We start from the raw sequence: 48,728 nt of genomic DNA on the forward strand, positions 1-48,728 counted from the left end.
TTCGAGCCGAACTCACCCCGCCACTTCTCCGCCCGGAGCTAGCCGAGCGGCGGCCGCGGCCCCGCGTGTGGTGGGCCGGGACCGAGGTCGGTCCCGGCCCACCGTCGTGTCCGGGCCACGCCCCCCGCGGCACGTTCGGCCCCGACCGGGTGTGCACCCAGAGGCCACATCCAGGGCACAGAGAGACAAACACACCCTCCGTCGGCTTCTACGGTTTCGTACGAGCCGGTGGTCTTCCGCTCGACACTCCCCCGCGCGGGCCCCGGAGGAGACCCGACCGACCGGGTCGACGGCCACCGGTCAGGGCAGCGGCCGTCCGGTCGTGCGACAACCGATCACCCATTCACGAAGAGGTACTCCCATGTCCCGTTCCGAGAAGCCGACCGTCGTCCTCGTCCACGGCGCCTTCGCCGACGCCTCCAGCTACGCGCAGGTCATCCCCCGGCTGCTCGACCGCGGTCTGGATGTGGTCGCCCCGGCCGTGCCCAACCGCAGCCTGATCGGTGACGCGGCGTACGTCGCCTCGGTGGTCCGGCAGATACCCGGACCCGTGGTCCTGGTGGGCCACTCCTACGGCGGTGCCGTCATCACGGTCGCCGGCACCGAGGACAACGTCAAGGCGCTCGTCTACCTGGCCGGTTACGCCTTGGACAAGGGCGAGAGCCTCGGCGAACTGCAGGGCCGTTTCCCGGACTCCGACCTTGCCGCCGCGCTGGTGTACACCCCCTTCCCGATCGAGGGCTCGGCCGAGACCGGTACCGATGTGTCGGTCGACACCGCCAAGTTCCCGGCCATCTTCGCCGCCGACGTCGACGCCCGTCTCGCGTCCGTCCTCGCCGTGTCCCAACGTCCGCTCGCCGCGCAGGCGTTCGCCGACGCGGCCCCGGCCGCCGCCTGGAAGACGAAGCCCTCGTGGGGCCTGGTCTCCTCGTCCGACCACACCATCAACCCCGACGTGGAGCGCTACGGCTACCAGCGGGCCGGCATGACCACCGTCGAGGTCGACTCCTCCCACCTGGTGATGCTCTCCCACCCCGATCGCGTCGTGGAGCTGATCGAGGAAGCCGTCCGGGCCGTCTCCGGCTGACCCGCTCACGGCCGCACACCGTCCTCCCCCTCGCAGAGAGCTTCACAGAGAGCCAAGATGAACCCACCGATCTCGCGTCGAACCATGACCGTGTCCCTCCTGGCCGGCGCCGCCGCGCTGACCACCGCAGGGGCGTCCGCCGCGCCGGCAGCGGCGGCTGTCCGCCCCGGTGCACCGCACGACGGCTCGGACACGCCGACCGTCGTCCTGATCCATGGCGCGTTCGCCGACGCCTCCAGCTGGAGCTCCGTGATCGAGCGTCTTCAGCGACACGGCCACCGCGTGCTGGCCCCGGCCCTTCCGCTGCGCGGGCTGGCGAGCGACGCCGCCTACATCCGCAGTGTGCTGGACAGCGTCGCCGGGCCCATCGTGCTGGTGGGGCACTCCTACGGCGGCGCGGTCATCAGCCAGGCCGCGGCCGACACCCCGCAGGTCAAGGCCCTGGTGTACATCGCCGCCTTCGTCCCCGAGGTCGGGGAGAGCGCGCTCCAGCTCACCGGCAAGTTCCCCGGCAGCACTCTGGGGCAGGCCACCGCCACCCAGTACTACCCGCTGTCCGACGGTGGGCAGGGGGAGGAACTGGTCATCAGGAAGGACCTGTTCCGCAAGCAGTTCGCGGCCGGTGTTCCCGTCCGAACCGCCCAGGTCATGGCCGCGGGACAGCGTCCGATCACCCTGGCGGCGCTCCAGGAGCGGGCCACCGCCGCCGCGTGGAAGAAGATTCCCAGCTGGTGTCTGGTGGCCACCGAGGACCGCAACATCCCACCGGCCGCCGAGCGGTGGATGGCCGAACGCGCCCGTGCGCACACCGTCAGCGTTCGCGCGCCGCACGCCGTCGCCGTGAGTGATCCCGGGCCCGTCACCGACCTCATCCTGCGCGCTTCCCGTTCCGTCCAGCGCGCCCGCTGATCCCGCCCGGTCGCTCGTCGGCCGTTCCTCCAACGGAGGCACAACGTCCCCGTGGCCGTCTCCACCCGGCCACGGGGGCGTGCCTCGACCGCCGCCGGTGACGCTCGTCCCGGTGCCGGTACTCGGACAGCACCGGCACACACCGGTCCGGCAGAGGCGTACTGCAGAGGCGTGGGACAGAGTCCTGCTCGTGAATCCCGATCGTGTGATGCTGCACGACCTGATCGACACCTCACCGGCGATCACGACCCGGCCGGGGCGGGGCAGGCGGAGGGCGGCGATCCGCGCGACCGGGTCGGCGCTGGGACCACTGCCGGCGTCGTACCGCTGCCGCCCCACCTGGCCGAGACGCCCCGTGTGGTGAATGTGACCGCGCCCCAGGACGACCGGCCCCCGCTCGGCGAGAGGGCGGTGCAGGAAGACGGCACCGACAACGGCTGATGCAAGGGCTGCATCACCCTGCGGGCCGACCCGCTCCTCCGTCTCCTTCCGCGCCCTCCTGGCGTGGGGGCTTGGCAGTGCGCAGCCGGTCGAGCCGGGCGACCACCGGACCCGCCGTGACCCCGTGCAGCACCACCGAGGCGAGCACGGTGAACGTCACCACGGCCCACAGCTCCCGCTCCGACACCGGTAGGTGGCGCTGTCCCAGGGCGTAGGCGAGGTAGTACAACGACCCGATGCCGCGAATGCCGTAGCCCGCGATCACCCAGCGTTCCTGACGCCGTGGGCGGCCGCCCAGCAGCCCCACCCATCCGGACAGCGGCCGGATCACCACCAGGAGCACCAGCGCGGTGACCGCACCCTGCCAGGTCAGAGGGGCGAGGCCGCCCAGCGCGATGAACGCGCCCAGCAGAAACAGCACCGTCGCCGTGAACAGCCGTTCGATCTGCTCCACGAAGTCGTGCAGGACGTTGTGGAACCCGTGGGCGCGCTCGGCCGCCCGGATCGTGCACGCGGTGGCGAACACGGCGAGGAAGCCGTAGCCCCCCACCAGCTCGGTCACCCCGTACGACAGGAAGGTGGCGCCCAGTGCGACAAAGCCCTCCCGGTGCTCGGACAGCCGCAGCACCGGCGAGCGGGCCATGAAGAACAGCCAGCCCAGCAGACGGCCGACCAGCAACCCACACAGCACACCCACCGTGCACTTGAACGCGAGGTCCTCCACCACCCAGGCGCCGACCCAGTCGGCCGACCAGCCGCTGCCCGCGGCTGCGGCCAGGGCCAGGGCCGCATACGTCAGGGGGAAGGCGAGCCCGTCGTTGAGGCCCGCCTCACTGGTGAGGGCGAACCGCACCTCGTCCTCGTCGTGCTCGTCCTCGGTGGGCTCCCCCACCCGCACCTCCGAGGCGAGCACCGGATCGGTCGGCGCGAGGACGGCGGCCAGCAGCAGCGCGGCAGCCGGCGGCCAGTCCAGCAGCCACCATGCGAAGAGGGCGGTGGCCACGACGGTCAGCGGCATCGTGACGCCCAGCAGCCGCCACGTCGTGGCCCAGCGACGCCGGCCGACGGGCCGGTTGAGCGCCAGTCCGGCACCCATCAGCGCGATGATCACACCGATCTCGGTGATGTGCTCCGTCAGCAGCCGGTCGTCCACCGGATCGATCACAGGCAGCGGCAGCGGCAGCAGATACACACAGATGCCACCGACCAGGAACACCAGGGGCAGCGACAGCGGTCGTCCGGCCACCACCCGGGGGAGCACGGCCGCGAGCAGCGCTCCCACTCCCAACCCCGCGAACATCGCATCGGCGATCGTCACTGCGCTGTGCCTGTCCTTCCGCCGCTCGACCCGTCGGCTCCGCGCGCGCCGCACGAAACCGCGGCCAACTATCGCTGAAGATCTCGGGCCCCCCGAAGACCGACGCGACGTGGCCTGAGCGCCGGGTACCCACTGAGCGGCACGCTCGGAATCGGCCGGTCCGTCAAGGGTCGGCCGGCAAGGTGCCGCCGCCTCGTGTGAGGTGTGGCCAGCGATTCAGGGGCGAACTGTGTACCGCTTCACGAACGTGCGGCGACGTAGTACAGGTTGATGGGGTCTCCCTCGACCGCGTGCGTCTCGACCTTCTCGAAGCCCGCCCCGGTCAGCATGCGGCGGGCGGTCTGCTCGCCCCAGACGGTGCCGAGTCCGGCGCCTCCGGCGCTGAGGGAAGTGGTCATGCAGTAGAAGACGGAGAAGGCGTAGAGCGCGGGTCCGAAGGGGTGGCCGATGTTCTCCTCCAGGTTGCTGGACGCCGCGATGTCACCCATCAGGAACGTTCCGCCGTCCTTGAGGGCACCGGCGATCGCCGACAGCGTCTCGGCGGGCCGGGCCAGGTCGTGGATGACGTCGAAGGCGGTGATCACGTCGTACGCCCCGGTGATCTCGCTGGAGTCGCCGACGGTGAAGCGGACGTTGCCCAGCCCGAACCGGTCCGCCTCGGCGCGTCCTGCGGTGATTCCCTCCTCGGACCGGTCGAGCCCATGGAAGCGGCTGTGCGGGAACGCCTGGGCGAGGACGACGGGCGCATGGCCCTGTCCGGTGCCCACGTCCAGGACGTCGACACCCTCGCGGAGCCGTTCGGTGAGGCCGGGCACCAGCGGCACGATGACGTCGACCAGAGCGGAGTCGTACACGGCCGCGGTCTCCTGCGCCTGGAGCGCCTGGAACCGCGGATACGCCGAGTACGGGACGCCGCCGCCGTTCCGGAACGCGTCGACGACCTGCTCGTCCACGCTCGCCATGAGGCCCAGGGACACCATGAGCGGGGCCAGGTTGTCCGGGCCCGCCGCCCTGGTGAGCGAGGCGGCGTGCTCGGGCGGCAGGGTGTACGTGGCCGTGTCGGGCGCGTAGTCGACGAACCCGCCCACGACCATTCCGCCGAGCCATTCCCGTACGTAGCGTGAGTCCAGGCCCGCTGCTTTCGCGACGTCGTCGCTGGTCGCCGGGGGCAGCGTGCTCAGGGTGTCGAACAAGCCGGTCTGATGACCGACGCTGGTGAGCAGAGCCAGCGAGGCTCCGTTGAGGACCTCGAGCAAGCGCCCGGCGAACGCCTCCTGCTGCGCGGGGTCCGGTGCCACTCGATCGGTTGTGGGGTTCGCCATGACCCCTCCTTCAGGGAGTACGGCTTCCTCCACGCTACGCCCGGACGGCGGACGGGGACCCTACGAGCCGATGACGCCGGCCGGGGAGGCGACGGGGGCTGCGCCGTCTACGCGTACGACGCCAGGAAGTCCTCGATCAGGTCGGGCGGGTTGGCGGCCCTGGTGGCCTCCTCCTCCCAGCCCGGACAGTCCATGTCGAACACCACCACGGGCAGCGGGCGGCCGAAGATCCTCTCGGTGGTGCCGCTTGCGTGGAGGTGACGGGCGAGGTCGATGACGGCGTCGTAGAAGTGGAGTCGGAGGAGGTCGGACTGGGCGCCGCGCTCGTCGTCGTCCACGACCCGATCGAGATCGAACTCTCCGTCGTACCAGATCCCGAGGTGCCTGACCTCCTCCTCGTGGAGGGGGCCGCCGACAGGGTCGTCGGGGACGTTGCCGAGCTTGTCGAAGCCCTCGAGGATCCAGAAGGCGTAGTTCCAGCGCACCTCCCCAGGTGGGGAGTTGCCCTGGCGCATCTCCTCCTCGTACCGGCTTTCCGTGTTGTGGCCGATGTCCACGTACGGGTGGCGGTCGTCGGAGTCGATGCGCCAGATGTTGAAGGCCAGGACATATATGTCCGCCCTCAGTTGCTCGGGGACGCGCTCCAGGATGCCGGTGGCGGCCTGCCGCAGATGCGTCCGGAAGGTGATCGGTTCCCTCACGGCGACAGCCTCTCACTCAGGGCCGGCGACCGTCCGAGGTGCCCAACGAGGGGAGCAGCGGGATCAGTTCGGCAACGGGCTCCCGACCGTTCAGCCCACGGAGTGCGTCGAACTTCGTGTCGTCCTCCGTACGGTCGTCGGCGAGCAGGGTCAGCAGTTCGTCGGTACTGAGCCCGGCCGGTGACGGCCGCGGAACGAACGGGCGGCTCTGTACCTCGGTCCCGAACCGCGTCCACGGCCCGCAGCGCCACGGAAACTCCGCCTCTCCGCCGATCCGATCGCGTGCGACGTCACGGAGGTCTTCCCACCACTTCGGCGGCCGGCTCGCTGATATCGACTCCAGGGCGCCGGCCCAGTGCTCGCCTTGCCGGACGTAGGCCGAAAGGCCCTCGCGTGCCCCGTCCGATCCGGCCAGAGCCGGCAACTGCAGTACGTCGCAGGCCCGCAGGCAGGTGTCCTCGTCCGCCGGCAGTTGGTCCACGACCGGCGCAGGGGACAGCTCCAGGTCCTGGACCGGCCTCGCCAGGCACAGGGACCGGTCATCGGTCCCGTCCCATCGCCAGTCCCGACGGATGCCGTCGTACACGGACACGGCGACCCCCTGCGGGTCCTCGAGCGCTCGCACCGCGCCCAGACCACGCCCCCGTTGCAACAGGCCCTCGCCACAGTCGCCTGGCAGGCCGGGGCCCGGTCGGGCAGGGTGCCGGGTGATGAGCGACGAAGACGAGATGGCGTATCCCTCTTCGGGAACTGAACCACTACTAAACTTAACCGGTTTCGTTCGAATGGTTGTCTGCGGAGAAGTCTCCTTCTAGCCTCACTCCCAACCGCCGATCGGAGGAATTCGACAACCGCCCGTTTCTCTCCTGACCACGGGAAATCAGCGGTGGTCCTCCTCGGCGGACCGACGTCCCGCTGCCCGGTGCGAGCCGCACGCCAGGACCCGGGCAGCGGGATTCCCGGCAAGCACGCAACCTCCCCCTGCCGGCCCGTTCACGGCCGGGAACGGTGAGTACGCGTGCCGCGCCCACGACAACCTCGGGAGCAGCAATGAGAAGAAGACTGGCCACCGCGGCGGGAGCGCTGCTGGCCATCGCGGCCTCACTCCTGGCCACCCCGTCCCCCGCGCAGGCGGAAACACGGGCGGCACCCGGTTTCCATGTCACCGACGGCCGCCTGCTGGACGCGAACGGCAAGGACTTCGTCCTGCGCGGCGTGAACCACGCCCACGCCTGGTACCCCACCCGAACCCCTCAGGCACTGAAGGACATCAAGGCACTGGGCGCCAACTCGGTGCGTGTGGTCCTCGCCACGGGCGACCGCTGGACCAGGACCGAGGCCGCCGATGTGGCAGCGATCGTCACCGAGTGCAAGCGGAACCGCCTGGTCTGCGTCCTGGAGGCGCACGACACCACCGGATACGGCGAGCAGGCCGGGGCGGCGTCCCTCGCCCGCGCCGTGGACTACTGGCTGAGCCTCAAGGACGTACTGCAGGGGCAGGAGAAGTACGTCGTCGTCAACCTGGGAAACGAGCCGTACGGCAACGTCGGTTACCAGACGTGGACTTCGGACACGCAGAACGCCATCGCGCGCATGCGTGACGCCGGATTCGACCACACCCTGATGGTCGACGCGCCCAACTGGGGCCAGGACTGGGCCTTCACCATGCGGGACAACGCCGGGAAGGTGTTCGCGGCCGACCCGGACCGCAACACGGTGTTCTCGGTCCACATGTACGGCGTGTTCGACACCGCGGCCGAGGTGAACGATTACCTGAACCGGTTCACCTCTCAGCGGCTGCCCATTGTGGTGGGTGAGTTCGGCAACGACCACTCGGACGGCAACCCGGACGAGGACGCCATCATGGCCGCCGCACAACAGCTCGGTATCGGTTACCTGGGCTGGTCCTGGAGCGGCAACGGCGGGGGTGTCGAATACCTCGACATGGCCACCGACTTCGACGTCTCCCGGCTCACCGCCTGGGGCCGGCGCATCTTCGACGGGCCCGACGGCATCGAGCAGACCGCACGCGAGGCGAGCGTCTTCGGTTCCGTCCCGGGCGACGGTTCCACCGGAGGAAGCTGTGCGGTCACCTACCGGCTCAGCGACTGGGGCAACTGGTTCAACGCGGACGTGACCATCCGCAACACCGGCACCACGGCCGTGAAGGGCTGGCGGCTCGACTTCGCCTTCCCCGGCGAGCAGCGAATCAACCAGGCCTGGAACGCGCGGGCCACCCAGCAGGGCAGCCAGGTGCGGGCCGCCAACGAGTCCTGGACGGAGACGATTCCGGCCGGCGGCACGGTGAGCTTCGGCTTCAACGGTTCGTCCGCGGGAACCAATGGGGTCCCCGCGTCCTTCGTCCTCAACGGCGGTAGTTGCACCGTGAGTTGACGACCGGCGTCAGGTGCAGGGTCGCGGCCCCCAGCGGTGCGGCCCTGCGCCCGTCCACGGAACTACACGCCGGCCTTCGGCGCTCGGGCGGTGGAACCCCGCGGTGTCAGCGTGGGCGTCGGCGCCCGGTGCGGACCGCTGTGCGTCCCGTTGATCACATCGAACAGGACACGTGCCACCTCGGCTCCGAAGTGGTGCACGTCGTGGCTCATCGCCGACAGCGTCGGGTGGGTGATGCGGCACAGCTGGGAGTCGTCCCAGGCCACCAGCGACAGGTCGTCGGGGACGGTGAAGCCCATCTCGGCGGCGACGCCCGCGCCCGCGACCGCCATGATGTCGTTGTCGTAAACAATGGCGGTGGGCCGGTCGGCGGCGAGCAGCAGCGAGCGGGTGGCGCGGGCCCCCTCCTTCTCGTCGAAGCCCGTGGCGATCTGCCGGGCCTCCTCCAGCCCGAGTTCGCGCATGGTGGACGCGAACGCGCGCGTCCGGATGACGCTGTGGCCGAGGTCGGCCGGGCCGCCGACGCGGGCGATCCTGCGGTGTCCGAGGGCCGCCAGATAGCGGACGGCCTCCCCGACCGCGGAGGCGTCGTCGGTCCACACCGCAGGGAAGGGGCCGGTGAGGGAGGGGTGGCCGACGGCTACGGCGGGCAACCCGACGCTCTCCAGGGCGGGCAGCCGGGGGTCGTCCTCGCGGAAGTCCACCAGGATCGCCCCGGCGATCATCCGCCCGCCCCACCACGCCTTGCAGACGGCGATCTCCTCGTCGAGGTCGCGTACCAGCCGCAGCAGCAGCGAGCACGACCGCTCCGCCAGGACGCTCTCGATGCCGGAGATGAACTCCATGTAGAACGGTTCGAGGCCGAGCAGCCGGGCGGGCCGACAGAGGGCGAGGCCGACGACGTCGACCCGCTGGTTCGACAGGCTGCGCGCGGTGGCGCTGGGGGCCCAGCCGAGTTCCCGGGCCGCCTCGAAGATCCGCTCGCGGGTGGCCGCCGAAACGCCGGGCTTGTGGTTGAACGCCAGCGACACCGCGCCCTTGGACACCCCGGCCCGAGCGGCGACGTCCTTGATGGTGACCCGTTCCGTCGAGCTGCTCACGCCGTGTCCACGCAGTACAGGGCTGCCCTGACGTCCTCCACGTCGACGGTGGCGCAGCCGGTGACCCGGATGCGCACCTGCTCGCCGGGCAGCAGGGTCTGAAGGCCGCGGTCACCGACGGCGGCCGGGCCGAGCCGGTCGGCCTGGAGCAGAAGGTCTCGGACAAGGGTACGGGCGCTCACCACGACGTCGACTCTATCCCGCTGTCCGGCCACGGGCTCCACGCTGACGTCGTAGACGGGACGCGGGTGGGCGAAGTCCTTGTCGGCGACCGGGAAGTGCAGGGCGCGCAGTCCGTCGGCGTCGGCGACCAGGAACTCCTTCGCGGACCGGCCGTCCGGCAGGAGGTCGCGGGGCACCGGGAGCCGGACGACCGAGCGCGGCTCGGCGGCGACATCGAGGACGCTCTCGTGGATCAGGGTTCCGTCCGCTCCCCACCGGCGCAGCGTCACCGCGGTCCGCCAGGGTTCGGCGGCCTGGTTGACCGCGGCCAGGACCAGGCCGTCGGTGGCGGGCTGCAAGGTCAGGAGCCGGTCGGCGTAGACGCGGCGCAGCTCGTGGTGGAGGGGCTTCGGGCGGCCGTCGCCGTCGATGGCGGCCCAGGAGGTGACGGGCCAGCAGTCGTTGAGCTGCCAGACGATCGTGCCGGCGCAGACGGGCCAGTACGAGCGCCAGTGCTCGATGCCGGCCGCGACCGCTCGGGCCTGCACGAGCTGGGTCAGATAGTGCCAGCGGTCGAAGTCGCCCTCGGGCAGCGGGAAGTGGCGTGCGACGCCGCGGTCGAGTTTGCCGTTGCCGTCCTCGGCCTTCTGGTGGTGGAGCATGCCCGGGGAGTCTGGGGCGAGTTCCTCACCGGGCAGGGCGCGCCGCAGGGTGGCCTGGGCGGGCGGCGCCTGCCAGCCGAACTCGGCGACGAACCGGGGGACGCTCGCGCGGTATTCGGCGTAGTCCTGGCGGTTCCACACCTCCCAGGAGTGATGGGTGCCGTGCGCGGGGTCGTTGGGGTGGTGGTCCCAGGAGCCGGACCAGGGGCTGCCGGCGGCGTACGGGCGGGTGGGGTCGAGTTCGGCGACGATGCGTGGCAGCAGGCCGAGATAGTAGCCCTCGCCCCAGGAGTCGCCGGCGAGGGCGGGCTCCCAGTCCCAGTCGCGGAAGCCCCACAGGTTCTCGTTGTTGCCGTTCCACAGGACCAGGGAGGGGTGGGGCATCAGCCGGATGACGTTGTCCCTCGCCTCGGCCTCCACCTCGCCGCGCAGCGGCTGTTCCTCCGGGTAGGCGGAACAGGCGAAGAGGAAGTCCTGCCAGACCATCAGGCCGAGTTCGTCGCAGGCGTCGTAGAAGGCGTCGTCCTCGTAGATGCCGCCGCCCCACACCCGCACCAGGTCGATGTTGGCCTCGGCGGCCTGGGTGAGCCGGGTCCGGTAGCGCTCGGGGGTGATCCGGGAGGGGAAGGCGTCGTCGGGGATCCAGTTGACGCCGCGGGCGAAGATCCGTACGCCGTTGACGACGAGGGTGAAGCCGGTGCCGTGTTCGTCGGCCGAGCGGTCGAGGTCGACCGTGCGGAAGCCGACCCGGCGGTGCCAGGTGTCCAGCGGACCGCCCTCGTCGTCGCTCAGGGTGAGGTGGAGGTCGTAGAGGGGCTGTTCGCCGTAGCCGCGGGGCCACCACAGGCGCGGGCCGGGCACCTCCAGGCGGAGGACCGCCTCGTCACCGGCGAGGACGGCCTCGGCGCGGACGCCGGCCATCCTGGCCTCGGCGCGCAGCGTGCGCCCCCGCCCCTGCGCGGTACGTTCGACCTCCAGCCGTACCTCCACCCGGCCGGTCCCCTCGTCCACGGTCACCAGCGGGCGTACGTGGGCGATGCGGGCGGTGGACCAGTGCTCCAGACGCACGGGCCGCCAGATGCCGGCGGTCACCAGCGTCGGCCCCCAGTCCCAGCCGAAGCTGCAGGCCATCTTGCGGATGTACTGCGACGGCTCCGGGTAGACGTTGGGCCGCTCCCCCGTGACGGCACGGACGGCCGCGGCCTCGTCGTAGGCCGAGGCGAAGCGGACCTCCAGTCGCCCGGTGCGGCCGGTGACGTCGAACCGGTGGCGGCGGTGCATGTTGCGGGTGGTACCGACCGGGCGGCCGCCCAGGGTGATGTACGCGGCCGTGTCGAGTCCGTCGAAGACCAGATCGGTGCGCTCGTGCGCGCTGTCGTGGCCGAGTTCGCGGACATAGGTCCAGGCACGACGGCCCACCCAGGCGACCTCGGTCTCGTTGAGTCCGATGAACGGGTCGGGGATGACCCCGGCGGTCAGCAGATCGGTGTGCACGCAGCCGGGCACCGCGGCCTCCAGCAGTTCCTGTCCATGACGCAGGCTCCAGCCCTCGCCGAGCTGGGTGACGTCCTTCATGGTGCGGCTCCAATCGCCTGACTCAGGCCCGTGGATGGACAACGGCCGACAACCTAACCCGCTGATCAGCCGCTGTCCATAAACCGGTCTAGTAACCAGCACTGCCCCAGTGCACCAGTTCGCGCACGTCAACGCCTGGCAGCTGACGACCCCGGTAACGATTGAGTATCGTGCTGGAAATCCTAGCTTTACCGGTTAACCCCTGGCTGCCATAGTGCCCACATCCCACCCGCAGAGCTGAGCCGCAATCCTGAAGGAGCTGGGCACATGGGGAAGAAGAAGACGCTTACGGGAGCGTTTCTGGCCGTCGCGATGCTGACCGTCGCGGGCTGCAGTGGTCAGGGCACGGCCTCCGGAGAGACGGCGGAGGCACCCGCCGATCCCGCCGACGCCTCGGGCACCATCAAGGTCCTGACGCACCGCACCGACCTCGTCCAGAACGGGACGATGGACAAGTACGCCGCCGAGTTCAACAAGATCTACCCCAAGGTGAAGGTGAAGTTCGAGGCCCTCACCGACTACGAGGGGGAGGTCAAGATCCGGATGAACACCGAGGACTACGGTGATGTCCTGATGATCCCGGGCGTCGTCGCCAAGAACGACTACCCGAAGTTCTTCGCCCCACTGGGCAGCAGCGCCGAACTGGGCGGCAAGTACCGCTTCAGCGACAAGACCGAGGTCGGCGGCAAGATCTACGGCATCGCCACCTTCGGCACCGCCAACGGCTTCCTCTACAACAAGGCGGTCTGGAAGAAGGCCGGCATCACCACCTGGCCCACCACACCCGGAGAATTCGTCAGCGGCCTGAAGGCGATCAAGTCCAGGACGGACTCGGTGCCGTACTACACGAACTTCAAGGACGGCTGGCCGCTGACCGCGTGGAGCAACAACATCGGCTCCGTCACCTGCGACGCTCGGGCCAACGACAAGCTCGCCGGCCCGGTGTCCCCGTGGAAGAAGGGCGGCGAGCTGCACACGATCGACTCGCTTCTCCACGAGATCGTCGATTCCGGCCTGTCGGAGAAGGACCCCAACACCACCAACTGGGAGGCGTCCAAGGGGTTGATCGCCAAGGGCGAGGTCGCCACCATGCAGCTGGGCTCCTGGGCCATCACCCAGATGCGGGCCGCCGCCGAGCAGGCCGGTACCGACCCGGACGACATCGGTTTCATGCCGTTCCCGGCGCAGAAGGACGGCAAGTACTGCGCCCTGCTCGCCTCCGACTACCAGCAGGCGGTCAACGCGCACTCGGACCACAAGGTCGCCGCACGGGCCTGGGTCGACTGGTTCTCGGAGAAGTCCGGCTTCCCGGCCGAGGAGGGTGCCGTCTCCGCGCTGAAGTCCGCCGCGATGCCCAGCACCCTCAAGGACTTTGTTGACAACGATGTCACCTTCATGGAGCGCTCGGAGGCGGAGACCGGCGAGGTGAACGCCATCGACAACGCGGCCGAGATCGGCCTCAACAAGCCGGACTACCGGCAGAAGCTGGTCGACACGGCTCGCGGCGCGCAGAAGGGCAGCCTGGAGGACTTCTTCGCGGACCTCGACAAGAGGTGGAACCAGGCTGCCGGGACCGTCGGCTCCTGACTCCCGACCCGCCCTCCCGCTCCCCCAGCCGCAACCGGCCCCGCCCGGACCGACGGACGGGGCCGACCGCCCGCCGCAGATCAGCGGACGACGAAAGGCCCGACATGCCCGAGACGACCGAGACGGCACCCGCGAAGGTGCCGCGCGCCGCCACCCGGCCCCCCAGGACGACACGCCGCCCGTCGCCCCGGCGACGCGGCCCTTCGCTGCTGCGCCGCCTGACCCCGTGGTTCTTCCTCGCCGCCCCGCTGGCCCTGCTGGTCACGTTCACCTACGTGCCCGTGGCGAACATGATCTTCTACAGCTTCACCGACTGGGACGGTGTCAGCCCGGACCGGAACCTCACGGGCTTCGACAACTACCGGCAGATCTTCACCCGGCCCGAACTGTTCCGGGTGTTCTTCGTCAGCTTCTACTACCTCGCGGCTTCCGCCGTGCAGATCGTGATCGCCCTGTACTTCGCGACCGTCCTCAGTTTCGACCTGCGCTTCCGTAACTTCTTCAAGGGCATCCTGTTCTTCCCCTACCTCGTCAACGGCGTGGCCATCGGTTTCGTCTTCCTCTACTTCTTCCAGGACGGCGGCACGCTGGACTCGGTGCTGTCCTGGTTCGGCGCCGGGTCCGACCACGCGTGGCTCGGCGACCCCACGTCGGCGAACACCTCGCTGGCCGGCGTGTCCGTCTGGCGCTTCACCGGGCTCAACTTCGTGCTGTTCCTGGGCGCGATCCAGTCGATCCCGGCCGAACTGTACGAGGCGGCCCAGCTGGACGGGGCGACCCGGTGGCAGCAGTTCCGCCACATCATCGCCCCGAGCATCCGACCGGTCGTCAGCCTCAGCGTCATCCTGGCGATCTCGGGGTCGCTGTCCGTCTTCGAGATCCCGTACATCATGACCGGAGGCGCGACCGGCACCTCGACCTTCGTCATCCAGACGGTCAAGCTCGCCTTCCAGTTCAACAAGACGGGCCTGGCATCCGCCGCCGCGGTCGTCCTGCTCCTCATCATCCTGCTGGTCACCTGGATCCAGCGCCGCCTCGTGCCCGACGAGAAGGTGGACCTCGTATGACCACGCCGCCGCCCACCGCACGCCGTCGCCGGATCGCACCGGCCCTGACCTACCTGTCGTTGATCGTCGCGTCCCTGATCGTGCTGGTCCCGCTCGTCGTCGTCTTCCTGACCTCGCTCAAGACGTCCGAGGAGGTCGCCGACGGCGGCGCGCTGACGCTGCCGGGCAACTGGCTCAACCTCGGCAACTACGCGACGGCCTTCACCGACGGCAAGATGCTGTCCGCCTTCGGGAACACCGCGTTCATCCTGCTCTTCTCGATCACCGGTACGGTCCTCATCGGATCGATGACGGCGTACGCCATCGACCGTTTCGCGTTCCGCGCGAAGAAGCCGATCATGGCCCTGTTCCTGATCGCCACCCTGGTCCCCGGGGTCACCACCCAGGTCGCCACCTTCCAAGTGGTCAACAGCTTCGGCCTGTTCAACAGTCTGTGGGCGCCGATCCTGCTGTACATGGGGACGGACATCGTCTCGATCTACATCTTCCTTCAGTTCATCCGGGGCATCCCGGTCTCCCTCGACGAGGCCGCGCGGCTGGACGGGGCGAACTCCCTCACCATCTACTGGAAGATCATCCTGCCGCTGCTGAAGCCCGCCATCGCCACGGTCGTGATCATCAAGGGGATCACCGTCTACAACGACTTCTACATCCCCTTCCTCTACATGCCCTCGGAGGACCTCGGCACCATCTCCACCGCGCTGTTCCGCTTCAAAGGCCCCTTCGGCGCGCACTGGGAGAACATCTCGGCCGGCACCGTCCTGGTGATCGTCCCGACCCTGCTCGTGTTCCTCTTCCTCCAGCGCTACATCTACAACGGCTTCTCACAGGGCGCGACCAAGTGACACACCGCGGCTGCGCGGGCGGTGACGGCGGAGCCGAGGTCTGACTCGGCTCGGCCTCAGCCTGGGCTTCGGCTTCGGCTTCGGCTTCGGCTTCGGCTTCGGCTTCGGCTTCGGCTTCGGCTTCGGCTTCGGCTTCGGCTTCGGCTTCGGCTTCGGCTTCGGCGTTCTACATCCTGCCGGAGCCGCTCGACCCCGCCGACTTCAACGCGGCCCTGCTCGCCGAGCTGGACGCCGAGTGCCTGGGAGCCGTCACCCGCGACATCCTGACCACGGTCCACACCACGGACGACCTGACCTGCGACCTGTTCACCGCCGCGTTCCAGGCGCGCACAAGCCGCCGGATGGTCAGCTGCGGGGCATGTCCCGGGCTGCGGCCTCCAGGTCGGCGATGCTGCCCGACATGATCGTCCGCACGTGCTCGGTGATGTGTTCGGCGGGCCAGTCCCACCAGGCCACCGCCAGCAGTCGGGCGACGTCCTCGTCGCTGTGGCGGGCGCGGAGGAGGCGGGCAGGGTTGCCGCCGACGATCCCGTAGTGGGGCACGTCCGCGGTGACCACGGCGCCGGCACCGATGATCGCGCCGTGCCCGATCCGTACGCCGGGCATCACCGTTGCCCCGTAGCCGAACCAGACGTCGTTGCCGACGACGGTGTCACCCCGGTTCGGCAGGCCGGTGAGCAGATCGACATGCTCCGACCACGAGCCGCCCATGGTGGGGAAGGGGAAGGTCGAGGGGCCGTCCATGCGGTGGTTGGCGCCGTTCATGATGAACCGGACCCCCGTGCCCAGAGCACAGAACCTGCCGATGATCAGTTTCTCCGGCCCGTAGTGGTAGAGCACGTTGCGCGTCTCGAACGCGCTCGGATCGTCCGGGTCGTCGTAGTAGGAGTACTCCCCGACCTCGATCAAAGGGGATGTGACCAGCGGCCTGAGCAGCACCACGCGGGGCTGTTCAGGCATCGGGTGGAGCACCGTCGGGTCGGCAGGCACAGGCATGGCGGGCGCTTCCTCGTGGATTCGGCGTCGGTGTCGTACCTTCCCATGACCTACTTCATCACGAGCGCCGACTCGGCATCGCTGGTGCTGGGGTCGCCGACCAGCCGCGGCGCACTGCACCCGCCTACGTGGCTCGTCGTGGCGTGGGGTGCTCCGATGGCTGCGGTCGCGGTGGTGCTGCTGGTGGTGGGCGGGCTGAACTCGCTCGAGACGGCGACGATCCTGGTGGCCCTTCCCTTCGTCGTCGTCATGCTGTTCCTGTGCTGGGCGCTGCTGAAGGAGCTGCGGATGGACCCGGGCGCGGGCCGTCGCGGCAGCACGCGATGCACGGGCTCCAGAACATCGTGCGGACGATGGTCGGCGACGCCGTCACGGAGCAGAGCCGGACGCGCCGCTACCGGCTCCGGCGGGCGGCCAAGTCCCGCACCGAGACCGAGTCCGACGACGAGGCGTGACGCGCACTCGACACCGACCCTGCTCCTACATCGCCGTACAACGCCCGCAGCCCTCGCCCGACGAGAACGTCGGGCGAGGGCTGCGGACCAGGCATGTGGTCGTGAAGGGCGGTCGCCTACGCGGCGAAAGGCACTGCGGGGCTTCAGCCGAACGATCGTCCCCGCAGGCAATGGGTGAGGCCCGGGGACACTGTCCCCTTCACGACCACGCCCTGCACAGCCAGCCGAACCCGCCGGGCATTCCCGGCCCGCCGCGAGGGCTCGTCATGTTTCGTCCGACCCGCCGCGGGTTAATCTGCCGCGTGTGCGCGAGCCGACGAACGAGCGCGCCGTGAGTCGATTCGCGCGTGCGATCCGGCACGGATGGGAACGGCTGGGCGCCCACACCCTGGTACGGCGCGGCCGTGACCTGGAGCTGATGCACCGGGCCATGGGATTCGCCACCCTGGCCCTGGTCACGCTGGCTCCGCTGCTCATCGTGGTCGCCGCCGCCGATCCGCTCGGGCGCGGCGGCTTCGCGGCATGGCTGGCGGACGGCATGGGGCTGTCCGGACGGTCCTCTCGCGTACTCACGGAGATCATCAGTCCACCGCGCGCGGTGGTCGGCACCACCAGCGTCTGGGGCGGGCTGGCGCTCGCCGTGTTCGGTGTCGCCCTCGGAGCGAGCGTCCAGAACGGCTACGAGCGGGTGTGGAACCTGCCTCCCGGACCGTGGCACCGGGTCTGGCGTCAGGCGACCTGGCTGTGCCTGCTGACCGCGTACCTCTACCAGGAGGCACAGACACGCAGTGCGATGCACGGACCGGAGCGCATCCTGCTCTCGTCGGTGACCGGCATCCTGTTCTTCTGGTGGGGCCAGCGCTTCCTGCTCGGCGGCCAGGTCCGCTGGCGGGACCTGCTGCCGGGGGCGGTCGCCACCATGCTCGGCCTGATCGGCCTGCGGGGCTTCTCCTTCTTCGTCTTCACACCGCTGATCGTGAACAACGCGATCAGCTACGGCACCGTCGGAGTCGTCCTCGTGGTCGAGTCCTGGCTGATCGGTGTGGGGTTCGTCGTCTACGGCGGGGCTCTGTTCGGCCGCTGGCTCCTCGATCACCACGGACGGCGGCACACCGCACGGGGGCACCCGCCGCCGCCCGGACACGAGCCGCCGAGCGGTGACGAGAGGCTCCCGTGAAGCACGGCCGTACGGTGACGGCGACCGGCGGTCTCCCGGCTGCCCAGCGGGAGGCCCCGGCAGCCCTTGATCGAGTGCCAGGAGCCGCACCGCTGACGGGCTCGTCTCACCCATGACACTTCGGCCCCCGCCGAAGCGACCGGCTTCTACGCTGCCCGGCATGCACACAGCCCCTCCCCGCACCTTGCGCGCGCAGCCCTTCGCCGCCCATCTGGAGATCGAACCGAGCATCCTGTACTTCGGAACTCCGGTGGTGCTCCTGTCGACGGAGAATCAGGACGGCTCGTTCAATCTCGCCCCGATGTCCTCCGCGTGGGCACTCGGGCACACGGTAGTGATGGGACTGGGCCGCGACGGGCAGACCGCGCACAACCTCGACAGCCGACCTGACCTGGTGATCAGCCTGCCTGCCCCCGCCCAGTGGCCGGCGGTGGAGCGGCTGGCGCCCCTGACCGGCCAGAACCCAGTGCCCCCGACCAAGGCCGAAGGCTGCCGCTTCGAGCCGGACAAGTTCGCCGCGGCAGGTCTGACCGGCGAACCGTCCGTCCTGGTCCGGCCGCCTCGGGTCGCCGAATGCCCGATCCAGCTGGAGGCCCGCGCCGAGCGGGTGCGGGCGGACGTCTCCGGCGACTTCGTCATCGTCGAGGCCCTCGTGCGCAAGGTCCACGCCGACCCACGCATCGTCGTTCCCGGCACCGACCACATCGACCCCGCGGCCTGGAGCCCTCTCGTCTACAACTTCCGCCACTACTTCGGGCTCGGCCCGGAACTCGGCCACTCCTACCGCACCCAGACTCCTCACAACCTCGAAGAGTCACCCGCGGGTGATGCGTGGGCGCCCGTCACCGCCGTGAACGGCAGCACGAGCCGGAAGGGGTCTGCTGCGTCGCGGTAGGCCTTGTGAGTGACCGGGCAGCCCACCGGCAGGTGAACGGCCCGGGGCTTCGCGGACCGCCCTCAACCGGCCTGCCGCGGAGCCCTGCCGCCGAGCACATACAGGGAAGAAACGCCTCGGCCGGAAGATCACCGACCGCCATACGCCCATCCGCATCATGTCGGCGCCGGCTGCCGGTCGTTAGGAGGGGGACGAGGAAGGAGATCCACCATGCCGACACAAGGATCCGCACAGCAGCCCACCGCTCAGCTCGACGCCCGCTACAGTTCCGCGCTCAATCCCCGCCCGGGTGCCGCGGACGTCACCCCCACCGAGTGGGCCGAGGCCCGGCGGCAGCTCGAGGCCGCCGAGATCTTCTGGGTGTCCACCGTACGGCCGGACGGCCGGCTGCACGTCACCCCCGTGATCGCCGCCTGGCACGACGGGGTGCTGTACTTCTCCACCGGCCCCGGAGAGCAGAAGGCGACAAACCTCGCGCATGATGCGCACTGCGCTCTCACCACCGGCGGGAACTCACTCACCCAGGGACTCGACCTCGTGATCGAGGGCGAGGCCGAACCGGTCACCGACCCCGCGGTACTGGAGGAGGTGATCGCGGCGCACGAGACGAAGTACGGGCCGCACATCACCTCGCCCGAAGGCACCTTCCACGGGATCGGGGACTCGTTCCGGAAGGGGGACGCCGTGGTGTTCGCGGTCGCCCCGACCGTGGCGTACGGCTTCGGCCGGGACAACGGCGTCTACACGCACACGCGCTGGACGTTCTGACCGGCTGGACACCCCGTCGGCAGCCACCGCCGAGGAGGGGAAGACCGACCGCCGCGAACCGGCGCTGCGCGGACGGGCGTCGCGCCCGCACCGATCAGTGTCGCAGCATGCGGCGGCAGGCGCCGAGGGCGATGGTCGCGGGCCCTCGGCGTCCGGTCAGGCCATCGGCGAGGAGAGACACGCCGACGCCCAGCATCCAGACATCCTTGGCCAGCGGGATTCCCTGCTCCGTGGGGCGCAGACTGCCTTCCTGGCGCATGCCCGGCGTACGCAGGTAGAGGCCCAGGGTGCCGCACGAGAATCCGGTGAGCGCGGCCCCCGCGACCGCCGCGGGAACGGCCGGCAGGAGCAGGGCGGCGGCGACGGCGATCTCCCCTGCGGACAGCAGCCTGGTGAACTTCTGAGCGCCGAGCGTGCCCAGGAAGGGATATGTGGTGGTGGCGAACTGATGGACCTGTTCAGCGGTGGCCTGGTCCGCCTCGTGTTTCGCCAGCCCCGAGTTGAGGAAGAACGCACCGACCGTGAGCCTGAGCGGGAGTTGCCGCGCCGCGCGACCCCACACCGAATCCGATGCCATGCCATGCCTCCCAACGTCATCCCCGCCTACCACCATGGCATCAGCCCGAACCATGTCAAACCGGGAGGAGCAGGCGCTGGTGGCACGCGTATCCGGGCGGCGGTGACGGAGTAGGGCCGTAGGGCTGCCGCCCGGAGCGGGATGTCCGGAACCGGCGCCCACGCGCAGCTCGTGCCGGGACCGGGTGGTGGCCTCCTTGGCCGACGCGTGCGTACCCGTCGTCGAGAAGTGGGCGCAGGAAGCCCGCAGCCGACGCTGAGACCCCCAAGCATTGCTTGGCGTGTCTGCACAACGCGCATCGCCCGTTGCACAGTGGCTCGCCGAATGCGCGACCGTCGGCGCCGGTCGGTCGGGGAGGTGGATGGCCCAATGGGGCATGAGCCGGATGCAGGACAGTATGGGGACACGACAGCGCTGTGTCACCGGCATGTTTCCGAAAGAGTTTCGTACGCCGACTGGCGGGGTCATTGACGCGACGGCAGCCAGCCCCTGCCGCGGAACGAAACCGTCGGCATGGCACGAGGGCCGCCGGCTCCCCCACTCCGCGCTCGCGCCACCGCACTCGGCCGCCGCGGCCCGCGTGCGCGGCGACCTCTCCCGTTCCACTCTGGACTCATGGCTACCGCGATGCCCGTCGTCGTCTACCCGCCCGCCGAGGACGGCGGCCGGCGCGTCCGCGCGGGCAACCAGTTCCTCGGCATGGCGTACGGCCTCCTCGACGTCGCCGAGTTCTTGCGCCTCGCCGGCCTGGAAGGCATCGACGACATCGACGTGGCGGGCATGGCGGAGATCGAGTGGCGTGGGGGCGGGCCGGAGGTGTGGCAGCCATGAGTCCGGGCGTGGCTCGGGTCCCGGCTCGGGGGCCTCGGGCTGGCGGGTGACGCTCGGCCTTCCTGCGCGTCGTCCCCGAGAACGACGACGTCCTCGGCGGGAGGGCTTCGATCGTCGTCGGCCGGCCCGTCGACGGTGCCGCTGAGCAGGTTCGTGTGCTCACCCGGATGCGGAACCGTTTCGTGCGGTCGTCGCCGCCGATCCACAGGTCCACGGCGGGGGGATCGGTGAGTTCGAGCCCTACGAGGTGGTCGCGGGCGCTCGGGTATCAGTCCGTCGGCATCGGCCGTCCCCCGGTACTGCGTCGTCCCGGTGCCCTCGACCGTCTCGGTCCCGGTCAGCCGCAGGTCCTTGGCCCCGGTCAGGAGCGTGGACCGCAGGACAAGGGCTTCAGCCGGCGGCGCGGCGCCGGTTGCGAGGCTGATGGAGAACCCCGACCGCATCCTGCCGCTCCAGGCCGGGACCGTCCCCTGCGGCAGTCCCGGTTTGCGGGAAGCCGTCCGCATGGCGTCGGCCGTGGTCTGCCCAGTCGCCTTCCGGGAGGCGACTGGGCCGGGCTCCTGGAACCGACCGCCGGAGACGCGCGATGACGACCGGCTCCTCGACACGTGGATTGATCCGTGACCACCTGAGGACGGCCCAACACACCTGCGGAACCGTTCCAATGGGCTCGGAAGACGACCCCGACGCCGCTGTCACCCCTACGGCAGGGTGCACGGTGTGGCCGGACCGCGGGTCGCCGACACCTCGGTCCTTCCGACCGTCCCGCCGCGCGGTCCGGCCGTGATCGCCGTACTCATCGGCGAGTTCATCGCTCACTCGACGCGCCGCGACCACCTCGGCTGAGCCGACGCGGTCAGGAGGACTACGGCCGCGCCGCCGGCCGCCACTCGCGTTCGAGGATCGCGTGCACGACGCTGTCGCGCCAGGCGCCGGCCCTCAGCACGTGTTCGCGGATCACGCCCTCCTCCACCAGGCCGACGGCCCTCATCGTCCTGGCGGAGGCTTCGTTGAGGGGTGACCGGGCTCCCCAGACGCGGTGCAGGTTCAGGTCGTCGAACCCGAGGCCGAGCAGAAGCCGCACCGTCTCAGCTCCGTAGCCCGCTCCCGACCTGTCCGGGCGGAGCGCGAAGCCCATGGTGGCCGCGCGCTGCTGGTGGGGGTCGGTGGCGAGGCGGCCGAACCCGATCAGGTCGTCGGCGGCCCGTGCGACGACGGCCAGCACGCACTCTCGGTGCGGGGCGTCGCTGTGGCAGCGGCGACGGACCGGGTCACGAGGTGCATGACCTGGTCACGGGTGCGTGGTTCGAACGACAGGTGTTCCGTGGCTTGCGGGCTGCCGTACACGGCCAGCACCGAGTCCACGTCGTCGATGGTGAGTTCGCGGAGTTCCAGGCGTGCGCCGGAACCCTTGACCGGGTGCATGCCCGGACTCCACCGACGGTGCGGTGCCGGCCGGCTCGACGAAGATGCGGCAGGTGGGGGTCGGAGGACCATCGATGAACCGCGTCGTCCTCAGGGTCGCACCGCGGTGTCAGGGGCGCGTGAGGGCGGGGCGGAGCGTGTGCCGACGGCAGGGGCGAGGGCGATGGCTACGGCGGTGAAGGCGAGGACGACGATCATGGCGGCGCGAAGGCCGTAGTGATCGCCGAGGAAGCCGAGGCCGGGAGGTCCGACGAGGAACGCGACATAGCCGATCATGGCCACAAGGCTGACGCGGGCCGCTGCGTCGGGACCGGAGTCACCGGCCGCCGAGAGAGCGACGGGGAAACCCAGCGAGGCTCCCACGCCCCAGAACAGCACCGCGACGGCCGCCAGGACGGCGGAGTCGGCGAAGACGACAACGGCGATGCCGAGGGTCGCGGAGATGGCGCTGGCCCGGACGACGGGCGTGCGGCCCAGACGGTCGATGAGGAAGCCGCCGCCGAAGCGGCCGATCGTCATGGCGGCGGCGAAGCCGGCGTAGACGGCGGACCCCAGGGCGGGGTCCACGTCGTGACCGTCGACCATGAGCAGGGGCAGCCAGTCGTTCGCGGCGCCCTCGGCCAGGGCCATGGCCAGGATGACACCACCGATCAGCAGCAGCCGTCGGTCCTTCCACACCCTCACCCGGATCGGCGCGGTGCCGCCCGCGGGCGGCCGGCCCTTGTCCCGGTTCTTTCCCACGGCACCGGGGATGGCGCGGAAGGCGTGGGCCAGCATGGCGGCCGTGACGGCGACGACGGCGGCCAGATGCCACTGCACCGGGACGTCGGCCGCGGTGCACAGGATGCCGAATGCGGCTCCCACGACGGTGCCCAGGCTGAAGAAGCCGTGGAGCGTGGGCAGGACCGTTCGCCCTGTGATCTGTTCGACCTCGGCCCCGTCGACGTTGACCGCGACCTCTCCCCCGCCCATTCCCGCACCGAAGAGGAACAGTCCGGCTGTCACAACGGGCGCGGAGGCGAGCATCGACCCGCCACCGACGACCGCGATGCTGAGGATGACCAGCAGCGTCCCGGCACCCATGACGGGCCGGGTGCCGAACCTGGCCACCAGCGCTCCGGAACTGAGAATGCCGATCATCGAGCCGACCGACAGCCCGAACAGGATGATCCCCATCTGCGCGGTCGATGCGCCGAGTTGGTCTCTGATGTCCGGCGTCCGGGTCACCCAGGAGGAGATCGACAGACCGGGTATCAGGAAGAGGAGGAACAGTGCCGCTCGACGGCGGCGGGTGGCCAGGTCCATTGATGAGATGTTCTTTTCCCGCGAACGCGGCAGGGCGAACACCGCCCCGCGCTGAGTACGTACGAACGTACACGCTGGTGCCGGGCCGGGTAAAAGATCACGGGCAGTCCCGCGATGCACGACGCGACCATGGAAGTGATCGCGAGGTTCGACACCGGCGGACGGTGCCACTCCTCGCCCGTCCGAGTCAGAGTCCGGGAGGCAGCACGCAGAACTCGTGGCCGTCGGGGTCGGCCATCACCACCCAACCGACCTCGCCCTGGCCGATGTCGATCCGCTTCGCCCCGAGGGAGACGAGACGGTCGACCTCCGTCTGCTGATCTCCGTCGGCGGGCGGAGCGATGTCGAAGTGCAGCCGGTTCTTCCCGGTCTTCGTCATGAGCGGCGGACCGCCCCATGTGACCTTGGGACCGCCGTGCGGCGAGCGGATCGCGGTCTCCTGGTCCTGGTCCCAGACCAGCGGCCAGTCCAGCGCTCGGCTCCAGAAGTACCCTTCCTCCTGCGACCCGTCGCACGCGAGCGCACCGATGAATCCGCAGTCCGCGAGGAAGTCGTTGCCCGGCGCGACGACGCAGAACTCGTTGCCTTCCGGGTCGGCGAGCACTACGTGCCCCTCCTCCGGGAGTTGGCCGATGTCGATGTGCCGGGCGCCTAGTTCGAGTGCCTTGGCCACGACCTGCTGCTGGTCCTGAAGGGACCTGCTCGTCAGATCGAAGTGCGTCTGGTTCGGGCCTGTCTTCTGTTCCCGGGTCGGCAGGAACCGCATCCGGAACCCGGTGTCGTCGTTCGGCAGAAGCGCGATGGCGTCATAGGGGTCGTGGGTCGTCTCCCACCCGAGGAAGCCGGCCCAGAAGCGCGCGAGGCGGGATGGGTCGTTCGCGTCGAAGGTGAGCGCGTGAAGGCGAGAGGTCATGTTCGGGCATCTCCGATCTGCCGGCCCGCTGTCTCCCCACCCGTTCGGACGGGCAGCGCAGTTCAGCAGCGAGAAGGCTTTTCGTTCAGGTCGTGGGCGGACGCTGCCGACCCTGCCCAGGCGGCGTGACCCGGTCAACTCATTAACGCCACCGTCGTCATGACAACCGTCCTCCTCCACCGAGTCAGAGGCTGGTGAGGAGGTCGTCGAGCGGGGCCGGTACCTGCTCGGGGTCGAGGGCCTCCACCAGGAGATGGCCGTAGCGGATCTTGCGGCCCTTCTTCGTGCCGAGGAAGCGCCGCAGCTGCTGCTGCCGGGGCCGCCCGTGCTGTGCGGGCTGGTGCAGGAAGGTCTGCCAGGCACGGATGTCGCCCTCGTCCCGGACGACCTCCTCGACCTTTGCCGTGCCCAGCGCGCGGATGAGTTCGTCCTCGAGGTCGCTCACGCACACGTAGAAGTCCCGGCGCGGCGCCCCCGCCCGCTCCAGGCCGCGGTCGTAGAAGGGCTGCTCACGCTCGTCACAGAGTCCGGTCAGGCGCAGGCCGAGGCCGGGCGGCCCGAGGAGGCCGGCATAGCGGCCGACGCTCATCGCCCCGCCCATCGGCACGACGCACACTCCCTCGGCGGCCAGGTCCCGGCCACGCCGTGCGGCCAGCGTCTCGACGGCGGCCAGGTCGCTCGGCCCTTCCAGCAGCACCGCCGTGCTGACCCCTAGTCGCGCGGCCAGGTCACTCGCCACCTCGCCCGGACCGCCGGCCGCCCAGTGGATCACCTCGTCCCGGAACGCCCGCATGTCCGCCATGGAGCGAGTCTCCACCAATGCCGATGTTCGGGCACGGCATTTATCGGCGCCTCCGCGACCTCGACGGTGAGGGACGTGGGTGGTCCGTGCGCTCAGGAAGTGGCTCCATGGGTCCTCGGCGACGGCACATGGTCACGTGCGCTGCACATACGCGGCCCGCCACTCCGGCGACGGGTCCGACCCCAGCTCCGTCCAGTACTCCTGTCCGTCAACGCTCTCCCTCCCCGGACCGTCAAGAACGACCCTCAACGGTTCCATGGATCATCCTGGCAGGGCCCGCTGACAAGCTCCGGCCCTTGCTACCCGGCGGCCCCCGTCACACCGCCTGTCCCGCCCTCGAGGTCACCAGTGGATCGGAACCACCCTCACGAGCGGGGCCACCCACGACTGCCGAAGCCGGTGGGGGCCGGTCAGGCCCGGAGCCGGTCGAGGAAGTCGGCGATCAGCGGGGCGATTTCGGGAAGGTGGTCCTCCAGGGCGAAGTGGCCGGTGGGGAAGAGGTGGAGTTCGGCTCGGGTACGTCGCGCAGGTACGCGCGGGCGCCGGGTTCGGTGAACAAGGGGTCGCCCGTGCCCCAGGTGATCGGCGTGGGCGGACGGTGCTCGCGCAGCCGGGCCTGCCAGTCGGGGCAGGCGGCGAGGTTGCTCCTGTAGTCGTAGCGAAGGCGAGTTGGGCCTGCTTGCGGCCCGGCTGGTCCAGGAAGTGCTGGTCGAGCAGCCAGCCCTCCGGGGCGACCAGAGTGGCGTCGGCGGTGCCGCCCTCGTACTGGGCGCGGGTGGCGGCGAGGGTGAGGAGGCCGAGGATCGTGCTCTCGGCTCCGGGGGTGTCGGCGGTGAGCCGCGGCGCGGACAGCGCCCAGGCGGCGGGCAACGGCGCGGCCAGGAACAGGGCGAAGCCCGGCGGTGACGGGGGCGTCAGAAAAAACTTCGCGCGGCGATGTCGAGAACGCGTGGCCGGCTCCGTCCCCGTGGTGAACGCGACCACAATGGGTCGCACGAATATCGAGGAGAACCACGATGGCCAAGTACCTGCTGCTCAAGCACTACCGCGGCGCCCCGGCTGCGGTCAACGACGTCCCCATGGACCAGTGGACGCCGGAGGAGATCTCGGCCCACATGCAGTACATGCAGGACTTCGCGGCACGGCTCGAGGGGACCGGGGAGTTCGTCGACGGCCAGGCGCTCGCCCCCGAGGGGACGTTCGTCCGGTACGACGGCGAGGGCCGCCCGCCGGTCACCGACGGCCCGTTCGCCGAGACCAAGGACCTCATCGCGGGCTGGATGGTCATCGACGTCGACAGCTACGAGCGCGCCGTCGAGCTGGCCGGGGAGCTGTCGGCCGCCCCCGGCGCGGGCGGGAAGCCGATCCACGAGTGGCTGGAGCTGCGCCCGTTCTACGGCGTGTCGCCCACCATCACGGAGTGATCCAGAGGTGCCGGCAGTGAACGAAGTCCTCCTCCGGAGCCTCACGCCGAGCGTGCTCGGGATCCTCGTCCGCCGCGGAGCCGACTTCGCGGCGGCCGGGGACGCCGTACAGGACGCGCTGGTCGAGGCGGTCCGCGTCTGGCCGGCCGACCCGCCGCGGGACCCGAAGGGCTGGCTGGTCACCGTCGCCTGGCGCCGGTTCCTCGACGCGACCAGGGCGGACGCCGCCCGGCGCCGGCGTGAGGACCGCGTCGACGAGGAGCCGGCCCCCGGGCCGGCTCCCGCGGTGGACGACACGCTCCAGCTCTACTTCCTGTGCGCCCACCCGTCGCTGACGCCGTCGTCCGCGGTCGCGCTCACGCTGCGCGCCGTCGGCGGGCTCACCACCCGCCAGATCGCCCAGGCCTACCTGGTGCCCGAGGCGACCATGGCGCAGCGGATCAGCCGGGCCAAGCGCACCGTCTCCGGCGTCCGGTTCGACCAGCCCGGCGATGTCGCCACCGTGCTGCGCGTCCTCTACCTGGTCTTCAACGAGGGCTACTCCGGCGACGTCGATCTCGCCGCCGAGGCCATCCGGCTCACCCGGCAGCTCGCGGCCTCGATCGACCACCCCGAGGTGGCGGGGCTGCTCGCCCTCATGCTGCTGCACCACGCCCGGCGGGCCGCCCGGACCGCGCCCGACGGCAGCCTGGTGCCGCTCGCCGAGCAGGACCGCGGCCGGTGGGACACCGGGGCGATCGCCGAGGGCGTCGAGATCCTCCAGGCGGCCCTCGCCCGCGACCGGCTGGGCGAGTTCCAGGCCCAGGCCGCCGTCGCGGCACTGCATGCCGACGCGCCGACCGCCGAGGAGACCGACTGGGTGCAGATCGTCGAGTGGTACGACGAGCTGGCGCGCCTGACCGACAGCCCGGTCGTCCGCCTCAACCGCGCGGTGGCCGTCGGCGAGGCCGACGGACCACGCGCCGGGCTGGCGGCGCTGGCGGCGCTGGACGACTCGCTGCCCCGCCACACCGCGGTGGCGGCATACCTCCACGAGCGCGAAGGCGACCTGGCGACGGCGGCACGGCTGTACGCCGAGGCGGCCCGAAAGGCCCCCAACCTCGCCGAACGCGGCCACCTGACACGCCAGGCCGCCCGGCTCAACGCCCGACTGCCGCGCTGACGAGGCCCGTGGGTCGCCCTGACGGCCCATGGCTCGCCGATGGCCGGGACGCTACACGGACCCCGCGCCGGGCTCGGCGGTACCGGCGTCGGCTCCGGCACCCTCGGCCGGACCGGCGTCGGACTCCGCACCGTCCTCGGCGGCGATGCGCTCCAGCCACTCGCCGAGCAATGTGCGTTCGCCGGCGGTCAGGGACCGTATTCCGTCGCCGATCAGGGACTTGAGGGCGACGGCGTGCACGGTCGCGGGGTGGGCTCCGGTGCCGGTCCGGGCGACGACGTCGTCGTCGGGGGCGAGCACCGAGTCCAGGACGGCTTCCCGGACGTTCCCGGAGAGACCTTCGTAGTGTGAGAGCCGGCCGTCGGCCTGCGCGGCGATGAGGGTGAGCGTCACCCCCATGCCCGCGGAGTGGATCATCGTGGCCGCCGACTCGACGCCCGTCCGCAGCCGACCGGCCTTGGCCACCCGCTCGACGATGCCCAGCAGCACATGGTGGGCGTCACCGGTGACGGCGAACTGCTGGCCGGGCCGCGGTTCGGTGTACAGCAGCCTGTAGAGCGCGGGATTGGCCAGTCCGAACGCCACATGCATGTCCCAGCCGTTCCGCAGCTGCGCCACGGGGTCGCCGTCCTCGCCCTGGGACTGCTTGGCGGCCAGATAGGTCGCGTATCCCCGCCGGGCCACCTCGTCGAGCAGTCCCTGCATGTCGCCGAAGTGGCGGTAGATGGTCTGCGCCTGCACACCGGCGGCCGCGCTGACGGCGCGCGTGGACACCGCGTCTCGTCCGCCCTCGGCCAGCAGGACCGTCGCGGCCCGCAGGATCCGCTCGCGGGGATGGGTTGTCATCGTCTCGACCGTCGCCATGCATCGATGCTAACACTTGCACCACATCGCTGATGTGTTAGCGTTGATGTGTCAGCACGGTTAGCGGCGATGCAGCAACCTCGCCGCGCGACCCGACATCGAGTGCCCCGAGCCATCTGGGCCGGAACACCTCCCGAGGGACGGATCACCATGACCGACAACTCCACCACCCGCGTCGCCCTGGTCACCGGCGGCTCCGGCGGCATCGGCCGCGCCGTCGCCGAGCGCCTCGCCAAGGACGGCATCGCCGTCGGCGTCCACTACGCGGGCAACAAGACCCGCGCCGACGACACGGTCGACGCGATCACCGCGGCAGGCGGCCGGGCGATCGCGGTCGGCGGTGACGTCGCCGACGAGAACGCCGTGGCGGAGGCGTTCGACGCCGTGGAGCGCGAGTTCGGCGGCATCGACGTCGTCGTCAACACGGCGGGCATCATGCTGCTCTCGCCGATCGCCACCCTGGACCTGGACGACCTGGACAGGATGCACCGGACCAACATCCGCGGCACCTTCGTGGTCTCCCAGCAGGCGGCCCGGCGGATCCGCGCCGGCGGTGCCGTCATCAACTTCTCGACCTCGGTCACCCGCCTGCGGTTCCCGGCCTACGGCGCCTACGCGGCGAGCAAGGCCGCGGTCGAGGCCATGACCCTCGTCCTGGCCCGCGAACTGCGCGGCAAGGACATCACCGTCAACGCCGTGGCCCCCGGCCCCACCGCCACGTCCCTGTTCCTGGAAGGCAAGGACCAGGCCACCATCGACAACCTGTCCAAGGCGGCACCGCTCGAGCGCCTGGGCACGCCCGAGGACATCGCCGAGACCGTCGCGTTCCTCGCGGGCCCCGCGCGCTGGATCAACGGACAGGTCCTGTACGCCAACGGCGGCCTGGCCTGACCACCTGGGCGCGGCCTCCTCCCCTTCCCTCCCGGCACCCGTCCCGCCTCCCGCCGCGCCCGTCCTCCCGCCCTGCCGGGAACCGATCCCCCAGGAGCAGCACCCCACACGTCGTCGCGCCGCCGCCTACAGCCCGAAGAGCCGCGCCCCGTTCTCGTGACAGACACCGCGCAACCACTCATCACCCAGCCCTAGCCGCTCAAGGGCTTCGAGCTGATGGACGTAGGGATAGGGGATGTTGGGGAAGTCGGACCCGAGCAGAATGCGATCGCCCAGGTCGGCGAGCCGGCCGAGTTCCGTCGCCGGGAAAGGGCTGAGGCGCTCGCTGAAATCCGTGAACACCATGGTCGTGTCGAGGCGCACCTCGTCGTAGCGCTCGGCCAGGTCCAGGAAGTCGGTGTACTCCGGCATCCCCATGTGCGCCACGACCAGGGGCAGGCGCGGATGCCGGGCGAGGAGCCGCCCCACCGGCTCCGGCCCGGTGTGTTTGCCCGGCGCGGGGCCAGAACCGCAGTGCATGACCACGGGCACCCTCGCCTCGGCCAGCATCCCCCACACCGGATCGAGCAGTTCGTGCGTCGGGTCGTACGCCCCCACCTGCACATGGGCCTTGAACACCCGGGCCCCCGCCTCGACCGCCACCCGCACATACTCGGCCACGCCCTCCTCGGGATAGAGCGTGGCCGTGTGCAGACAGTCGGGCGTGCGTGCCGCGAAGTCGGCGGCCCATTCGTTCAGCCAGGGCGCCATGCCGGCCTTGTGCGGATAGAGCATGGCGGTGAACGCGCGCACCCCGAACTGCCGTAGCAGCGCGACCCGTTCGTCCTCCTCGTGCCGATAGGTGATGCCCCACTCGATGCCGGTCATCGGGCCGACCGCGTCGAAGTACGCCCATACCTTGCGCAGGACCCGTTCCGGCATGAAGTGCGTGTGTACGTCGATGAGTCCGGGCACCCCGATACGCCGCCGGAACCGCTCGAGAGCCTCGACTTCACCCACAGGTCCGATTCCTCTCGACGTCACGGCACACGGGGTCATCGCTCGGGCAAGGGCCCGTTTCTGAGAGGACTCAAGGTAACCGCGATCGCCTCGACGAGGGCGAGCAGTTCTCCGGCGGCTTCATGGCCGCCGCGACGAACACAGGGCAACGGAAGGAACAACGGTCAGGACGGCGCACCCTGCCCGCCGCTCGCGCCGCTGATCTCCGGCGGCACGGCGGACGCCGCGCAGCGGCACCCGTCCCCATGCGCGATCTTCGGTGAGCGGGAGCAGCGGCGGCGGCCGAACCACCAGGTTCCGGCGGCGAGCACGGCCAGAACGACAGCGAGGGCGGGCGGCCGGCCCGCCACCGCCCCGGCGCCGGTGCCGACCATGCCACGCCCGCCGTGATCAGGAGGGGCAGCGCACACCACGCCACGCAGGCGGGCGCGGCCAGGCTCCCGAGGGCCTTGGGGTCAGGTCCGCAGCGGGGTTCAGCGGGAGGGTCCGGCATGGCGGTTCCCCTCGGCGAGGTCGGTGAAGGGGATGGGGCAGCGGGAGCTGGACGCGCAGACGGTGAGGTCGTCGCACCCGGCTTCGACGGCGGCGGTCAGAGCGGTGCGGATGGTGGTCAGGTCGGCGATCTTCGCGTCGACCTCGGCGAGTTTGGCCTCGGCACGCGCCTGGAGCCCTGCCACGGGGCGGCCGTGGCGGTGACGGCCGGCCTCCAGCAGCTCGGCCACCTCCTCCAGCGTGAACCCGAGCCGCTGCGCGGCCTTGATCACTCGCAGCGCGGTGATCGCGCCCTCCCCGTAGAGGCGGTGACCGCCGTTGCTGCGCTCCGGCTCGGCGAGCAGGCCACGCCGCTCGTAGTAGCGAAGGGTCTGGATGTTCACCCCGGCCGCTTCCGCGACCTGCCCGCTGCGCAGGCCCGCACTCACCGCTGCTCCCCCGGGTCAGCCGCCCGCGCGGCCAGGGCGTCCAGGACCGCCTCGTGCGCCAGGTCCACCGAGACGTCCAGACGGACCAGGCCGTCGCCGGTGACGGTGGTCGTGAAAGTGAAGAACGAGCAGCATCCGCCCTCGCGCTCCGCCAGGTCCCGGACCCTGTCCTCCACGCCCGCGCCGCCGGCCAGGCCGAGACGCAGACCGAGCGGCCGCGGCCGGGACAGCGAGGTCAGCCGCTCGGCGAACAGTGCGTCCCACTCGGCGACCCGCAGGGGCCGCTCCCTGGTGGGCAGCGTGCAGGACCGTGGCGCCCAGCCTGGATCGTTCATCGCGCTCACTCCCGTCGTCATGCCCCCGGCCGGGGACACTTCCGACGGTAGACCTGTACCTGGGTACTGGTTGCAACGTCCGGCGCGCGAGGACCTGCGGCGGACCCGTCACGGGCAGCTGGGGCGGAGAAGCCCGTGCATCAGTTTTCGACCTGGCTGCGCCAGCGCGTGTCCGGCCCGACTGCCGCACCCGCCTGGGCGGCACGCGGCCTACGACTTGGGCGGAGGTGAAGCAGCGCACGTCGGGTGTTGTCACGGCCCCCTGAGACGACACCCGCTCTCTGTCCGCGCCCCCGTGTCCGGCGCGGCGTTGAGATCACCGGCGACGACCGTGGGTGGCCTCCGGCCCGGCCCGACCCGCGCCCGGCGGGGCGGGCCGGGCGTGGGTCAGTCCGCGAGGTCTGGCTTGCCGAACAGGAGGGCGTAGCTGGAGGGGAGCTGGCTGATGACCTGGTTGAGTTCTCCGCCGGAGACCGCGTCGGCCACGGTGCTCAGCACGGCGCTGGCGTCCCACTGGGCGGTACGGGGCCGGGCTCCGGTCCGCTCGGCCACCCGGCGGTAGAACTCCTCGATGCCGAAGTTCTCCGCCTGCTCACGCTCCACGGCGGTCAGTGCCTGCCCGAACGGGGCCGGCAGCTGTGAGGCGAGATCCTTCACCTCCCCGGGGCTGATCCGTTCCGACAGAACGTCCAGGACCTGCTCGGTGATCTGCCGGGCTTCGTCCTGGCTGTGGTACTCGCCGCGCTCGCGCACCCGGGCGAGGAATGCGTCGCGCTTCATGGTCACCTCGCTTCTCCGTACCGTGCCCGGCACGGGCTCTGCTGACGGCCCTGGACCCGGGTACCCAGGCAGTCTGCGCGGTCACGGGCACGGCGACGGGACCGCGAGACGGCGGGGCGCATCGGCCCGGCCGGGGTTTGACCGCCGGTTGGCTGCCTACCCTGGAGGTGTGGCTCGGTCCAACGACGAGGTCGCCGCGCTGTTCCAGGAGTACGCGGACCTGATCTCGATCACCGGCGGGGACGCGTTCAAGGCGCGCGTCCACGAGAAGGCCGCCCGCGCGATCGGCGGTCACCACGCCGCTGTCGACAAGCTCGACGCGAAGGGCCTCCAGGAGATCGCGGGCGTCGGGAAGTCGATCGCCGAGAAGGTCGTCGAGTACTTCCGCGAGGGCAGCGTGTCCGCTGTGGAGGAGCTGCGGGCGAAGATCCCGGCCGGTGTCCGGCAGCTGACCGCCATCCCCACGCTGGGCCCGAAGAAGGCGCTGGTGCTCCACGAGGAGCTGGGGATCTCCTCCGTCGAGGAGCTGGCCGACGCCATCCACGCGGAGCGGCTGCGCGATCTCAAGGGCTTCGGGCCGAGGACGGAGGAGAACATCCTCCACGGCATCGAACTCCTGCAGTCCTCCGGGGACCGCGTCCTGCTCGACGTGGCCCTCGATCTCGCCGAGGACACCGTCGCCGCACTGTCCAAGGTGACCGGCTGCCGACGGTGCGCGCACGCCGGGTCGCTGCGCCGCTTCCGGGAGACGATCGGTGACATCGACGTCCTGGTCGCGGCGGACACGCCGACGCCCCTCATGCGCGCGTTCACCGAGCTGCCGTACGTCACGGAGGTCATCGCCCACGGAAAGAAGAAGACGTCGGTACGCACCGACAGGGGGCCGTCGATCGATCTGCGGGTGGTGCCGCCGGACTCGTGGGGTGCCGCCCTGCTGTACTTCACCGGCTCCAAGGCGCACAACATCCGTGTCCGCGAGATCGCCGTGCACCAGGGACTGAAGCTCTCCGAGTACGGGCTGTTCGACGCCGAGAGCGGCGAGAAGATCGTCTCCGCCACGGAGGATGACGTGTACGCCCGGCTCGGCCTGCCGTGGATCGAGCCCACGCTGCGCGAGGACCGCGGCGAGATCGAGGCCGGGCAGCGCGATGAACTGCCCGACCTGGTCACGGAGTCCGACGTCCGGGGCGACCTGCACACCCACAGCGACCTCACCGACGGCCTCGCCCCGCTGGAGGACATGGTGCGGGCGGCGGCGGAGCGCGGCTACGCCTACTACGCCATCACCGACCACGGACCGGACCTGTACATGCAGCGCATGACCGACGAGCGCATGCTGGCGCAGCGCGACCAAGTGCGGTCGCTGGACCGGAAGTTCGGCAAGCGGGGCGGCATGCGGTTGCTGCACGGCGCGGAGCTGAACATCGCCCCCGACGGCGGCGTGGACTGGCCCGGCGACTTCCTGGCCGGCTTCGACCTGTGCGTGGCCTCGGTGCACTCGCACTTCGACCAGGGCCGCGAGGCGCTGACCCGGCGCATCGTCCGGGCCTGCGAGAACCCGTACGTGAACGTCATCGGCCACCCCACCACACGCGTCCTCGGCAAGCGGCCGGGCATCGACGCCGACCTCGACGAGATCTTCGCCGCCTGTGCCCGCACCGGCACCGCCCTGGAGGTCAACGCCCACCCGGACCGGCTCGACCTGCGCGACGAGGACATCCTGCGGGCCAGGCGGCACGGCGTGAAGTTCGCCGTCGACAGCGACGCCCACTCCATCCTCCACCTGGCCCACATGCGGTACGGCGTGGGTACGGCGCAGCGCGGCTGGCTCACCAAGGAGGACGTGATCAACACCTGGCCGTACACCCGGCTGCGACGCTTCCTGGACAAGGGCGGCCTACGCGATCGGCACTCCGCGGCGTGACCGGACCGCCACTGCGGCCCCTCCCGCCGGTTTGCCGCCGCCGGTGCGGGTTACGCGGGCGGTGCCATGCGCCGCCGACGCAGAACCCGGAGGTTCTCATGACCAGGCAGGTACGCGACGTGATGTCGCCCGGCACGGCCGCCGTCGAGCCGATGACCACGGTGGCACGCGCCGCCCGCCTCATGCGCGAGCAGGACATCGGCGATGTCCTGGTGACGTACGACTGCGATCTGTTCGGCGTACTCACCGACCGGGACATCGTGGTCCGAGCCGTCGCCGAGGGCCTCGACCCGGCCGAGACGACCGTCGGCACGGTGTGCACCCGCCCGCCGGTGGTGACCCTGGCCCCGGACGACACCACGGATCAAGCGATCGAACTGATGCGGCGGCACGCGGTGCGCCGCCTCCCGGTCGTCGAACACGGCGGCTGCCCGGTCGGCATCGTCAGTCTCGGCGACCTCGCCGTCACCGAGGACCCGCACGCGGCCCTGACGGGCGTCAGCGAGGCCGCCCCGAACCGTTGACGCAGCGACCGGCAGACCCCCGTCACGTCCGGGGTGCCCCGTGGTGGCGTCGCGCGGCTCGTACGTTCCGAGTCATCTCCTCAGCGCATGAGCCGTCAGGTGAGTTCCGTGTGGCCGAGGAGCGCCGCGTAACCGACCGGCAGCTGGCTGAGCAGCCTGTTCAGCTCGCCGCCCGACACCGTGTCGGCGAGGGTGGTCAGCACCACTTCGGCGTGCCGGTGGGCGGTCTCCTCGTCGTCGGCGGCGGCGCGCGCCACCTGGTGGACGAACTCGTGCACGCCCCAGCTCCGTCCGGTGTGCCCCACCCGGGTGACGAACCGGCCGATCCGCAGGGGCAGTTGGCCCGCCAGATGATCGGCCACGGCGGGTTGCAGACGGTCCCCGAGCGTGCTCAGCACAGCCTCGCTGACGCGTGCCGCCTCGGCGTTGTCGGCGTACCCGCCCTGCTCCCGCACGGCGGCCAGGAATTCCGTGTACGTCATGAGTCGCTCCCCGGTGCCGCTCCGTGCGGCAGGTTGATCAGTGCCAGTCCGAGCTCGGGACGGTGGATCTTCGCCAGTGCCGCCGGACCGTCCCGCACGTCCTCGCCGACGGCGCCGTCCCCCAGCAGCGACAGCACCTCGCACCGCTCGTCGGCCACTGTCCGCCGGTAGTCCTTCGCGGCACGGTCGAACCAGCCCACGGTGGCCTGCGGGAACGCGCCGACAGCGGTTGCCTGGGACACCCCCGGGGACTGGGCGCGGGCGAATCCGGTGAGTTCGGCGACAGCCTCCTCGTCCGGATCCAGGACCACCACGTGGACCGCCGCCGGAGAGTCCTGCCCCTGCTGCCACTTCATGCGCGCCCGCGTACCCGTGCCCGATGGCGTCAACCGCCGTACGGCCGCGGCGACGGCCCGCCTCGTTGACCGGGAACCCTTGCCCCGCGCCCACCGACGGCGAGACGGAGATCAGCCGTCGGAGCCCCTGACGGAGTCCGTCCGCCCTCGGCACCAGCCGATTTCCGTCGTGTACGGGGACGCCGCATGGGCGGATCCAGCCACGGGTACCGGAAAGGTGATGGCACGCGCCGCCTGGCGCATCCGGCACCGGGCGGTCCGGGCAGCCCGGCTGGGGCCACGATGGGGTGAAGCGATGCGCGACGACAGCATCCCCGACGAACTGCTCGTGGCGGCCGCCCAGGAAGCACTGCGCGACCTCAACCGCACGCCCGACAACCGGGCCGTGCTGGACACGCTGGTCGCCTGCGACATTCTGGTTCCTGAGCCGGTCGAGTTCGTCGCCCGCCATTCCCCGGAGGACGGCCGGCTGACCCTCCCGGTCATCGACGATCCCCCGCAACCCCATACGGTTCCCGTCTTCACGTCGGTGGAGCGCATGCTCCAGACGCTCCCCGACGTACGCCTCGGCCATCAGGTGCAGCTAGGCCTGCTGGCAGCCAACTGGCCCACCGACGAGGAACTGGCGCTCGCCATCGACCTCGGCCACCCCGACGCCGTGATCTTCGCCGGCCAGGACGTGCACAACCTGCTCGTACCGCCCTGGCGGTGACCCGGCCCGATCCGACGCGAGACCCTAGGCCCACGTGCTGATCAGCTCGTCCGTCACCCACCGGGCCACGTCGGCGGGATACGGCGCCGGCAGCCCGAGGACGATGTGCCGGAAGCCCGCGTCGATCGCCTCGCCGACGGCGCCCCGGGTGACGCCGGGCCGGTCGTAGGAGACGGGGAGATGGATCGAGCGGGTGACCGAGGCGGGGTCGCGTCCCATCTCGGTGCAGTAGCGGTCCAGCAGTGCGCTGCGGCGGACGACGTCGTCGATGTCGCCGCCGGGAATGTTCCACACGTCGGCGTGTGCGGCGGCCACGCGCAGCGTCGCGGACGAGCGTCCGCCGATGAGGATCGGTGGGTGCGGGCGCTGGACCGGTTTGGGGTTGCCGAACGCTCCGGTGAGCTGGTGGTGGGTGCCGTGGAAGTCGAAAGGTTTCTCCTCGGTCCACAGCCGCCGGATCACCGTGCACGCTTCGTCGAGGCTTGCCACGGCGTGCGCGGCGTCGTGGAAGGGCAGACCGTGTGCGTCGTACTCGCGCCGGGCGAGGGGGTGGCCGGGTCGTGAGCCGGCACCGATGCCGAACTCGAGCCGTCCGCCGGAGACGATGTCGACGGTCGTGGCGATCTTGGCCAGCATCGCGGGCGGCCGGAACCGGTTACTGGTCACCAGCACGCCGAGCCGCAGTCGTCGGGTGTGGGCGGCAAGGGCGGAGAGCAGCGTCCAGCCCTCGTAGGCCGGTCCGTACGGGTCGCCGCCGATCGGCATGAGGTGGTCGAACAGCCAGGCGTGCTCGATCTCCGGGATCGCGTCCGCCTCGCGCCAGACCCGAAGGACGTCGTGGTAGTCGACCTGCGAAGGCGCGGTCATGATCCCGAAACTGGGCCGGGGTGTGTGCGGCATGGAGTGATCGGTCCTTTCGACGCGGGTGGCACCGGCTCGAGGTGTGCTGCCGAGAATCAGGAGGAAAACGCTTGCGGAGAGGTGCGGAGGCGGCCGCTGCGGCTTCGGGGATCAGCGGCGCCGCAGAGCCGGATCGAGCAGCGCGGGAGGGGTGTCGAACTTCTCGTGAGCCGCCAGGTCGGTGCCGGGAGCGACGACGGCATCGATCGCGTCGAGAACGTCCGCGGAGAGCACGGTGTCGGCGGCGGCCAGTTGTGCGTGCAGGTGGTCCATCGTGCGGGGACCGATGAGGGCGCTGGTCACGGCGGGATGCGCGGTCACGAAGCCGAGCGCGAGCTGGATCATGGTCAGGCCGGCCTCGTCGGCGACCTGTGCCAGCTGTTCGACGGCGTCGAGCCTGGCCCGGTTGGCGGGGACGGTGATGTCGAAGCGTTGCGGCATGAACGTCGAGCGGCTGGTGCTGATCTCCCGGTCCGCACGGACCGCGCCCGACAGCCAGCCCGAGGCCAGCGGGCTCCACACCAGCACGCCGAGCCCGTACTGCTCGGTCACGGGCAGAACGTGGGTCTCGATCCCGCGTTGGAGGATGGAGTAGCTGGGCTGTTCGGTGACGTAACGGCCCAGGTGATGCTCGCGGGAGGCCCACTGCGCCTGCACGATGCGGTAGGCCGGAAACGTCGAGGAACCGAAATAGCGGATCTTTCCCGCACGCTGGAGGTCGGTCAACGCCGACAGGGTCTCCTCGTCGCCGGTGCTCGGGTCCCAGCGGTGCATCTGGTAGAGATCGACGTGCTCGACTCCGAGACGGCGCAGGCTGTCGTCCAGCGCGGTGACCAGCCAGCGGCGCGAACTGCCTTGATGGTTACGCTCGTCGCCCATCGGCATGGTGGCCTTCGTCGCCAGCACGATGTCCTCGCGGCGGCCGGCGATGGCCTTGCCGACCATTTCCTCGGACTCGCCGTCGCTGTACATGTCGGCGGTGTCGATGAGGTTGATCCCGGCATCGAGGGCGGCTTCGACGATGGCGGTGGCCTCGTCCTGGGTGGTGCGTCCGATGGTGCCGAAGTTCATCGCGCCGAGCGCGAGGGAGCTGACCTGTACACCGGTGCGGCCCAGGGTGCGGTACTGCATGACCGTGTCTCCTCCATGGACGGGTGAAGCGTGGGGCGATGCGTGGCTTGGTGGCCGGTCCCGGCTCTGACATCATGAGTAAACGGAACCTCGTTCCGGAACAGACGATACGGAACGATGTTCCGCTTTGCAAGGTCGGTAGCGGAAGGAGCCGCGCGGTGAGTGACAGCGACGAGCGCGCAAGCGCAGGAGAAACGGCCCAGTCCAAGCGGAAGGACGCGCGGCGCAACAAGGAAAGCCTTCTCGACGCGGCCGCCGCCGTCTTCGTCACGTCAGGCGTGGAAGCGCCGGTCCGCGACATCGCGGCCCGAGCCGGCGTCGGACTGGGCACGATCTACCGCCACTTCCCGACGCGAGCGGACCTCATCATCGCCGTCTACCGGCACCAGGTCGACGCCTGCGCCGAGGCCGGACCGGCCCTGCTGGCGGCCGGCCCGACCCCTCATGCCGCTCTCGGGCAGTGGATCAACCTCTTCGTCGATTTCCTGGTCACCAAGCACGGACTCGCCGCCGTGCTCCAGTCCGACAACACCGGCTTCGACACGCTGCACGCCTACTTCCTCGACCGCCTCGTACCCGTGTGCGGACAACTGCTCGAAGCCGCGGCCGTCGCCGGCGAGATCCGCTCGGACCTGGAGGCCTACGAACTGATGCGCGGCGTCGGAAACCTCTGCATCGGCGCGGAAAGCGATTCCCGCTACGACGCACGCCGACTGGTCGACGTCCTCGTCGCAGGCCTACGCCGACCGAACTGACCACCATCCAGCGGCCGTTGACGCTGTCCGGGGTATCGAACGCCACCTTCCAGTGGCCCGCACCAGGAGCGGTGCGGGCGCCTACCCGCCGAGCGGCGTCCCGCCGCCGTCGTCTCCTTTTTTCGCCGCCTTGGCACCACCCGGCATCCCTGGCTCGGCACCACCCCGGCAAGGTCATACCGAGGCCGCGACCACTCTCCGGAGTTCATGTAGGCGAACGTGGATCACGTACACATCTATTGACGCGCACGTAGCGCGACTCCTACCGTCACCCGGAAAGCGCTTTCCCGTCGCCCGTGCAGAGCCGCATCCTGGAGACGTACCATGCGCCCGAAACGCGTCACCCTGTCGACCGGCCTCTCCGGCCTCCTGGCCGGCTTCCTGCTCCTGCCCTCTGCGGGCGGCGCGCACGCCGCACCGGCGCCGCCGCCGCACCCGGTCGCGGGCAGCGGTCAACTCCTGGCGGCCGACCTGTACGTGGCGGCCACCGGCAACGACAGCAACCCAGGGACACTCACCGCCCCGTTGAAGACGATCCAGCGCGCGGTCGACCTGGCGCAGGCGGGCACCACGATCCAGATCCGTGGCGGAACCTACGCGCCGAGCACCAACATCCAGCTCCTCAAGAGCGGCACGGCCGACCAGCCCATCACCCTGCGCAACTACAACAACGAGCGCGTCGTCATCGACGGCGAGAACATGCCGTACACGCCGGGGGCGGTCGGCTCGAGCATTCCCCGCTCCGGACGCGGCGCCGTCCACATCGAGGGGGAGCACTGGCGGTTGACCGGCCTGGAGATCATCCACGGCCCCTACGGCGTGTTCGGCGTGGACACCAGCTCCAACGTCTTCGACCGTCTCGTCACCCGTGACAACTATGAGTCCGGTTTCCACCTCCAGGGCGCCTCCGGCAACAACCAGATCCTCAACCTGGACAGTTACGGCAACCGTGATCCGCGCAAGAACGGTGAGAGCGCCGACGGTCTGGCCATCAAGGAAGGCTCGGGCAGCGGCAACGTGCTGCGCGGCGCCCGGCTGTGGAACAACGCGGACGACGGCCTGGACTTCTGGATGTTCGACAACTCGCCCATTCTCGTGGAGAGCACCCTCGCCTGGGGCAACGGGTTCAACCGCTGGAGCCTGCCCGACTACCAGGGAGACGGCAACGGCTTCAAGATGGGCGGCAACGGCGTGGCCGCCAACCACACCGTGCGCAACAGCATGGCCTGGGACAACTCCGCCGGCGGCTTCGTCGACAACAACAACCCGGGCGCGATGAAGATCGAACGCTGCACCGCGTGGGACAACGGGAAGACCGGGTTCACCTTCAACCGGTCCTCCAGCACCCTGACGAAGAACCTCGCGGTGGCCAACGGCACCGAAGCCTCACTGGGCTCCACCTCCACCGGCAGCGGCAACTCCTGGGATCTCGGGGGCACGTGGTCACTCACCAGTACGAATCCGAGCACGATCACCGGCGCCAGGACAGCCGCCGGCGCCATCCCCTCCTCCACATTCCTGCGCCCCGGCAACGGCGCGGACGTCGGTGCCCGGTTCTGAGCGGCACTCTCTAGCGGTTCAGCCCGTTTCCGTCGGAGCCGCAGGGCTCCACGGCCAGTCGCACGTGACCCGGCCGCGAAGAAGGCGGGGACGGGCCCCTGCGTCTCAACTACCGCCCTGGAATCGCCGGTTGGGTGGCGGGCAAGCGCTGTTCGCCCGGCGGTCTCCTCGCGCGGTCCGACGCGCGAGCACGTCCACCCCACCACCGCACAGTCGGCCCGGCAACACGTACCGGCCGCCCCACGCGCGTGGCCCCACGCGCGTGGGGCGGTCGATCACCCGCTTCCGGAGCCTCGGTCGTCCGGAAGCGCCCTCGGGGTGACGGCGTCGGCCTTGGCCGCGTCGGCGAGGGCCTCGGCAGCCGCTTCCGCGGCCTGCGCGGCGTCGCTGGCGGCCTGGGCCGCCCCGTCGTCCGAGGGCTTCTCGCGCGTGGCCGGCGACTGCGGCAGCACCTCGCTGAACGCCCGTGACACATCCGCGAGTGCGGAGGTGATCTCGCTCGGGATCACCCAGAAGTTGTTGCCCGGCCCCTGCGCGAGCTGGGGCAGCGCCTGAAGGTACTGGTAGGCGAGCAGCTTGGGGTCGGGATCGTTGCGGTGCACGGCCTGGAACACCTCGTCGATGGCCCGGGACTGCCCTTCGGCCTGGAGGATCGCGGCCGTCCGGTTGCCCTCAGCGCGCAGGACAGCGGCCTGCTTGTCGCCTTCGGCGGTGAGGATCTGCGACTGACGTTGCCCTTCGGCCCCGAGGATCGCGGCCCGCTTGTCCCGCTCGGCCCGCATCTGCTTCTGCATCGCGTCCTTGATGGACTGGGGCGGGTCGATGGCCTTGATCTCCACCCGGTTGACCCGGAGACCCCATTTGCCCGTGGCCTCGTCGAGCACGCCACGGAGCTGGCTGTTGATGGTGTCGCGTGAGGTGAGCGTCTTTTCCAGATCCATGGATCCCACCACGTTGCGCAAAGTGGTGACGGTGAGCTGTTCGACCGCCTGGAGGAAGCTGGCGATCTCGTAGAAAGCCGCTCGCGGATCGGTGACCTGGAAATACAGCACGGTGTCGATCTCGACGACCAGATTGTCCTCGGTGATCACCGGCTGCGGTTTGAAGGAGACGACCTGTTCCCGGAGGTCGATCACCGGATATACGCGGTCGATGAAAGGGATCACGAGGCTGAGGCCGGGTTTCAGTGTCCGATGGTAACGGCCGAGCCGTTCGACGTTGCGAGCACGCGCCTGGGGCACGATGCGCACTGCCCGCACCACGGTGAAGACCGCGATCAGCGCGACGATCAGGCCGGCGATGAGGAACGCCGAAGCTTCCATGGTTCACTCCCGGGGGTAGACGAGTGCGGTGGTGCCGCTGATCTCCATGACGTCCACGGCCGTTCCAGGGGGAATCACCAACGTCTCGTCATAGGCGCGCGCCGTCCATTCCTCTCCCTCTATGCGGACTCTGCCACCGAGGCCGGTCACTTCCGAGACGACATAGGCGGGTTTGCCGACCAAGGCGTCTATGCCGAATCGCTCCGTTTGAGGCTGCAACACGTGTCGCAGCGCAATGGGGCGCACAAACATCACGCTGAGAGTGGCGACGACGGTGAACACCAGGAATTGGAGGGGCGCCGGCAACCCGAGGGCGGCAGTCCCGGCCGTGACCAACGCGGCCGCGCCGAGCATGCCCAGCGCGGCGGTGAGCGTGAAGATCTCCGCCACCGCAAAGATCCCCGCAACGACCAACCAGACCAGCCACGGATCCATAGGTGCCCCCTCCCGAGGACGCGAGCACGCGAAGGAATCACACCGTCCGTGGTCAACGGTACGGCGCATCCGTCACCGACGGAGGCACGCGCGAGGCACACTGACGGACCTCCCGCCACACCGCCACCCGAGCACCTGCTTCGCGCTCTCTTATGGAGAGACCTTTACCCATCCCCGCACGGGAAAATCGACGTCACACGCGAGGCGCCGCGGCGACGACGCGGGGCACGCGGGGGGGGGGGAGCCGGACGACGAGTGGATCGGCGTCACGATGGACATCACGCACGCCGCCGTACATCGGTTCCACACAGAGGTCAGCGGCCCGCGACGACAGCCCTCGCCGGAGAAATGGCAGACATGCGGCCGACCCGGTGCAGGGTGGCGAGGAGCTCGTCCGGCGTCGTACGGTCACCGTGCCCGCCTCGGCGAGTCCTGCGGAGGCGATCACGTACGACGACGCGGCACCGGCGGCCGGCCGCGATGTCGAGTGGGGTCGATGTCGTTGTCATGCCAGGCAGCTTGGGGCGGAGCGCATTCGGCTCGCTTCACCGCGGGTTCGGCGCCCGGGAACCGGGAGGGGGCGGGAGCATCCCCGCACCCCACCCTGGTGCCGCGGCCGAGGGACGGGGCCGTCGGGTCAGAAGGAGGAGCCGGTGTCGCCCGGCTTGATGCGTCCGCGCCACGCTCCGGACTCGCTTCCGCGCTCCTCGATGTACTGCTTGAAGCGCTTCATGTCTCCCTTGACGCGCCGGTCGATCGTGCCGAGCGCGTCCGCGGCCTTGTCCGCGACCCCGCTGGGCTCGACGTCCATCACCAGCTCAACCCGCGTATGCGTGTCGTCCAGGCGCTCGAAGCGGACCGTGCCCTTCTGCTTGGTGTCTCCGCTGGTGGTGCGCCACGTGATGCGTTCGTCGGCGAGCTGGTCGACGATCTCGGTGTCGAACTCACGCCGGGTTCCACCGATCTTGGTCGTCCAGTGGTTGTGGCGGTCGTCCACCTGCCTGACCTCTTCGACTCCCTCCATGAACCGCGGGAACTCCTCGAACTGCGTCCACTGGTTGTAGGCGGTGTGGACGGGAACGGCGACCTCGACCGTTTCCTTGACCGTGCTCATCTGTGCGCTCCGTTCTCACTTGCGTCGATGCCAGGGCCCGGCGGGCCCTGGCATCGAGTACCCGAGGTGGCGCCGGATACGACCACGCGGCCCCGGTCCCCGGATCAAATCCTCGTGTTGCGGGCCATCCGGTCGGCCGAGGAGACTGACGGGTATCGGCGGCAGTCGAGGGAGGCCAGGATCCATGGGCACATATGTGCAGCTCCCCGGTGTGCGGACCTGGTACGAGTCGGAAGGCGCCGGCGATCCGTTGCTCCTGCTGCACGGCGGTCTCTGCACGAACGACACATGGGGTGCCCAGCGAGCCGCGTTCGCGCAGCGGTACCAACTGTTCCTTCCAGAGCGCCGCGGGCACGGCCACACGCCCGACATCGACGGACCCCTCTCCTATCGGGCCATGGCCGACGACACCATCGACTTCATCGAGTCGGTCGTCGGCGGTGCCGCCCATCTCGTCGGGTGGAGCGACGGCGGGATCGTGGCACTGCTCGTCGCCGTGGCCCGCCCGGAGCTGACCCGGAAGATCGTGGTCATGGGAGCCAACTTCCTCCCAGGACCGCAGAGTTCGGCCGCGCCGGAGATGTTCGATCACATGCGACCCGATGCGCCGGACATGGCCATGTTCCGTGACATGTACGAGGCCACGTCACCCGATGGCGCCGGACACTGGCCGATCGTGGCGGAGAAGGTCGTCGACATGATCCGCACACAGCCGACCATCTCCAAGGACGACCTGGGACGTATCAGCGCACCCACACTCGTGGTCGTGGGGGACGACGATCTGGTGACGCTCGAGCACACGATCGCCCTGTACCGCGCCGTCCCCGATGCCGAGCTGGCCGTCGTCCCGGGGACCTCGCACGCGCTGCCCATGGAGAAGCCGGAGCAGGTCAACCGCCTCATCCTCGAGTACCTCGCGAACGATCCCGTCCCGACGTTCTTCCCCATCCGGCGTGCCCGGCGGACGGCCGCGGACGGCGCTCCGTCGTGACGTGAGCGAGAGGAGAGGATCACGCCCGCGCCAGGGCGCCTCTGGCGGAGGCAGCAGTGCGTAATACTCTCCGTATGAAGTCGAGCATTACGCCGAGGAACGGGCCGATCACCGTACGGCGGGCCGTCGCGCGGGACGCCAGACGGCTCACGCGGCTCGTGCGTGGCTCGCGCGCCTACGAAGGGCAGTACGCGGGCATGGTCGCGGACTACCGGGTCGGGCCCGACCACATCGAGGCCCACCGCGTTTTCGTGGCCGCCACCGACGACGAGCACGAAAGCCGTGTGATCGGTTTCTACTCGTTGCTCGTCGCCTCGCAGGAGCTGGACCTGCTGTTCGTCGCCGACGAGGCACAAGGGCGTGGGATCGGGCGGCTGCTCGTCGCGCACATGGAGTCCGAGGCGCGCGCCGCGGGGCTCGACCGTGTCCGGGTGGTGTCGCACCCTCCGGCCGAGGGGTTCTACCGCAGGGTGGGTGCGGTGCGCACCGGGACCGCGCCCGCGAACCCACCCGCCGTGGGCTGGGAGCGCCCCGAGTTCGAGTTCCTCATTCCGCCTGCCTGAGCGTCCTTGCTCAGGGCTCCCCCGGCCTTGCCCACGGCCACGGCCACGGCTACGGCTACGACAAGCCGTCCAGCGGCCGGAGGAACCGTCGCTCGTACCGCTTGATGCAGCGGGTGCTGCGAGCCAGCTCGAACGCCGCCTGGCACTCCGGGTCCTGCATGCTGTCCGTGCGGTACTGCTCGTACGCGGCGAGGCTGGAAAACGAGAAGAGGGCGTAGGCGATGTCGCTGTCGCCCTCACTCGGCAGGAAGTAGCCGTGGTGCGTCCCGCCGAAGCGGTTGACGAGCCCGACCCACCGGCGGCCGTACTCCTCGAAGTCCTCGAGCTTGTCGGCGTCGATCTCGTACTTCAGATGAATCGTGATCATGGCTCCATCATGCCGCGTCACCGCTGAGGCCCGACGAGGACCTGGACCCGACGGATGCCGTCGGGAGCGCGGTACTCCGCGATGTCGATGTCGATGCCGTACGGCGACGGGCTGCGCCTGACGGGGTGCCGGGCATGGCGGGCGGGTCTCCCACACCGCGTCGGAGACAGGTGCGGGAGGTACCGCACGGGTCCGCCGAGATCACGGCGCGGTGCTTTCCCTGGTGATCAGGTCGACGACCGCGCGCATTCCACCTTCCGCGAGGGCCGCCCGTTGCCGGTCGGCGCCGGTCCCGTTCTGCAAGAGTCGGTGGGCGAGGGCTGTGACCTGCCGGGTGTCGCCGGACGCGTCGAGGGCGGGGGCGACATGGCTCAGCAGCCCGCACAGCACGTCGCCGGCGCGGCGTCGACCGCCGCTCGGGTCGATCAGGGTGTCGCTGAGCCCGTGACGGGTGGCGTGCCACATGGCCGCCTGCAGCAGTTCCGGCGCCCAGTCCGGGGAGGGGACCCGGCCGGTGGTTGCCTCATCCAGGGCTGTCTCCACCAAAGACCGGACGATGCCGGCGAGCATGACGGCATCGTCCGCGCGCAGCTGGACGTCCAGGCAGCGCACCTCGATGGTGGGATACCGCTCCGAAAGACGGGCCTGCCAGTACACCTGGCCGGTGTCCGAGATCAGGCCGCTCTCCAGCAAGCGCTGCACCCGCCGGTCGTAGTCCGCCGCATCGCGGAAGCTCGGGGGGACGCCGGCGACCGGCCAACGGTTGAAGATCACCGTGCGCCAGCTGGCGAACCCGGTGTCGTGGCCGTCCCACAGGGGGGAGTTCGCCGACATCGCCGTCAGCACCGGCAGCCACACCCGTATCCGGTTCAGTACCTGCACACCCGCCTCCCGGCTGGGCACGGCGACATGCACATGCATGCCGTTGACCAGTTGCTCGGCCACCAGCTGAGGCGCCTGCACCACCATGGCCCGGTACCGCGCCTCGTCGGTGACGCCCACGGGCCGGCCGTCACGCAGCGGCGGCGTCGCGGCGGCCGCCATCCGGCAACCGTGCTCCTCGGCGGCCGAGCCGACGGCGTGCCGCAGTCGCAGCAGGTGCCCACCGACCTCCTCGAGCGTGCCGCACACCGGAGTCGCCACCTCGACCTGGACCTGCAGCAGCTCGGACTGCACCTCCTCGCCGCCCACGATGTTCGCCAGGTCCGCCGCCAGACGCACTTTCTCCGCCTGCGGCACCGGAAGGCCCACGATGGGGTCAACCAGCAGGTACTCCTCTTCCACGCCGATCGTGGTCATCGACCGCCCTCTGTTCAGGTCGCTGCCGTGAACCGGCTCACGATGTACCCGAGCCCGTCTGGCGGCGTCCATCGCCTGGCGGGACGCATGCCGTGGGGCTGCCTCCGAGTGCCGCAATCGCTTCATCACAAACCCGCCACATTCACGGGCGCGAAGTGCAGAATCGCGATCATGTCACTCGCGGGCGGAGAGATGGCCTGCCGCGACGCGGCGTGCGGCATGGGAGCGCGATCGTCCGGCGGATCCTGTGACCCCACTTCAGGGGTCAGGCGACCACGGGTGGGCCACCGTCCGCCCTGAGGGTCGCGTGCTGTCCGTGGCGGCAGTGGACGAGCCGATCGGCCAGTCCCCGCTGCTCGGCCTCGTGGAGGAACGCTTCGAGGGGCGAACGCATCACCGTGTAGTCGCCGTAGTGCACGGGCAGGATCGCGCCGGGGCGCATGCGGTCCGCCAACTCCGCTCCCTGGGCGCCGTCCATCGTCAACAGGATGCCGCCGGGAAGGAGGGTGCCGCCCAGATGCAGAACGGCCAGGTCCACGTCCGGGTAGCGTCGGCCGATCTCGTCGAGGCCGTCGAACAGCAGCGTGTCACCCGATATGTACAGGCGCATCCGGACGGGTCCGTGGACGGCACCGAACTCCAGCATGCTGCCCATCACGGGTGGCAGCATGCGGCGCAACAGCCCGTTCCCGGCATGACGGCCGGGCATGGCGGTGACTTTGACCTCGGTGGTCCGGCCGCGCAGGACGTGGTCCTGCCAGGTTCGCAGGCCGAGGGCACGGTGGAAGCCGTGGAGTCCTTGCAGCCGACGTGAAGCGTGCGGGGTGGTGATGATCGGCAGCGCGCGGCTCAGATGACGGCGGGCGACGCGGTCCCAGTGGTCCCCGTGCAGGTGCGAAAGGATCACGGCGTCCAGGTCCGGCACCGCGCGTACATCGAGAGCCGGTTCGGTGAGGCGGCGGCTGACGAGGCCGTAGCCGAGATACGCGTACTGACCGCGGTGAAGGAAGTTCGGATCCGTCAGGACGGTGAGGTCGCCGTACCGCAGCAGGACCGTCGCGTTGCCGATGAAGTGGATGTGGAGCGGTTCGTCGGCGAGTGGAGTCACGGGAACTCTCCCCACGGTACGAGCGGCAGGGCGGGCGGCCGTCCGGACCCGGTCCGAGAGGGCGGTGGGGTGCTTCCAGGTGGAGCGGGTACCCCGGCCCGGCCCGGCATCCCGTGGTGGCTCGCCCGCGACCTCGCCGATTCTCGTCCGGGGGCACGGCTACGGACGATTCCGGTTGCGGAGGATTCCGGTCGTGCATCCGCGGAGTTTCGCCTCTCGGTCCTCGGGAAGTCGGCAGGCCTGTGCAGGGGGGGTCGGGCCCGTGAAAGGAGTGACCATGAGCAGTCCCGGAACCGAACACGAGCCGGATTCTCCCTTGGAGCGGGAGACCGGTGAACGGGACGTTCCTCCGGAGGAGGAAGGACGCCCCGAGCCGGACCCGTCCGACGGCGCCACCGATGACCCGCAGGAGGCGTAGGACGAAGTCACCGGATGACCGCGGCATCGGCGTACGCGGCGGTGCCGCTCCGGGCCCGTCGCTTCCGTAGCAGACGGA

Annotated in this window: 50 protein-coding genes and 2 pseudogenes; 24 read left to right on the top strand and 28 right to left on the bottom strand. The window is 70.3% G+C overall.

The annotated features are described in order from the left end of the window. Window positions 1-361: 361 nt before the first annotated feature. The gene (locus ACFWJX_RS08750) at window positions 362-1,087 is read left to right on the top strand and encodes an alpha/beta fold hydrolase (RefSeq protein WP_383238884.1); all 726 of its coding nucleotides are present in this window, start codon (window positions 362-364) and stop codon (window positions 1,085-1,087) included. Between the two features lie 84 nt (window positions 1,088-1,171). Beyond that, complete coding sequence (locus tag ACFWJX_RS08755) at window positions 1,172-1,996, top strand: alpha/beta fold hydrolase (RefSeq protein ID WP_383238887.1); 825 nt, start codon at window positions 1,172-1,174, stop codon at window positions 1,994-1,996. A gap of 454 nt (window positions 1,997-2,450) precedes the next feature. On the opposite strand, the gene ACFWJX_RS08760 is transcribed toward ACFWJX_RS08755, so the two are convergent. From ACFWJX_RS08760 to ACFWJX_RS08775, 4 genes are all read right to left on the bottom strand, one after another. Continuing rightward, window positions 2,451-3,755, bottom strand: coding sequence for a cation:proton antiporter (locus ACFWJX_RS08760; RefSeq protein WP_383238890.1), 1,305 nt, complete (start codon window positions 3,753-3,755; stop codon window positions 2,451-2,453). A 239-nt stretch (window positions 3,756-3,994) separates the two neighbouring features. Beyond that, window positions 3,995-5,077: a class I SAM-dependent methyltransferase gene (locus tag ACFWJX_RS08765; RefSeq protein ID WP_383238893.1), complete on the bottom strand. Its 1,083-nt coding sequence runs from the start codon at window positions 5,075-5,077 to the stop codon at window positions 3,995-3,997. A 107-nt stretch (window positions 5,078-5,184) separates the two neighbouring features. Continuing rightward, on the bottom strand, window positions 5,185-5,778 hold the full coding sequence (locus tag ACFWJX_RS08770) for a hypothetical protein (RefSeq protein ID WP_383238896.1): 594 nt from the start codon (window positions 5,776-5,778) through the stop codon (window positions 5,185-5,187). Window positions 5,779-5,794: 16 nt separating this feature from the next. Next, the gene (locus ACFWJX_RS08775; protein ID WP_383238897.1) at window positions 5,795-6,403 is read right to left on the bottom strand and encodes a hypothetical protein; all 609 of its coding nucleotides are present in this window, start codon (window positions 6,401-6,403) and stop codon (window positions 5,795-5,797) included. 425 nt (window positions 6,404-6,828) lie between these two features. Between ACFWJX_RS08775 and ACFWJX_RS08780 the strand changes: the two genes are divergently transcribed. Continuing rightward, entirely contained in the window at window positions 6,829-8,172 is a 1,344-nt protein-coding gene (locus tag ACFWJX_RS08780; protein ID WP_383238900.1) for a cellulase family glycosylhydrolase, read from the top strand. 62 nt (window positions 8,173-8,234) lie between these two features. Here ACFWJX_RS08780 and ACFWJX_RS08785 read toward each other — a convergent pair whose 3' ends face one another. Both ACFWJX_RS08785 and ACFWJX_RS08790 read right to left on the bottom strand, forming a co-directional pair. Further along, window positions 8,235-9,272, bottom strand: a complete 1,038-nt coding sequence (locus ACFWJX_RS08785) for a LacI family DNA-binding transcriptional regulator (RefSeq protein WP_383238903.1) — start codon at window positions 9,270-9,272, stop codon at window positions 8,235-8,237. Then, window positions 9,269-11,671 (bottom strand): glycoside hydrolase family 2 protein, encoded by a 2,403-nt coding sequence (locus tag ACFWJX_RS08790; protein WP_383238905.1) that lies wholly within the window; start codon window positions 11,669-11,671, stop codon window positions 9,269-9,271. The genes ACFWJX_RS08785 and ACFWJX_RS08790 overlap by 4 nt, the downstream gene beginning before the upstream one ends. Before the next feature lie 267 nt (window positions 11,672-11,938). On the opposite strand from ACFWJX_RS08790, the gene ACFWJX_RS08795 reads away from it, so the two are divergent. From ACFWJX_RS08795 to ACFWJX_RS08805, 3 genes are all read left to right on the top strand, one after another. After that, a complete protein-coding gene (locus ACFWJX_RS08795) occupies window positions 11,939-13,258 on the top strand; it encodes an ABC transporter substrate-binding protein (RefSeq protein WP_383238908.1) in 1,320 nt (439 codons plus the stop codon). A gap of 104 nt (window positions 13,259-13,362) precedes the next feature. Continuing rightward, the gene (locus tag ACFWJX_RS08800; protein WP_383238911.1) at window positions 13,363-14,325 is read left to right on the top strand and encodes a carbohydrate ABC transporter permease; all 963 of its coding nucleotides are present in this window, start codon (window positions 13,363-13,365) and stop codon (window positions 14,323-14,325) included. After that, a complete protein-coding gene (locus ACFWJX_RS08805; RefSeq protein ID WP_383238914.1) occupies window positions 14,322-15,170 on the top strand; it encodes a carbohydrate ABC transporter permease in 849 nt (282 codons plus the stop codon). Before ACFWJX_RS08800 ends, ACFWJX_RS08805 begins: the two co-directional genes overlap by 4 nt. Before the next feature lie 345 nt (window positions 15,171-15,515). Here ACFWJX_RS08805 and ACFWJX_RS08810 read toward each other — a convergent pair whose 3' ends face one another. Further along, the gene (locus tag ACFWJX_RS08810) at window positions 15,516-16,166 is read right to left on the bottom strand and encodes a CatB-related O-acetyltransferase (RefSeq protein ID WP_383238916.1); all 651 of its coding nucleotides are present in this window, start codon (window positions 16,164-16,166) and stop codon (window positions 15,516-15,518) included. 39 nt (window positions 16,167-16,205) lie between these two features. On the opposite strand from ACFWJX_RS08810, the pseudogene ACFWJX_RS08815 reads away from it, so the two are divergent. The 4 genes and pseudogenes from ACFWJX_RS08815 to ACFWJX_RS08830 all read left to right on the top strand — a co-directional run. After that, a pseudogene (locus tag ACFWJX_RS08815) lies at window positions 16,206-16,621 on the top strand (BCCT family transporter); the annotation flags it as partial. A 331-nt stretch (window positions 16,622-16,952) separates the two neighbouring features. After that, on the top strand, window positions 16,953-17,798 hold the full coding sequence (locus ACFWJX_RS08820) for a ribonuclease BN (RefSeq protein WP_383239686.1): 846 nt from the start codon (window positions 16,953-16,955) through the stop codon (window positions 17,796-17,798). A 160-nt stretch (window positions 17,799-17,958) separates the two neighbouring features. Then, a complete protein-coding gene (locus tag ACFWJX_RS08825) occupies window positions 17,959-18,693 on the top strand; it encodes a flavin reductase family protein (protein WP_383238919.1) in 735 nt (244 codons plus the stop codon). Between the two features lie 210 nt (window positions 18,694-18,903). Continuing rightward, a complete protein-coding gene (locus ACFWJX_RS08830; RefSeq protein ID WP_383238922.1) occupies window positions 18,904-19,461 on the top strand; it encodes a pyridoxamine 5'-phosphate oxidase family protein in 558 nt (185 codons plus the stop codon). Between the two features lie 94 nt (window positions 19,462-19,555). Here the strand turns inward: ACFWJX_RS08830 and ACFWJX_RS08835 are convergent, their stop codons facing one another. Then, a complete protein-coding gene (locus tag ACFWJX_RS08835; RefSeq protein ID WP_383238925.1) occupies window positions 19,556-20,038 on the bottom strand; it encodes a hypothetical protein in 483 nt (160 codons plus the stop codon). A 615-nt stretch (window positions 20,039-20,653) separates the two neighbouring features. On the opposite strand from ACFWJX_RS08835, the gene ACFWJX_RS08840 reads away from it, so the two are divergent. Then, window positions 20,654-20,869, top strand: a complete 216-nt coding sequence (locus tag ACFWJX_RS08840; RefSeq protein WP_383238928.1) for a hypothetical protein — start codon at window positions 20,654-20,656, stop codon at window positions 20,867-20,869. Between the two features lie 720 nt (window positions 20,870-21,589). After that, window positions 21,590-21,715 carry a hypothetical protein gene (locus ACFWJX_RS08845; RefSeq protein WP_383238930.1) on the top strand — a complete coding sequence of 42 codons (126 nt, stop codon included), beginning with the start codon at window positions 21,590-21,592 and terminating at the stop codon, window positions 21,713-21,715. A 19-nt stretch (window positions 21,716-21,734) separates the two neighbouring features. Here the strand turns inward: ACFWJX_RS08845 and ACFWJX_RS08850 are convergent. The 4 genes and pseudogenes from ACFWJX_RS08850 to ACFWJX_RS08865 form a co-directional block, all read right to left on the bottom strand. Then, a pseudogene (locus ACFWJX_RS08850) lies at window positions 21,735-22,294 on the bottom strand (GNAT family N-acetyltransferase). 90 nt (window positions 22,295-22,384) lie between these two features. Then, window positions 22,385-23,599 carry an MFS transporter gene (locus ACFWJX_RS08855; protein WP_383238933.1) on the bottom strand — a complete coding sequence of 405 codons (1,215 nt, stop codon included), beginning with the start codon at window positions 23,597-23,599 and terminating at the stop codon, window positions 22,385-22,387. Between the two features lie 187 nt (window positions 23,600-23,786). Beyond that, a complete protein-coding gene (locus tag ACFWJX_RS08860; RefSeq protein ID WP_383238936.1) occupies window positions 23,787-24,512 on the bottom strand; it encodes a VOC family protein in 726 nt (241 codons plus the stop codon). Window positions 24,513-24,696: 184 nt separating this feature from the next. Further along, window positions 24,697-25,314, bottom strand: a complete 618-nt coding sequence (locus ACFWJX_RS08865; protein WP_383238939.1) for a TOPRIM nucleotidyl transferase/hydrolase domain-containing protein — start codon at window positions 25,312-25,314, stop codon at window positions 24,697-24,699. Between the two features lie 669 nt (window positions 25,315-25,983). Between ACFWJX_RS08865 and ACFWJX_RS08870 the strand changes: the two genes are divergently transcribed. From ACFWJX_RS08870 to ACFWJX_RS08880, 3 genes are all read left to right on the top strand, one after another. Continuing rightward, window positions 25,984-26,220, top strand: coding sequence for a hypothetical protein (locus ACFWJX_RS08870; RefSeq protein ID WP_383238942.1), 237 nt, complete (start codon window positions 25,984-25,986; stop codon window positions 26,218-26,220). A gap of 110 nt (window positions 26,221-26,330) precedes the next feature. Continuing rightward, window positions 26,331-26,738 carry a YciI family protein gene (locus ACFWJX_RS08875; RefSeq protein WP_383238945.1) on the top strand — a complete coding sequence of 136 codons (408 nt, stop codon included), beginning with the start codon at window positions 26,331-26,333 and terminating at the stop codon, window positions 26,736-26,738. A gap of 16 nt (window positions 26,739-26,754) precedes the next feature. Continuing rightward, window positions 26,755-27,900, top strand: a complete 1,146-nt coding sequence (locus ACFWJX_RS08880; RefSeq protein WP_383238948.1) for an RNA polymerase sigma factor — start codon at window positions 26,755-26,757, stop codon at window positions 27,898-27,900. Window positions 27,901-27,951: 51 nt separating this feature from the next. On the opposite strand, the gene ACFWJX_RS08885 is transcribed toward ACFWJX_RS08880, so the two are convergent. After that, window positions 27,952-28,764, bottom strand: a complete 813-nt coding sequence (locus ACFWJX_RS08885) for a TetR/AcrR family transcriptional regulator (RefSeq protein WP_383238951.1) — start codon at window positions 28,762-28,764, stop codon at window positions 27,952-27,954. 150 nt (window positions 28,765-28,914) lie between these two features. On the opposite strand from ACFWJX_RS08885, the gene ACFWJX_RS08890 reads away from it, so the two are divergent. Then, window positions 28,915-29,655 carry an SDR family oxidoreductase gene (locus ACFWJX_RS08890; RefSeq protein WP_383238954.1) on the top strand — a complete coding sequence of 247 codons (741 nt, stop codon included), beginning with the start codon at window positions 28,915-28,917 and terminating at the stop codon, window positions 29,653-29,655. Window positions 29,656-29,781: 126 nt separating this feature from the next. Here the strand turns inward: ACFWJX_RS08890 and ACFWJX_RS08895 are convergent, their stop codons facing one another. The 5 genes from ACFWJX_RS08895 to ACFWJX_RS08915 form a co-directional block, all read right to left on the bottom strand. Further along, window positions 29,782-30,654 (bottom strand): amidohydrolase family protein, encoded by an 873-nt coding sequence (locus tag ACFWJX_RS08895; RefSeq protein ID WP_383238957.1) that lies wholly within the window; start codon window positions 30,652-30,654, stop codon window positions 29,782-29,784. Window positions 30,655-30,818: 164 nt separating this feature from the next. Continuing rightward, window positions 30,819-31,028 (bottom strand): hypothetical protein, encoded by a 210-nt coding sequence (locus tag ACFWJX_RS08900; protein WP_383238960.1) that lies wholly within the window; start codon window positions 31,026-31,028, stop codon window positions 30,819-30,821. A 99-nt stretch (window positions 31,029-31,127) separates the two neighbouring features. Then, the gene (locus ACFWJX_RS08905) at window positions 31,128-31,574 is read right to left on the bottom strand and encodes a MerR family transcriptional regulator (protein WP_383238963.1); all 447 of its coding nucleotides are present in this window, start codon (window positions 31,572-31,574) and stop codon (window positions 31,128-31,130) included. Next, entirely contained in the window at window positions 31,571-31,909 is a 339-nt protein-coding gene (locus ACFWJX_RS08910) for a hypothetical protein (RefSeq protein ID WP_383238966.1), read from the bottom strand. Before ACFWJX_RS08910 ends, ACFWJX_RS08905 begins: the two co-directional genes overlap by 4 nt. Before the next feature lie 387 nt (window positions 31,910-32,296). After that, complete coding sequence (locus ACFWJX_RS08915; protein WP_383238969.1) at window positions 32,297-32,689, bottom strand: DUF2267 domain-containing protein; 393 nt, start codon at window positions 32,687-32,689, stop codon at window positions 32,297-32,299. 169 nt (window positions 32,690-32,858) lie between these two features. On the opposite strand from ACFWJX_RS08915, the gene polX reads away from it, so the two are divergent. Then, window positions 32,859-34,613 (top strand): DNA polymerase/3'-5' exonuclease PolX, encoded by a 1,755-nt coding sequence (gene polX / locus ACFWJX_RS08920; RefSeq protein WP_383238972.1) that lies wholly within the window; start codon window positions 32,859-32,861, stop codon window positions 34,611-34,613. A 98-nt stretch (window positions 34,614-34,711) separates the two neighbouring features. Next, the gene (locus tag ACFWJX_RS08925; protein ID WP_383238975.1) at window positions 34,712-35,137 is read left to right on the top strand and encodes a CBS domain-containing protein; all 426 of its coding nucleotides are present in this window, start codon (window positions 34,712-34,714) and stop codon (window positions 35,135-35,137) included. A gap of 95 nt (window positions 35,138-35,232) precedes the next feature. On the opposite strand, the gene ACFWJX_RS08930 is transcribed toward ACFWJX_RS08925, so the two are convergent. Further along, entirely contained in the window at window positions 35,233-35,619 is a 387-nt protein-coding gene (locus ACFWJX_RS08930) for a DUF2267 domain-containing protein (RefSeq protein ID WP_383238978.1), read from the bottom strand. Then, complete coding sequence (locus tag ACFWJX_RS08935) at window positions 35,616-35,975, bottom strand: PCC domain-containing protein (RefSeq protein ID WP_383238981.1); 360 nt, start codon at window positions 35,973-35,975, stop codon at window positions 35,616-35,618. Before ACFWJX_RS08935 ends, ACFWJX_RS08930 begins: the two co-directional genes overlap by 4 nt. 295 nt (window positions 35,976-36,270) lie before the next feature. On the opposite strand from ACFWJX_RS08935, the gene ACFWJX_RS08940 reads away from it, so the two are divergent. Beyond that, window positions 36,271-36,687, top strand: a complete 417-nt coding sequence (locus ACFWJX_RS08940) for an SseB family protein (RefSeq protein WP_383238984.1) — start codon at window positions 36,271-36,273, stop codon at window positions 36,685-36,687. A gap of 24 nt (window positions 36,688-36,711) precedes the next feature. On the opposite strand, the gene ACFWJX_RS08945 is transcribed toward ACFWJX_RS08940, so the two are convergent. After that, window positions 36,712-37,587, bottom strand: a complete 876-nt coding sequence (locus ACFWJX_RS08945; protein WP_383238987.1) for an LLM class flavin-dependent oxidoreductase — start codon at window positions 37,585-37,587, stop codon at window positions 36,712-36,714. 111 nt (window positions 37,588-37,698) lie between these two features. Then, window positions 37,699-38,718, bottom strand: coding sequence for an aldo/keto reductase (locus ACFWJX_RS08950; RefSeq protein WP_383238991.1), 1,020 nt, complete (start codon window positions 38,716-38,718; stop codon window positions 37,699-37,701). Between the two features lie 158 nt (window positions 38,719-38,876). On the opposite strand from ACFWJX_RS08950, the gene ACFWJX_RS08955 reads away from it, so the two are divergent. Then, on the top strand, window positions 38,877-39,473 hold the full coding sequence (locus ACFWJX_RS08955) for a TetR/AcrR family transcriptional regulator (RefSeq protein WP_383238994.1): 597 nt from the start codon (window positions 38,877-38,879) through the stop codon (window positions 39,471-39,473). Window positions 39,474-39,797: 324 nt separating this feature from the next. Then, window positions 39,798-41,033 carry a right-handed parallel beta-helix repeat-containing protein gene (locus tag ACFWJX_RS08960; protein WP_383238997.1) on the top strand — a complete coding sequence of 412 codons (1,236 nt, stop codon included), beginning with the start codon at window positions 39,798-39,800 and terminating at the stop codon, window positions 41,031-41,033. A gap of 275 nt (window positions 41,034-41,308) precedes the next feature. Here ACFWJX_RS08960 and ACFWJX_RS08965 read toward each other — a convergent pair whose 3' ends face one another. The 3 genes from ACFWJX_RS08965 to ACFWJX_RS08975 form a co-directional block, all read right to left on the bottom strand. Beyond that, a complete protein-coding gene (locus tag ACFWJX_RS08965; RefSeq protein WP_383239000.1) occupies window positions 41,309-42,355 on the bottom strand; it encodes an SPFH domain-containing protein in 1,047 nt (348 codons plus the stop codon). Window positions 42,356-42,358: 3 nt separating this feature from the next. Then, entirely contained in the window at window positions 42,359-42,790 is a 432-nt protein-coding gene (locus ACFWJX_RS08970) for an NfeD family protein (protein WP_383239003.1), read from the bottom strand. A 637-nt stretch (window positions 42,791-43,427) separates the two neighbouring features. Further along, on the bottom strand, window positions 43,428-43,904 hold the full coding sequence (locus ACFWJX_RS08975) for an SRPBCC family protein (protein ID WP_383239006.1): 477 nt from the start codon (window positions 43,902-43,904) through the stop codon (window positions 43,428-43,430). Window positions 43,905-44,088: 184 nt separating this feature from the next. Between ACFWJX_RS08975 and ACFWJX_RS08980 the strand changes: the two genes are divergently transcribed. Beyond that, window positions 44,089-44,895: an alpha/beta fold hydrolase gene (locus ACFWJX_RS08980; protein ID WP_383239009.1), complete on the top strand. Its 807-nt coding sequence runs from the start codon at window positions 44,089-44,091 to the stop codon at window positions 44,893-44,895. 74 nt (window positions 44,896-44,969) lie between these two features. Continuing rightward, entirely contained in the window at window positions 44,970-45,458 is a 489-nt protein-coding gene (locus tag ACFWJX_RS08985; RefSeq protein WP_383239012.1) for a GNAT family N-acetyltransferase, read from the top strand. A 55-nt stretch (window positions 45,459-45,513) separates the two neighbouring features. Here ACFWJX_RS08985 and ACFWJX_RS08990 read toward each other — a convergent pair whose 3' ends face one another. The 3 genes from ACFWJX_RS08990 to ACFWJX_RS09000 all read right to left on the bottom strand — a co-directional run bounded on the left by ACFWJX_RS08990 (window position 45,514) and on the right by ACFWJX_RS09000 (window position 48,232). Further along, window positions 45,514-45,825, bottom strand: coding sequence for an NIPSNAP family protein (locus tag ACFWJX_RS08990; protein WP_383239015.1), 312 nt, complete (start codon window positions 45,823-45,825; stop codon window positions 45,514-45,516). Window positions 45,826-46,026: 201 nt separating this feature from the next. After that, window positions 46,027-47,124 carry a glutamate--cysteine ligase gene (locus ACFWJX_RS08995; RefSeq protein ID WP_383239018.1) on the bottom strand — a complete coding sequence of 366 codons (1,098 nt, stop codon included), beginning with the start codon at window positions 47,122-47,124 and terminating at the stop codon, window positions 46,027-46,029. A 265-nt stretch (window positions 47,125-47,389) separates the two neighbouring features. Further along, window positions 47,390-48,232, bottom strand: a complete 843-nt coding sequence (locus tag ACFWJX_RS09000) for an MBL fold metallo-hydrolase (RefSeq protein ID WP_383239021.1) — start codon at window positions 48,230-48,232, stop codon at window positions 47,390-47,392. Window positions 48,233-48,509: 277 nt separating this feature from the next. Here ACFWJX_RS09000 and ACFWJX_RS09005 point away from each other — a divergent pair, with 277 nt between their 5' ends. After that, window positions 48,510-48,650 carry a hypothetical protein gene (locus ACFWJX_RS09005; RefSeq protein ID WP_383239023.1) on the top strand — a complete coding sequence of 47 codons (141 nt, stop codon included), beginning with the start codon at window positions 48,510-48,512 and terminating at the stop codon, window positions 48,648-48,650. Window positions 48,651-48,728 lie beyond the last annotated feature (78 nt).

Source organism: Streptomyces sp. NPDC058335, assembly GCF_042723915.1.
In the GTDB taxonomy this organism is placed as follows: Bacteria; Actinomycetota; Actinomycetes; order Streptomycetales; family Streptomycetaceae; genus Streptomyces.

Bases quoted from the DNA above. Each gene is read 5' to 3' on its own strand.
- ACFWJX_RS08750 (WP_383238884.1), top strand. From the start codon at position 362: ATGTCCCGTTCCGAGAAGCCGACCGTCGTCCTCGTCCACGGCGCCTTC.
- ACFWJX_RS08755 (WP_383238887.1), top strand. From the start codon at position 1,172: ATGACCGTGTCCCTCCTGGCCGGCGCCGCCGCGCTGACCACCGCAGGG.
- ACFWJX_RS08765 (WP_383238893.1), bottom strand. From the start codon at position 5,077: ATGGCGAACCCCACAACCGATCGAGTGGCACCGGACCCCGCGCAGCAG.
- ACFWJX_RS08780 (WP_383238900.1), top strand. From the start codon at position 6,829: ATGAGAAGAAGACTGGCCACCGCGGCGGGAGCGCTGCTGGCCATCGCG.
- ACFWJX_RS08790 (WP_383238905.1), bottom strand. From the start codon at position 11,671: ATGAAGGACGTCACCCAGCTCGGCGAGGGCTGGAGCCTGCGTCATGGA.
- ACFWJX_RS08795 (WP_383238908.1), top strand. From the start codon at position 11,939: ATGGGGAAGAAGAAGACGCTTACGGGAGCGTTTCTGGCCGTCGCGATG.
- ACFWJX_RS08800 (WP_383238911.1), top strand. From the start codon at position 13,363: ATGCCCGAGACGACCGAGACGGCACCCGCGAAGGTGCCGCGCGCCGCC.
- ACFWJX_RS08805 (WP_383238914.1), top strand. From the start codon at position 14,322: ATGACCACGCCGCCGCCCACCGCACGCCGTCGCCGGATCGCACCGGCC.
- ACFWJX_RS08810 (WP_383238916.1), bottom strand. From the start codon at position 16,166: ATGCCTGTGCCTGCCGACCCGACGGTGCTCCACCCGATGCCTGAACAG.
- ACFWJX_RS08825 (WP_383238919.1), top strand. From the start codon at position 17,959: ATGCACACAGCCCCTCCCCGCACCTTGCGCGCGCAGCCCTTCGCCGCC.
- ACFWJX_RS08830 (WP_383238922.1), top strand. From the start codon at position 18,904: ATGCCGACACAAGGATCCGCACAGCAGCCCACCGCTCAGCTCGACGCC.
- ACFWJX_RS08835 (WP_383238925.1), bottom strand. From the start codon at position 20,038: ATGGCATCGGATTCGGTGTGGGGTCGCGCGGCGCGGCAACTCCCGCTC.
- ACFWJX_RS08840 (WP_383238928.1), top strand. From the start codon at position 20,654: ATGGCTACCGCGATGCCCGTCGTCGTCTACCCGCCCGCCGAGGACGGC.
- ACFWJX_RS08855 (WP_383238933.1), bottom strand. From the start codon at position 23,599: ATGGACCTGGCCACCCGCCGCCGTCGAGCGGCACTGTTCCTCCTCTTC.
- ACFWJX_RS08860 (WP_383238936.1), bottom strand. From the start codon at position 24,512: ATGACCTCTCGCCTTCACGCGCTCACCTTCGACGCGAACGACCCATCC.
- ACFWJX_RS08865 (WP_383238939.1), bottom strand. From the start codon at position 25,314: ATGGCGGACATGCGGGCGTTCCGGGACGAGGTGATCCACTGGGCGGCC.
- ACFWJX_RS08875 (WP_383238945.1), top strand. From the start codon at position 26,331: ATGGCCAAGTACCTGCTGCTCAAGCACTACCGCGGCGCCCCGGCTGCG.
- ACFWJX_RS08885 (WP_383238951.1), bottom strand. From the start codon at position 28,764: ATGGCGACGGTCGAGACGATGACAACCCATCCCCGCGAGCGGATCCTG.
- ACFWJX_RS08890 (WP_383238954.1), top strand. From the start codon at position 28,915: ATGACCGACAACTCCACCACCCGCGTCGCCCTGGTCACCGGCGGCTCC.
- ACFWJX_RS08900 (WP_383238960.1), bottom strand. From the start codon at position 31,028: ATGGTCGGCACCGGCGCCGGGGCGGTGGCGGGCCGGCCGCCCGCCCTC.
- ACFWJX_RS08910 (WP_383238966.1), bottom strand. From the start codon at position 31,909: ATGAACGATCCAGGCTGGGCGCCACGGTCCTGCACGCTGCCCACCAGG.
- ACFWJX_RS08915 (WP_383238969.1), bottom strand. From the start codon at position 32,689: ATGAAGCGCGACGCATTCCTCGCCCGGGTGCGCGAGCGCGGCGAGTAC.
- ACFWJX_RS08925 (WP_383238975.1), top strand. From the start codon at position 34,712: ATGACCAGGCAGGTACGCGACGTGATGTCGCCCGGCACGGCCGCCGTC.
- ACFWJX_RS08930 (WP_383238978.1), bottom strand. From the start codon at position 35,619: ATGACGTACACGGAATTCCTGGCCGCCGTGCGGGAGCAGGGCGGGTAC.
- ACFWJX_RS08935 (WP_383238981.1), bottom strand. From the start codon at position 35,975: ATGAAGTGGCAGCAGGGGCAGGACTCTCCGGCGGCGGTCCACGTGGTG.
- ACFWJX_RS08940 (WP_383238984.1), top strand. From the start codon at position 36,271: ATGCGCGACGACAGCATCCCCGACGAACTGCTCGTGGCGGCCGCCCAG.
- ACFWJX_RS08945 (WP_383238987.1), bottom strand. From the start codon at position 37,587: ATGCCGCACACACCCCGGCCCAGTTTCGGGATCATGACCGCGCCTTCG.
- ACFWJX_RS08950 (WP_383238991.1), bottom strand. From the start codon at position 38,718: ATGCAGTACCGCACCCTGGGCCGCACCGGTGTACAGGTCAGCTCCCTC.
- ACFWJX_RS08960 (WP_383238997.1), top strand. From the start codon at position 39,798: ATGCGCCCGAAACGCGTCACCCTGTCGACCGGCCTCTCCGGCCTCCTG.
- ACFWJX_RS08965 (WP_383239000.1), bottom strand. From the start codon at position 42,355: ATGGAAGCTTCGGCGTTCCTCATCGCCGGCCTGATCGTCGCGCTGATC.
- ACFWJX_RS08970 (WP_383239003.1), bottom strand. From the start codon at position 42,790: ATGGATCCGTGGCTGGTCTGGTTGGTCGTTGCGGGGATCTTTGCGGTG.
- ACFWJX_RS08975 (WP_383239006.1), bottom strand. From the start codon at position 43,904: ATGAGCACGGTCAAGGAAACGGTCGAGGTCGCCGTTCCCGTCCACACC.
- ACFWJX_RS08980 (WP_383239009.1), top strand. From the start codon at position 44,089: ATGGGCACATATGTGCAGCTCCCCGGTGTGCGGACCTGGTACGAGTCG.
- ACFWJX_RS08985 (WP_383239012.1), top strand. From the start codon at position 44,970: ATGAAGTCGAGCATTACGCCGAGGAACGGGCCGATCACCGTACGGCGG.
- ACFWJX_RS08990 (WP_383239015.1), bottom strand. From the start codon at position 45,825: ATGATCACGATTCATCTGAAGTACGAGATCGACGCCGACAAGCTCGAG.
- ACFWJX_RS08995 (WP_383239018.1), bottom strand. From the start codon at position 47,124: ATGACCACGATCGGCGTGGAAGAGGAGTACCTGCTGGTTGACCCCATC.
- ACFWJX_RS09005 (WP_383239023.1), top strand. From the start codon at position 48,510: ATGAGCAGTCCCGGAACCGAACACGAGCCGGATTCTCCCTTGGAGCGG.